Source organism: Deltaproteobacteria bacterium (genome assembly GCA_005879535.1).
Classification (GTDB): domain Bacteria; phylum Myxococcota; class Myxococcia; order Myxococcales; family 40CM-4-68-19; genus 40CM-4-68-19.
Genome location: VBKI01000031.1, coordinates 1 through 51,027 on the forward strand (window position 1 = coordinate 1; position 51,027 = coordinate 51,027).

Genomic DNA, 51,027 nt, shown 5'->3' on the forward strand with positions numbered 1-51,027 from the left:
GGTCGCCGCGAGCATCTCGCCGAGGAAGAGCGCCGCCAGCCAGCCGGCGCGCTTGCGGATCATGCGCGCGAGCGCGATGGTCAGATAGGGCTCGCCGAGGCTCTCGCTGCCGCCCAGCTTCTGGATGTCCTCGGTGGCTTCCTCGCTCACCACCTCGACGATGTCGTCGACGGTGACGATACCCTTCATCCGCCGCTCGGCATCGAGGACGGGGATGGCCATCAGGCTGGTCTCGCGGAAGAGCCGCGCCACCACTTCCTGGTCCGCGTCCTCGTCGACGGATCGGACGTCGGTGTGCATCAGCTCGCTGACGCGGCGATCGCCGCGCGCCGCCATCAGCTCGCGGAAGGAGACCACCCCCAGCAGCCGCTGACTGGAGTCGAGGACGTACGCGTAGTACGTCATCTCCACCGACTGGCGCGTCTGGCGCCGCAGGTACGTGACGGCTTCGTCCACCGTCATCTCCGGCCGCAGCCGCGCGAAGCGCGGGCTCATCAGACCGCCGGCGTGGTCCTCGCGATAGGCGAGCAGCGCCTGGACCTCGCGCCGGGTCTGCTCGTCGAGCATCGCCAAAAGCCGATCCCGGTATTCGGGGGGAGCCTCCTGCACGAGGTCGGCGGCGTCGTCGGGCGCCAGACCGCGAGCCCAGGAGCGCTGCTCCGCCTGCGGAAGGGCGAGGATGAGCTCGACCTGCTCGCGCGGAGAGATGCTGAAGAAGAGGTCTTCGGCTGTGTCCCGGGGAAGAAGCTTGAGGCCCTCCGCGCGCTCCTCCGCCGAAAGCGCCGGCCACGCATCGCGTAGCTCGTCCGGAGAGAGAACGTCCGGCTCCGGCACTGCCGGAGTCACACCTTGGCCTCGCGGAACTCCTCCGCGGCCTTGAAGTCCGTCTCGTCCAGGTCGCGCATCGGCTTGCCGCTCTCGGCCCGGACGCGCTTGAACACCTCGATGACTTGCAGCTTGTGCGGCCGCGAGTTCGAGAGCGGACAAGCCTCGTAGGCCTTCACGTCCTCGTCGCAGTATCCCATCCGCTTCTCGCCGCACTTCGGCTGCAGGTAACGGGCAAGCTCCGGCACCTTGCGCATCAGCTCGCTGCGCATGCGCGCGACCATCTGCCGGATCTCCCACTGCGCCCGCGTGCAAAGCCGAAGGTCGGCGATGTGCAGGAGCTCGGCGAAGTTGACCATGATCTGGAAGTTGGTGGGCGCGGCGTTGGGGAGGACGAAGCGCGCGTCCTCGGCCGGGATGCCGGCCGCCACCGCCTCCCGGTAGACCCGGGTGATCTCCTCCATCAGCTTCTCGAACTCCTTCGCCCTGCCCGCCTCGCGCCAGCTCTCGGGCATCACGTACTCGAGCCGCTCCTCGTTCTTTCCGGTGAAGCGCACGTAGCGCTGCGACTGCTGCTCGAAGGAGATGCCGATGCGGTGCCGCACGAACTGATGGCTGAGCGAGCGCGAGACCCCGGAAATGCCGAACCAGAAGACCACCTGCTCGAGCGGCGAGACGTGTCCGGTCTTCAGGCGTTCCTCGACGAACTGGGCGATCTTCGCTTTGGACAGCCCGCCCGCAGCGATGTCGTCCCAGACTTCGCGTGGCGTCTTCGGCGTGTAGCAGGTGCGATAGGCGCCGTAGAGCTTGGTGAGCGGGTCGTTGGCGAGGTCGATGAGGACGACGTCCATGGCCGCTTTGTACCGCACGCAACGGGCCCGCGGCCCCTTGTTTTTTCAGCGGCGGTGTGGTCCCGCGATCCCGTGGCGCTGTACGTGGTGTCAGACCTTCATCTGGACGAGCGCGCCGAGGCCCGGCTCTTCTCGGACGAGCGGCAGGGGCGGCAGCTTTCCTCGCTCTGCGAGCGCGTGGCGCGGGACGATGGCTCCGAGCTCATCGTCCTCGGCGATGCGTTCGATTTCACCGCGATGCAGCCGCCGCCGAAGGGACTGGGGAAGTTCTTCCGGGAGCTCGACGTGCCACGCGAGGAGCCGCGCCGGCGCGCGCTGCCCGAGCTGCTGGCCGCGGTGCGCGAGAGCAATCCGGTGGCCCTGGAATCGCTCGCAAGGCTCACCGAATCGGCGCCGGTCACGTTCGTGCCCGGCAACCACGACTACCAGCTCGGCGAGCCAGGGGCGGGTGACGCGCTGGCATCGGCGGGCATCCGCGCGCGCCTCGAACGGTCGGCAGTTCGCCGGCTCGCGGGCCGCACCATCGTCCTCCAGCATGGCCACGAGCTCGACGAAGGCAACGACAAGCCCGGCGGCAGCGGCGAGGTGCTGACCGCCGCCCTGCACCACGCGGTCATTCCGTTCCTGCGCCACCGCGGGCCGCCGCCGCACGTCCGCTTCGATCCCGATCGCCTCGTCGCGCTCCGCCCGGAAGAGGCGGTCGTCTCCGTCCTGCAGCGATGGCTCGACGAGAAGACCTTCCGCCGTTTCTTCCGCGCCTTTCTCCGCCTGCTCGCGGAGAACGGCTTCTTGCCGCGTCCGCTCTCCTGGCTCGCGGGCATGGTGAGCGCCGAGCGCGTCCGTTCCGCCGTCGCGGAACAGGACCGGCTCTGGGAACACACCGGACGCTATGCGATCGAGGTGCTGAAAGGAAAACGCCATCTCCCGCACGGCGCTCCGCAGCCGGATGTAGCCGTGCTCGGGCACACGCACGTGCTCGACTGGGCGGTCGAGCGAGGGCGGCTCTACGTCAACCTCGGAACCTGGACCGAGCGCGCCTTCGACGCCAACAGCCCACGCGACGCGTCGCTGCCGCTCCTCCACGTCGAGGCCAGCAACGGACGTCTGCGCGTGTCCCTCAGCGATCTCTCCGCCGCGGATCTCGAGCTGCAGCGCTACGAGGGCTGATCAGCCGCGCGCGAAAGCTCACGCCGCCTGGTCGCCGCGCAAGCGCCGGACGTGCGACTGCAGCTGGCGGATCACGCGCTGCAGCTCGCCCCGGAACGGGGCCACGTCGAGGCCGGGACGCCGCTGCAGATCCTCGAGAAGGATCAGCGCCATCTCGACGCCGACGATCTCGGCGCCCTGCCGGATCTCGGCGCTGCTGCCGAGTTGCTTGCGCAGCTCGTCGCGCTCGGCCAGGAGATCGCGGGTGGCGAGGTCGACGCGCGCCTCGAGGACCTCGTTGAACATGTCGATCTCGGTGCGCTGTTCAGTGACCTCGGACTCTTTCTTGTCCAGCTCCGCCTCGAACTCGCGCAGCCGCCGGAGGAACCGGGTCCGGTCGAAGTCCGCCCGCTGGTGCTCGATCGCGCGGCGCACCTTCTCGGCCACGAGCTCGATGTCCTGGAACGGCTTCTCCAGGTAATCGGCCGCGCCGAGGCGGAGCGCCTCGACCGCCGACGACGTCGAGGCGTACGCCGTCATCACGATGCACGCGCAGTGCGGCTGCAGCTTGCGGACGGCGGCAACCAGGGCCAGCCCGTCCTTTCCGGGCAGGTTCTTGTCCGCCAGCATGCAACCGAAGTTCTCGCGCTGCAGGACGCCGAGGGCCTCTTCCGCGTTGGAAACGGAGATCACGCGGAGGCCTTGCTTCGGCAGCACCCGCTGGAGCACCTGCACGACGATCGGCTCGTCGTCCACGATGAGGACCGTGTTGGGGAAGTTCACGATCTCGATCCCGACCATCGGTGTCCCTCGTCGATCGGTTGTATTCCGCTGCGGATCGCAGCAGCAACTTCGTGAAATTCCGGCGCTTGTATGCGCGTGTCCGCAGGGCCGGGCGAGGGCGCTGAACGCGTGCACATGCGCCCACATTGGGGCGCGGTTTTTCGTAGGATGTCGTCGTGATTCCAATCCTGCTCGTCGCGGTGGGTGGCGCGCTCGGAGCGGTTGCGCGGTACCTCGTCGCGACCGCTTTCGCGCATCGTCTCGGGGTGCAATGGCCATGGGGCACGCTGTTCATCAACCTGAGCGGCTGTCTGTTGATCTCGCTCTTCCTCGGCGCGGGGTCGGAGCGGATCGCGGACTCGAACCTGCGGTACCTGTTGCCCATCGGCTTCGTCGGCGCATACACGACGTTCTCGACGTACGAGTACGAGACGATGAGGTTGTTCCAACTCGGCCGCGGCAGCGGGGCGCTGGCTTACGTCGCGGCGAGCAACGTGCTCGGCTTCGCGGCGGTCTATGCGGGCGCATGGCTCGGGCGCCGATGACCGCGTTCCTGCGCGCGGTGCGCCGGATCGTCCGGAGCATTCCGCGCGGGACCACGCTCTCCTACGGTGAGGTGGCGATCCGCGCCGGCAAGCCCGGCGGAGCGCGCGCGGTGGTCGCCGCCCTCCACCGGCTCGACGACGTCCCATGGTGGCGCGTGGCGCGTCACGACGGCACGCTTGCTCCGCCCGTCGCGCGCGACCAGGCCGCCCTCCTCCGCCAGGAAGGGTGGAAAGGTCGCCAGCGCGGGCGAAAGCGCGGATAAACTCGTTGGGGTGGCGCTCTACGTCGTCAGCGATCTTCATCTCGGTGAAGGCACGCTCGCGCGGATGTTTCGCGACGAGGATCAGGGTAGGCGTTTCACCGAAGTGTGCGACCGGGTCTCCGGCGAGGCGGACGGCGAGCTGGTGCTGCTCGGAGACGTCTTCGATCTCACCGCCGCCATTCCCCCGCACAAGGGGTTGACGCAGTTCGGCGTCTCGCTGGACGTCCCCATCGAGGACAAGCCTCCGCCGCCTCTGCCCGCGGTGATGCGCAGCATCCGGGAGAGCAATCCCGTCGCGTTGCAGGCCCTGGAGGACGTCTCGCAGAAGGCGAAGGTGACGCTGGTCCCGGGAAACCACGACCGGCACCTCGCGGACGCCGGCGGGCGCGAGGCGCTGGATGCCGCGGGCCTCTCCAAGGTGCAGATCGAGCCGATGGCGGCGCGCCGCGTGCTCGACAAGTGGGTGATGCTGCAGCATGGACATCTCTGGGATCCGTCGAACGCGACGCCGACCGGCGGCGGCGAGACCATGACCGGCGTTCTCCACCACGCCGTGATCCCGTTCCTGCGGCATCTGCTGCCGCGCAGCAACGTCCACATCGATCCCGAGAGGCTCGTCGCGCTCCGCCCCGAGGAGCGCGTCATCCCGGTGCTGGAGCGTTGGCTGAAGCCGGGCGTGTTCGAGCGGTTCATCGATGCGCTGCTGGAGATCCTGGTGGAAAACGGCGCTCTTGCGCGGCCGCTCGCATGGGTGACCACACCCTCGCTCTTGCGCTGGCGGCTCAAGGACGACGACGATCTGTGGGAGCGGGCCGGCGCATCCGCCATGGCCGTGCTCGAAGGAGCAAAGTCGCTGCCGGGCAAACCGCCTCCTCCCGACGTCCTGGTCCTCGGGCACACCCACGTGATGGACTGGGCCGTCCAGGACGGGCGCCCGGGCGTGCAGCGGCTCTACGTCAACCTCGGGACGTGGAGTGCCCGCGCCACCGATGCGGCGGGGCCGATGGACGCCGCCATGCCGCTGTTGCGGATCGAGGCCGACTCGCGGCAGCTTCGCGCCGAGCTGTTCGATTGCGCCCGGCGCTGGCGGCCGCTCCAACGCTTCGAGGTGGATCGATGACGGGGCAGGGGCAGGAGCGCAGGGATTGAGGCGAACGCTGCTCGTCCTGCTCACGGCGTCGATCGCGCTGCCTGCGGAAGCGCGCGTGCCCAGGAAAGCCAGGCGCGCGCCGGTGATGCGCGCCGAGGACGATCCGCGCAAGAGGGGCCGCGCGTTCCCCAGGGCATCGATCACCTTCGCCGCGCCGGCGGATCTCTCGCAATCGGCCGAAGGAGCGGTGGCCGTCCGCGTGGTGGTGAAAGGTTACGCGATCGGAGCGCTGCGGCCCGGCGGTCCCGTTCCGCACACCCACCTCATCGTCGACAACGAGCCGGCGATGGAAATCCCCGATGCGAACGCGACGTGGATGCTCGGCGGGCTCTCGCCAGGGCCGCATTTGCTTCGCGTCGTGCTGTGCAGGCCCTGGCACGAGGTGGTGAAAGCGCCGAGGGCATTCGCGATGGTGCGCGTCTGGATGGGGCCGAGGATCCCCGGCAAGGCCGGCAGGGCCGCGGAGTCCGTGACCTGGCCCCAGCCAAGAAAGCCGATCCTCACGTACGTCCTGCCGGTGGGCGCACCCTCCGAGCAACTGGTGCTCGCGCGCCTGGAAGAGAATCCTCCCGACGCTGCCGCCGACGCGGGGCAGGCCAAGCCGCCGGACCCGGTCGCGACTCCGCTTCCGGGGGCGAACCGGCCCGTGCTCGATTTCTACCTGTCGAATGCCAAGCTCGGCCGCCGCGGCGACAAGGTCCGCATCGTGCTCGACCGGCGCGAGCTTCCGTTGATCACCGACTGGAAGCCGCACCTCTTGCGAGGGGCACGCGGCGGCGCGCACCGCATCTCGATCGATCTGCTGAGCCGCAAGGGCGTGAAGGTGAACAACGTGCTCAACCGGAGCGACCGCGTGTTCACCGTCGAGAGCCTGCAGCGAAAGGGCGGATCGCGGCTCGGCGATTCGCGTCTCTCACGCTGAAGGGTCGCCCTTCTCCACCGGCTTGCCGGCCTTCTGCCAGCCCTGGATGCCGGCCGACATGATGTAGACGTTCTTGTATCCGAAGCTGAGCGCCGCACGGGCGCCCTGGTGGCAGGCCATTCAATGCGTGTTCGCGCAATAGAACACGAGCTTGCGCGACTTGTCCTTGGGGAGATCGCTCTCCTTCACCGCCTTGAAGTCGACCCACTTCGCGGTGGGGACGTGTCCCTTGGCGTACACGTCCTTGCCGTTGTTGTCGAAGATGTCCGCGTCCTTCTTGGCGATGAGATCGGCGACCTGATCGATGGTCAGATCGCCGAAGCCCTCTTCCTTGGCCGAGTCGGCGCGCGCCGTTCCCGCGAACAGCAGCACGAGAGCGGCGAACAGGGTCCTGCGCAGGATTCTCATGGGAAGGAGGGTAATCGCGCTCGCCCGCCGGTCAAGCGCTCTTCTCCATCGAAACATGGGGAATGGCGGTACCGTCTTGCACCGCGCCGGAGGCGGTATACCCAGCCTTCTCGTAAAAGGCTTGTGCCTGTACCTGTGCCCAGAGGGTCAGCTTTGTTGCTCCGCGTCGACGCGCCTCGTCCTCGAGAAACGCGAGGAGCGCCTTCCCGACGCCGCGCCCGCGAGCGTCATCGATGACGGCCATCCGTTGAATCCTGGCAATCCCGGGGGCAACGAAGATCAACCTGCCGGCGCCGCACGCAACCCCATCGAGCACCGCCAGCGCATGCACAGCGTCGGAGTCAAGCCCGTCCAACTCGAGGCTCGGCCGCACGCCCTGCTCTTCCACGAACACCGTCCAGCGCAGCCTCAGGCACTGCTCGACGTCCTTCGCGCTCCGCGCGAGTCGAACCTCGATCATGCCTGCTTCGGCGCCAGCCATCGCTCGGTGGCCACCGCCCAGAGAACAGCGCCGAGCACGCAGAAGAGCGCGAGCGAGACCAGATTGCTGGTGGCGAATCCGGGGATGGTGCCGCCCACGTTGATGGAGTTGAGGAAGTTCCGCGTCGGTTCAGAGAGCTGCAGGAACGCGAGGATGGTGCCGATGACGCTGGCGCCCGCGATCAGCCCGGAGGCGAACAGCACGCCGGGACCGCTCTCCGCCTCGGCTCCGCTCAGCTTTCGGCTCGCGGTCCGGTCGGCGATGTACCGGACGATGCCGCCCATCATGATGGGGGTGCTCGTCGACAGCGGCAGGTAGACGCCGACGGCGAAAGCGAGGCTCGACATCCCGCAGAGCTCCAGGACCACGGAGACGAAGACGCCGATCAGCACCAGCCCCCAGGGCAGACGCTGGGTCATGATCCCCTCGATGATGAAGGACATGAGCACCGGCTTCGGCGCGCTGAACTTCGACTTCACCTTTTCGCCGTTGTCGCGCGTGTCGAGCTTTCCGTTGATGCCGGGATCCTCGAGATACTTGATGTGCCCGGTGTCGTCGACGAGGTACTTCCCGGCGGGCACCTCTCCCCGTGGCTCGCGCAGCCAGATCACGTTGTAGGCGTTGGCGTCGCGCCCGGAGTCGGCGCCGCGCAGGCGCTCCTTCTCGCCGCTGTAGTCCGCCTCGCTGAAGCGCACGTTCGGGTAGCTCCGCGCCGCGAACACCGTTCCGGCGTCGTTGAGCTTGAGAATCACGAATCCAAGCACCAACGCGGATGCCAAGGCGCCCACCAGGATGGCGATCTGCTGACGCGACGGGGTCGCGCCGACCAGATATCCGGTCTTCAAGTCCTGCGAGGTGGTGCCGCCGTTGGAGATGGCGATGCAAGCCACCGCGGCGATGCTGAGGGCGGCGACCTTGTAGGGAGGAGTGACCCAACCGAGGGCGAAGAAGATCAGCGACGTGATCAACAGGGTGGCGACGGTCATCCCGGAGATGGGATTCGACGAGCTTCCGACCTCTCCCGTCAAGCGTGAGCTGACGGTCACGAAGAGGAACCCGAGCACCAGGATGAGCACCGCCCCGAGGACGTTGATCTTGAAGGAGGGGACGAGCGCGCAGACGATCACGATCAGCAGCGAGCCGACGCCGACCACCCAGAGGGGGATGTCCCGGTCGGTCCGCAGCGTTCCCGAAGGTGCCTGCGAGCCGCTCAACGAGCGCATGCCGCGCATGGCACCGCCCACGATCGTCGGCAGCGACTTGAACAGCGAGATGATGCCTCCGGCGGCGACCGCGCCAGCTCCAATATACAGAATATACTGATGCCAGACATCGTCGGTGCTCATGTTCTTGATCAGCGTCGTGGCCGGATAGATCGGCGTCGTGGCTGTGCTGCCGAAGAGCTTGATGGCCGGCATCAGCACCAGGCTGGAGAGGATGCCGCCGGCGCCCATGATCATCGCGATGAGAGTCCCGATGATGTAACCGACTCCCATCAACTCCTGCCCCACTTCGCGCGATAGGTTGCCTCCGTCGTAGGTCCTTGAAGGCGCCGAAGGCTTTGTACCCGAGGGCGAAGACGCCGCCGACGCCGAGGCCGGCGAACACCGTCTTCGCGGTGGTTCCGCCGGTCTCGCCGGAGATCAGCACCTCCGCGCACGCGGTCCCTTCGGGGTAGACCAGCGTCTTCGCTTCCTTGACGATCAGCGCGCGGCGCAGCGGGATCATCATCAGGATCCCCAGCAGGCCGCCGAGAATGCTGACCAGGATCACCTGCGAGATCTGCAGGTTGTACCCGAGGATCAAGAGTGCCGGCATGGTGACGCCCACGCCGAAGGCGATGCTCTCGCCCGCGCTGCCGGCCGTCTGGGTGATGTTGTTCTCGAGGATGGTCGCGCGCCGGGTGCGGAAGACGCGGGTGAAGCCGCGAAAGATGGTGATCGAGAGCACCGCCACCGGGATGGAGGCGCTGACCGTCAAGCCGACCTTCAGCACCAGGTACATGCTGGAAGCGCCGAAGAGGATGCCGAGCAGCGTGCCCACGATCAGCGGGACCGGCGTCAGCTCGGGAATGTCCTGTTCAGCGGGGATGAATGGCTTGTGCGCAACCTCTTCCGACGCGATGGGCACCCGGTCCGCGGTGGCCGTCCGCGGCGCTTGCGACTCGGGAGCCTGCTCGAGCGCGGGCATCTGCATGGTCAGGGCATGGGTAGCATGGAGTGCGTGTTCCGGTCACGGCGTGGGTGCGTGCGCCCGCAGCGAGAGCCGTCGTAGGATTGGACGGTGTTCAGCGTGAGGCTGGTGGCGCGGCCGGACCCGCGCATGGTCGAGGTGCCGCTCGAGATCGAGGCGGAGCTGCCGCGCGACTTCGAGGGATCGGCCCAGCTTGCCTCCAGCGGACTGCCCCGAAGGGTGCGCATGCGGGCGCCCAAGGACTCGCTGAAGCTGTCCACGGCGTACCGGACGGATCAGCTCGCTGGCGACATCGTCCGCACCGCGATGCGCGGCACCGTCAACGACATCATGCGGGTGCAGGACGCGGTGATGAAGTTCATCCGCGCAGTCCGCGAGCGGCGGCAGGACGGGGCGACGCTGGTCGTCTCCAGCAACGGCCGCGGGAAGATCGACATCGCCGAGCACGTCCCCGCCCCACGCGTCGCCTCACCGCCCGCCGCCGTCGCGCCGGCGCCGGAACCCCCGCCACGCCCTGCGCCGCCGCCGCCGCCGGATCGCCTGGCCGTGGTCGAGCGCCGCGTGGCCGATCTCGAGGCCGCGCTTTCGCGCGTCGCCCCTTCCCGCGATCTGGCGGACCGGATCGCGGCCCTGGAGCAAAGCTTTCCCACGGCGCCCATCTCCCGCAAGCCTTCCCATCCGCTCGACGAGGATCCGGACCGCTCTCCTGCTCCCCCGCGGCGGGCCACGGCCATCGAGGCCTATGCCGAGGGTTTGCGGATGGAGCTGCGGGCCCGGGCAACCGGGGCTGCCGCGAAAGCGCGCGCGGCGATGGAGCGCGGCGATCGAGCGGCGGCGCTCGCGGCGGACGCCGGGATCCTCGGCGCGCCGCAGGAGGGCATTGCCCAGGAGCTGCGCGACGCCGCGGCGCACGCAGCGGCGCGACAGTCCGGGCTCACCCGGCTGGCGGAGGAGATCGAGTTCTACGCCGGGTCCGATCTGTCGATGGCATCGCAACTGCTCACCAAGCTGGAGGAGACGACGATCGCGGCAGACCCGGCGCCGGCGCTGGAGTCGGTCTCGCAAGCCGTGGCGGGTGCGGCCAAGGCCGCCGAGGGCGATGCCCGGGCCTCCTGGCTGCAGCGCGCCGCGGCGCTCTGCGCGTGGCAGCTCGTCGACCCGAAACCGGGGCAGCCGCTCGAGCCGGAATGGCACGAGGCGCTCGATACCGGTGGGACCGAAATCATCGCCGTCGTCTGTCCGGGACTGAAACGCTCCGACGGCACCGCGATCACGCGGGCGCGGGTGCTCGTGGATCCCAAGCCGAAGGAGACACCGCCGCCGGCTCCCGAACACGCCGCCGCGGCCGCTCGAGCAGCGACGGCACCTGCGCCGGTTGCGACGCTCGAGGCCATGCAGCCTCCGGCGGTCAACGGGCTGGTCGCTGCGGCGCTGCCCTCCGAACCACCGCCGCCGGCGCTGCCCGTGGAGCCCGTCGCGTCGGCATTGCCGGCTGGTACCGCTTCGGTGACGCCGCTGGCGCTTCTGCCCGCAGCGAACGGGTCGGTGCTCTCACTACTCGACCTTTCCCTCTCCGGAGAGACGGAAATCCGTCCGGAGGAGGCGGCCGCCGCCGCGGCTGCCGCCGCGCGGGCCACGAAGGTGGTCGCGGACGACGCGACGGTCCGCGACGAAGCGCTCGCCGCCGTCGGGTCGGAGCAGGTGCACTACGAGATCGACGACTCGGACGTGGAGGAGATCCATACTCTGGTAGACCCCGTTCCGGCCGCGTCGAAGGAAAGCAACTAGCCGCTGCCGCACCGGAGGTGCGGCTTTGCGGCTACGCCTTGGCTTGGCCGTCTCGCCGCGCGCGAACGTAGTGACCCGGTACGCGCTCGCGGACCGCGCGTCGCGACGATCATCAGCGTCGCGCCCGCGCCACCCACGCTTCCACGTCTTCCAGCTTCCGGGGAAAATCCGCGGTCAGCAGCCGCCACTTGCCGTCGCCGAGGAAGAGCACCTCGTCCTCGATGCGCACGCCGAAGCCGCGCTCGGGAAGATAGACGCCCGGCTCGACCGTGAAGACCGCGCCGGCGGGGATCGGCAGGTCGTACTCGCCGGCGTCGTGGACGTTGAGGCCGACGAAGTGGCCGAAGCCGTGAATGAACTTGTCCAGATATCCGCTCCGCCGTAGCGATTCCTCCGCCGCTTTTTGCAGGTCGCTCATCGACGCGCCCGGCCGGATGGCAGCGAGAATGTCCTCCTGCGCCTGGTACACCGCTCGGTACACTTTGGCCTGCTCTTCGGTGAACTTGCCGCTCACCGGGTAGGTGCGCGTGACGTCGGACGCATACCGTCCGTACTCGGCGCCCGCGTCGATTACGACCAGGTCGCCGGAACGCAGCATGCGCGAGTTCTGGCCCCAATGAAGCACCGCTCCGTTCTCGCCGCTCCCCACGATGGTGCCGTAGGCGAGCCCCGTCGCGCCGGCGCCGAAAAACGCGAACTCCATCTGCGTCTGCACGTCGCGCTCGCTCACTCCCGGTACGGTCGCGCGCGCCGCCGCATCGTGACCTGCCCGCGTGATGGTCACGGCCCGCTCGAGCAGCGCAATCTCCTCTGGAGCATGCGCCGAGCGCATCCGCGCGAGCAGATCCCGCTTGTAGACCAGCTTCAGGCCCAGGGCGCCCGCCCCCTGCTTCAGCGCCTGCACGTCGGTGCGCTCGTCCTTGAGGTCTTCCGCCGGCGCGACGACGGCGAGACAGTCGTGCGCCGGCGCCGACCCGAGCAGCCATTTGCCCCCGTTTCCGCGCCGCACTTCGTCGACGGCGTACTGCGCTTTCAGCGAGGGGCTGAGCGGCGCGCGCGGTCCCGTCCAGCGCTCCGCCTCGGGATCCCGCGGACGGAGAAAGAGGACGTGCCGCCTGTACTTCGCCTTGGGCATCAGGATGAGCCAGGCGCCGGGCTCGTTGATGCCGGTCAGCCAGAAGAAATCGTCGTCCTGCCTGTACTCCTGCACTACGCCGGTGGGCTCGCCCTGCGCGGCGATGGCGGTGGCGCACCCGCCGATCTCCTTCATCAGGCGTTCGCGGCGGTCGCGGTAGAGGGAGGCGGGAAGCTCGGGCGGAGGTTGCGGATTCGGGTGCGCGAACCCGGCGGCGGCCAGCAGCGGGAGCAACATGGGGACGGCGAGGGTAACCGAACGGGTTCCGATTGACATCCCCCCGATGCTGGTCTATTCCGCGCGCGCTTCTTCCCCGGGAGGGGCCGTCCAGATGGCACGCGATCTCGGCACCAAGTACGTCTGCTACAAGTGCGGCACCAAGTTCTACGATCTGAAAAAGCCGGTGCCGGCGTGCCCGAAGTGCGGCGCCGACCAGCGCGAAGCGCCGGTCGCGAAGCCCACCTCCGCGCGGGCCGCGAAGGCGGTTCCCGCCAAGGAGCCCGAAGAGGCGGAGGCCCCTGCCACCGACGACGAGGAGGCGGAGACCGAGGACGACGAAAAGGAAGACGAGGACTAGGCGGGAACCCGCCTACGCAGTAGCCGAAGCTACGCTGCCTTCTCGACGCGGGAGTTCTTCAGCCACTCGGGGACGCGGTCCTTCCGGTAGATGAAGATCGCGTCGTACGGGCAGGCCTTCTCGCATTCGCGGCAGCCGGTGCAGTTCTTCTCGATCACGCTGACCACGCCGAGGAAGCTGTTCGGGTCCTTGACGTGCACCATCTCCAGCGCCTCGAACGGGCAGCGCTCGACGCACTTCTCGCAACCGGTGCACGCCTGCTCGTAGACGAAGGCCAGCGGGCGCTCGTTCTTCTTCAGCATGTGCTGCACGTTGCCGTATTGATCGAGAATGGCATCCACCGGGCATACCGGACCGCAGGCGCCGCAGTCGATGCACAGCTCCGGCCAGATGATGTGGAGGCCCTTGCGCTCACCGGTGATCGCGTCGGTGGGACAGCGCTTCACACAGGCAGTGCAGCCAATGCACGTCTCGATGATGCGAAAAGCCATGGATGGTCCTCTATACAGGCAATCGGTAGAGCATCCAATAGACGACGACGCCGGTCACCGAGACATATGCCCAGACGGGGAACGTCCACACGGCCAGGCGCCTGTGCTTCTGGAAGCTCTTGCGCACCGCCGACAGCCACATCGTCCGCAGGATCAACGGCAGAGCGACGACGGCGAGCACCGTGTGCGTGCCGAGCAGCACCAGGTAGAAGCTGCGGAACGGCCCCTGGTACCGATGGACGCCCGTGAGCGCGAACCGGGTCAGATATCCCACCAGGAAAAGCGACGAGGCGGTGAAGGCCGCCGCCATGCATTTCCAATGCAAGCTGTAGCGCCGCGTGCGGATGGCCCAGTACCCGGCGAAGAGAGCGCAGGCGCTGGCGCCGTTGAGCGTCGCGTTGACCGTCGGCAACGATTCCGCCAGTGTCAACCTCGCCCCCCGACGGTGAGGCCGCGAGCGTCGCGGAGCAGGCGGTCGCGATCATCCGCGTCGTAATACCCGCGGATGCGGCCCATGCGATCGACGAGCACCAGCCGCTCCCCGTGCATGATCTCGAACGCCTCCAGGTGCGCGTCGGCCGGGTCTCGCGGCACCTTCGCCATCGCGGTGTGGAAGCCGCGCACCACGGTGCGCTCCACCTCCTGCTGCCGCCCGGTGAGCGAGCGCCATAGTCCCGCGCGTGCGCCGAAAATCTCGCCGTACTGCTTCAGCTTCTCCGGCGTGTCGCGCTCGGGATCCACGCTGATGGAGAGCAGCCTGATGTTCCCGCCCTGCTCCGGCGGGATCAGCCGGTCCTGCAGCTTCTTCATCTTCGCCTGCAGCCGTGGGCAGGCGTCCGAGCAGGAGGTGAAGACGAAGTCGGCGATCCAGACGTTCCCGAGCAGATCTTCCTTCGCGAACGGCTTCCCGTCCTCCGCGACCAGCGAGAAGGCGGGCAGCTCGCCCAGCATGGGCAGGTCGGGCGCGACTGATTGCCGCAACAGCAGGGCCCCCATCGGCACGGCGAGCACGATAGCGGCGAAAGCGATCCAGCCGGGGTGGAGGACGAGCTTTCCGGGCTTCTCGGCAACGGCCTGCATGCCGGGCAGTTATAGTCGCCCCGGAGGCCCTCCGGCAGCAGGAAAGATCCTTACCTCCACCTGGTGAGCAGTCGCTCCCGGTCGAAGAGGCGGATGGCGAGCGCGATCAGCGCCAGATCGGCCAGCGCGACGCCGCCGGCGAGCGCGAAGTAGAAGCGCGGTCCGAGCGAGATCCGCCCCGCGAGCTCGAAGACGAGCAGCGCCACCAGCGGGAGCACGGTCGTGGCGGACAGGTTCTGCGCCGCGCGCGGATCGAGGATGCGCGAGGAAACCACCACGGCGGCGGCGTTGCCGAACAGGGCCAACAGGGGCGAGAGGACCAGGATCGCGAACGTCCAGGCCGCGTCCGGCAGCAAGAGCCGCCCGGCGACGGCATCGATGCCGGTGCAGAAGAGGACGGCGGCGATCCAGGTCATCGCCAGCGCCGGCACCATCGCCGCGATGCTCTTGCCGAGGACGATGCTGAGGGTGCTCACGCGCGTGGCCAGCAGCGGCTCGAGCGTGCGCCGCTCCCGCTCGCCGCCGATGGACTGCGCCGCGACGAGGATCGGCAGGAAGATGGGGAGAACGAGGAACATCGGAAGCCATTTGACGGCGAGGATTCCGCCGATGGCGACGACCGGTCCTCCCGGAGCGTGCACGTCGTACAGGTCCTTGATGGAGGCCAGCGCCTGCTCCGGCGCGGCATGCACGAGCCAGGCGAGGAGCAGGACGGGAACGGCGACGACGACCAGCGGGAGGGAGGCCATCGACAAGAGCAGCACCGGCGAACGGCGCAGCTCGAGGAGCTCCTTGCGGAGGACGACGCGCATCATGCGGCGCGCGCCTCGGCGAGCAGCTGCAACCAGGCGTCCTCGAGCCTGTCCTGCTGCGGCGTTACGCCTGCCACGCGCGCACCCGCGCGGACCAACGCAGCGACGATCTCCGGCACATCGGCGAGCGGCTCGATGAAGAGGCTGGTTCCCGAGACACGCAGCGAGCGGCAGAGGGCGCGAACGGCGTCCGGCTGGAACGGTTCGGCGAGCTCGATGCGCACCAGGTTGCCGCGGCGGATCTCGTGGATGCCGACCAGGCGTCCGGCGATGAAGGCGGCGCGCGAGCAGAGGCGCTCGACCTCGTCGAGGTGGTGCGTGCAGAGCACGATCGTCGCGTTCCCGGCGGCAAGGTCCGCGATCAAGCCCCGGACCTCGCGCGTCGCTTCCGGATCGAGCCCGACCGTGGGCTCGTCGAGGAGGATCACCTCCGGGTCGTGCACCAGCGCGCGGGCGATGGCGAGCTTCTGCTTCATTCCCCGCGAGAGCTCGGCGAACGGACGATCGGCGTGCTCGCGCAGCGCGAAGCGATCCAGCAGCGCGTCGCATCTGCGGCCGGGCTGCGGCGCCCGCTGCAGCTCCGCGAAATAGAGCAGGTTCTCTCGCGCGGTCAGCCGATCGTAGAAACCGGGTGATTCGGTGAGCAGCCCGACGCGCGCCCTCAGCTCCGCGCCTCCGGGGCGACCTGGCGAGATCTCGCACCCGGCGACACGCGCGCTGCCCGCGTCCGGGGCATAGAGGCCCGCGAGCATGCGCAGCGTCGTCGTCTTGCCGGCCCCGTTCGGCCCCAGGAAGCCGAAGACCTCCCCCCGCTCCGCCGCGAAGGACACGTCCCGGCACGCCGGGCGGCCGCCGAAGGATTTGGAGAGCCCATGCGCCTCGATCGCCGCCAAGCGGCGCCGATCTTACCCTTCCGCCTTGCCCGGCGTCTTGCCCGGATCGGGGGGCTGCCGCTGCGCCTCGTCGTCGCCACCCGATTCCGCGGAGCCGGGCGTCTTGCCGGCCGGGTCCGTCACGATGGCGGGGTTGCGCGCGTTGCCGGTGGACGGAATCGAGCCGTCGGCATTCGGCCGCGGCTCCACGCCGGAGCGGGTCTCGCCGGTGCCGATGCCGCGCTCGTTCTTGATCACTCGGATGTCGTCGGGGTCCGTCATGGCAGAACGGTATGTATTCGGCTACAAGGGCGCGATGCGCGCGCAGGCAGACGTCATTGTGGTCGGCGCGGGCCACAACGGCCTCGTCGCCGCGCTGATGCTCGCCCGGCGCGGGCTCGACGTCCTGGTGCTCGAGGAAAAGGACGTGGTGGGGGGCGCCGCGCGCACGGAGCGGCCGTTCGCGCGCGTGCCCGGACTTGGCACGTCGACGGGCGCCTACCTGCTCGGACTGATGCCGCCCGAGCTGCTGCGCACGCTCGGCATCGAGCTCCCGCTGCTGCGGCGCGATCCGCACTACTTCCTGCCGACGACCGGGAAGCGGTACCTCCTGTTCGGATCCAATGCCAACGCGATGCGCGAGCAGTTCCTCAGCTTCTTCAGCGAGCAGGACTGGCGCGCAAACGAGGCGCTGCAGCGGGAAATCTCTGCCATCCGCGACGACGTCGCGCCCACCTGGCTGGAGGAGCCGCTGTCCCTCGAGGACACTGCCGCGAAGTACGTGCGGCCCGCGCTCCGGCAGATCTTTGTCGATCTCTGCCGGAAACCGGTCGGGCAGTATCTCGACCGGTTCGGTTTCCGCAGCGACCTGCTCAAGGCGATGTACGCCGTGACCGACGGGTTCTCGGGCCTGAGCGGCGACTGGGACACACCCGGGACCGGCATGAACTTCCTCGTCCACAACATGTGCCGGCTTCCCGGCAGCGACGGCACCTGGATGATCGTCCGGGGCGGTATGGGAACCGTGACGCAGACGCTCGCCGGTGCCGCAAGGCAGGCAGGAGCGACGATCGAGACCGGGCGCGGCGCCAGGGCAATCGCGACGGGACCGCTGCGCGTCTCCCTGCACGACGGAACGGAGGTGAGGGCGCGCGCGGTGGTGGTGAATGCCGACCCGTTCCGCCTGCGCGAGCTGATCGGCGGCGAGAAGGTGCCGGAGGCGTGGAACGCGCGCGTCGAGGGCTACCGCCGCGACGGGACCACGTTGAAGGTCAACCTCGCGCTGAAGGAGCTGCCGCGTTTCACCTGCCTTCCCCACGACCGCGGTCAATTTGGAACCACCATGCACCTGCTTCCCGACGAGCCGAAAGTGATGGAGGCGATGCACCGCGCCTTCGCGGACGTGAAAGCGGGCCGGCTGCCGGAGTTCCCGACCATCGAGTGGTACGTCCACACCACCGTCGACCCTTCCCTGCGCGACGCGCATGGGCACCACAACTCCGCGCTCTTCGTGCAGTGGGTGCCGTACGCGCTTTCGGGCACGAGCTGGGATGCGGAAGAATCGCGTTACGTGCGCCACCTCCTCCACATCTGCGATCGCTTCGCACCGGGCACCTCGGCGCTCGTCGCCGATGCTTTTCCCCTGACGCCGCCGAAGATCGAACAGCACTTCGGGATCTCGCGCGGCCACATCCACCACGTCGACAACTCCTTCGGATTCGCCGATCGCCTCCCCTATGCGACACCCGTCGAAGGCGTGTACTCGTGCAGCGCGGGTTGCCACCCCGCCGGCTCGGTGATCGGGGCGGCAGGGCACAATGCCGCCGCGCGGGTCTTGCGCGATCTCGCCGCCTGACGGCTACCGATTGATACGCACAAGACACATGTTCCTGCATGCCCCCCGCCGCCGCGACGCGCGACACGCTCGCGCGATGGACTGAAGCGTCCCGGAGCACGGCGCTTGCAAACATCGGCCGGGACGGAAGCTGCGATGCGAACGCGCGCTTCGTCGCTCTGAACTCCGGCAGGGGAGCGTGGCGCTGGCTCAGCGGACCCCATGCGCGGGTGCGGTATTCGAGCCTCTCCGAGCTGGTTCGCGGCGAGGCGGCGACCCTGGCACCAGTTCCCTACTTGTCGAGGTTCCAGCGCGAGGCGCAGATCGTCGAGGTGCGGCTCGAGCGCCTGGAGGGTGGCGAGGCGATCGCCGTGATCCACGACGTCACCGCGGAGGCGCAGCGACAGCGCGAGCTGCAGCGCGAGCGCGAGGCGCTCCTGCACGAAGAGCGGATGCATGCCATGGGCGTATTGGCCTCGGGCATGGCACACGACCTGAATCACGCGTTGAACGTGATCGCGCTTCGGGTGGCCACCCTGCGCGCCGATCCCCAGCTCTCCGGCACACGCCGCACGCTCGACGTGCTGGCGCGCGTGGTGCGCGACGCTGCCCGCATCGTCGCCCGACTACAGGACCTCGCTCGCCGGCGGCGCGACCGCCCCAGCGATCCGCTCGACCTCGCCGCCGTCCTCACCGGAGCGTTGGAGATGGCCCGGACGGAGGCCGATACCGCCCGGGTGCGGATCGAGGCCGACGTGCCTCCCCTGCCGCTGGTGCGCGGATCCGCCGCTGAGCTGGCGCACGTCTTCGGAAGCCTGCTGCTGCACGCGCGCGAGCAGATGCCCGACGGAGGCGCGGTCCGCGTCAGGGCGCGTGAGGATCGCGGCCGCGTCGTAGTCACCATCCGCGACTCCGGCGAGGGAATGTACGAGGAAGACCTCGCGCGCCTGTTCGATCCCTTCTCGGGCGTCGCCGGAGAGAGCGCGCTCGGGCTCTCGGTGGCCTGGGGCGTGATGTCTCGCCTGGGCGGATCGCTGCAGGCCCAGAGCCGGCGCGGCGAGGGCACCATCCTGACGCTCACGTTTCCGCTCGCCACGCTGCCGCGGCGGGAACCGCCCGTGGTTGTGCCGAAGGAGCGGCGCCGCGGCCGCATCCTCATCGTGGACGACGAGCTGGACAACCTCGACGTGCTCCGCGAGGTGCTGGAGCTCGAGGGCCAGGAGGTCGAGTCCGCGCGCAGCGGTCCGGAGGCGCTCGCGCTCCTCGACCGCGGCGAGCCGTTCGATCTGGTCCTCTGCGACGTAGGGATGCCGGAGATGAGCGGGTGGCACGTCGCCCGCGAGATCCAGCGGATCGCTCCCGGTACGGCGGTGTGGATGCTGACGGGGTGGGCGAACGAGATCGGCGAGTCGGATCCCCGGCGCCGCTACGTCCGCGGCGTATTGGCCAAGCCGCTCGATCTGGAGCAGCTTCGTTCCCTGCTCACGGCAGCGCCGCAACCGACGGCGCCGGCGCCCAACGCCTCGGCGATGCACTGACCTCAGAGGCCGCCGGGACAACTCGCGGAATTGCCGAGCAGGCAGGGAGCGACGCCGTTGCACGCAGGAGTGAGCGCGAAAGGGTCGTCGACGAAGGTGAGGCAGCCGCCCGCGTCCCAGCACTGGCGCACGTCGCCCAAGACGAGGACACCGCAGCGGGCGCGGAAGACGTCACGTCCTGCGCCCTGGGCGTTGAAGAAGGTCGTCACTTCGACGGTGCAGCCGCTCTTCGGATCGGGAAACGCGTAGTCGAGCTGCCCGTGCCCGTCAGCGTAGCCGGCGTAGGAGTAGTCGAACGAGATCAAGCCGAACGCATTCACGCCGGAGGTCAGGTCGAGCGAAACGGTCCGCGGATCGCTGCTGCGATCGTAGAAGATCCGCGCCGGGAACGTCGGATCGGTGGGCTTGTTGATCCCCAGCGTGGTCGAGTTCTCGAAGTGCAGCGTGATGCGACCGATGCCGCTGCTGGCCGCCGCGCGGAAGAACTCGCCGTCGAGAATGGGAAGCCAGCCGCCCGGCGGCCGCGAGGCGGAGATGGTGAAGGTCCAGCGCCACGGCGTCAGCGTCGCGTCCAGCTCGCGGAACATGATCGCCTGGACCAGCACGCCGGCATTATCCTTGTCGGCGAACGGGCCCCAGATGCGCGAGTCGTCGTCGCGGGTGGTAGGGGTGACCCGCCGGATGGCGTCGACCAGCGCCAGGATGGCGTCCACGCCGGCGTTGAGGGAGTCGCCGGTGCTCTTCGCGTTCGCGTAGATGTCGGCGGTGCCGATCGCGCAGAGGTTCTGCGAGGTGGACCCTTGCGGGACGCTGACGTGAAGCTGCTGCTTCTGTGGAATCGCCAGGAAGAAAGCGACGTCCTCGTTGGAGAGATTTCCGCATCCGCACAGCAAAGGCAGCGAAATGGACAGTGAAAAGCATAGCAGGGTTCGTCGAAGAACTTCGTTCTTCGCCGCCCTGCTACCAACCCAGCGCATAGTCCACCCCCAGCGCGAGCTCGGCGTAACCGAGGTTCTGCGCCTTGTCGACGTTGTAGAAGAGGTAGTTGAGCCGTCCGCGGGCGACCGCCGACCAGCGTTCCGCGAACCGCCAGCTGACCGCCGTCGTCAGACCCGGCGTGAGCGTGAAGAAATTCTGGCTGGGCAGCTCCGGATGGTTGTCGAAGGTGCGCCCCAGATACAAAAACGCAACGCGCGCGCCGACGGAGACGGTCCACGAGTCCCCGACGGCGAAGTCGCGCCAGAGCGAAGCGCCGCCGGTCAGCTCGAAGAACCGCTCCGGGATCGGCGTGGTCCCTGGAAGCTTGAGCGTCGCCGCGCCACCGCCCACCGCGAGATCGACTGCCCAGGCCAGGTCGTGGCCGAGATCGTCGCGGACGCCCAGCTCCGCCCCGGCGAGCACCGCCGGGGGAAAGAGTCCGTTCCGGGCCGCGGAATCGAAAAAGAACTGCCCTCCGCCGGCGCCGAGCACGCTCCAGCGCGGTCCGGAAGCTCCCTTCTGCGGGTCGTCGCTGAGGGGCCGCCGCGAGAGCCGGCCGTCCGCGACCTCCACCGGACCGTCCGCGAGGCTGAAGCTGCCGACCAGCAGCGAGTCGCCGTCCCGCTTCTTCACCAGATAGTCTCCGGGAGCGAGGGCGAGGCGGCGCTGGTCTCCGCGGGCCTTCGCCACCTCGGCGATGGCGCGCCTCGATCCGTCGAGCACCACGTAGACGCCCTCCGCGGAGACGGGAAAGACCATCGCGCCGCGCGCCGGAGCCAGCTCGGTGAGCACCACGTCGCCCGCACCGCCCAGGTCGTAGAGGTAGACGGGATGCTGGGCGCCGGCGCGCGTCTCCGCGGTCTCGCCCACGGTGCGTGCGTAGGCGTAGGCATACGCCTCCGCCAGCGTCACCTTGCCGTCCCCGCTTGCGTCCGCGTCGCCGAGAAGCCCCGAGGCGAGATAGTGGGTGAAGAACGAGGCGCCGATCTCGTCCGACTCCTGAGACTCCTCGTCGGCGCTGGAGCTGGCGATCAGTACGAGGCCGCGCGGGCGCGTCGATGCGGCCTGCGCCTGCTGGACGTCGAACGCCGGGGCCGCGCGCACGCCCTTGGCGCGGGTGATCGCTCCCGACTGGCAGGAATCGAGCAGTCCGATGCGCACGTCGGCGGGCGCGTTCCGCAAGGCATCGCGCAGCTCCACGAGTGGCATCCGGGTGTCGCCGAGGCGCAGATCGCCGTCCTTGGCGTGGCCGGAGTAGTAGACGAGCAGCACCGTCTCGTCGCCGCGCGCTCTCGCCTGGTCCGCCCGCGCAGCGAGATCGCCCAACGCCGAGCGCACCTCCTCGGCGGTCGCAGCGGTGAGCAGGCGCGCGTCTTCCGGGCGCACGCCGCCCAGGCGGGTGAGGATGGCATGCATGCGCCGCGCGTCGCGCTCGGCGTACCGGAGCGGCCGCGTCCCCGCCCCGCCCTTGGTGTCGCCGACCACCAGGGCGAAGCGGCGTGCTTCCGCGAGCGCGGGCAGCGCGGCCAGGAGCGCCGCGGCGCAGATCGTTTTCGCCGATCTCATCGCCGCAGCGTCACCGTGAGGACGTCGGAGCCGCGGGGCGCATCCGCGGCGGAACGGATCGCCGTCGCGTCCACCGCCGAATCCGACAGCACGACCAGCAGGGTGGCAACGCCCCTTCCGGTCCAAACGAAGGCCTCGGGCAGCGTGCCGTTCACGGCCGGCCCCTGGTAGATGACGCTCGCCTCGCCGGGTTCCACCAGCACGACAGCCGCGCGCTTTCGTCCTGAAGGCTGTAGCGACAGCAGCAGCCTCGCGCCGTCGGCCAGCGGCTCGCCGGCCGCGAGCTCGTGCACGCCCTTGCCATCCTGAACGAACAGTTGCGCGGAAGCAGCTCCCTTGCTGCGTACGGTCTCGGTCTCGACCGGCCTGCGCACGAGCAAGGTTCCGGCGATCAGCGCGACGGCGGCTGCCGCCGCCAGGGGCGCCCAGCGCGTCGCGAAGCTGCGCTGCGATCGGTGTGCAAGCTTCTCCGCCACCGCCGCCGCGAACTCCGGGAAGGGAACGTTGCGGCGGAGCGCGTCGCGCTCCGTCGCGATTGCCTTCCGCACCGCCGCGCAGCGCTCGCAGCCTTCGACGTGCGCCTCCGTCCGCTCCTTCTCCACGCCGGAGAGCTCGCCCGCGAGCAACCTGCGCACGCGCATGGCCGAGCAGCCGGCGCCGGGGCCGCCGAGGTCGAGGTTCACAGGTCCGCTCCTTCCAGCTCGACGCCGAGCGCCTCGCGGGCGCAGGCGAGGAACTCCCGCAGGCGCTTCCTCACAGTGGGCAGACTCCTGCCAACCTCCAAAGCGATCTCCGCCTGCGTCAGCTCGTCCACGAAGTAGAGCACCGCCACCTCCTGCGCTTCTTCCGGCGCGGCGGCGAGCAGGACGCGCACGAGCTCGCGGCGATCCGGCCCTTCCGTCTCCTGCCTGCGGTCCGCCTGCGCCGCCCGGAGCTGCTCGCGCCAGAGCGCCTTGCGGGCGCGAAGCAGGTTCAGGCAGTGGTGCGTGGCGATCCGCAGGACCCAGGTGCTCGCCGATGCGGCGGCGCGAAATTCCGGCAGCGCCTGCAGGACCTTGACGAATACGTCCTGGAGCGCGTCCTTCGCTTCCGCCTCGTCCTTCAAGAGATACCGGCACCGGCCGTAGACCGCGGCCGCGTGGGTCTCGTACAGCTCGGCGAGGAGCCCCGCGGACATGGGCGCGCCGGGCGCGGCAACATCGCCGGCCCGGCCGCCCATCACCACGCGGAGTCCTCGCACGGTCACGGGGCCGTCATCTCCGAAGGATCCGCCGGGCTATAGGCGCACTGTGCCTCGGCCCCGGAGTCCGGTCCGGCCCAGAACGCGATCGCCGCCTTCTCCGTCGAGGTGAAGTACACGACGTTGAAGGGCGCTGCGCCCCAGCACTCCGAGACCGAGATGCTGGTGTATCCGGTGGGAAGAGCGGTGACGTCCGCGCGGCCGCGGCCGTCGTTCTTCCAGCGGGAGTGCACCGCGAAGCGGTCGCCGCTGGTCGTATTGTGCATGGCGAAATCGAGGTCGCCGCCGCCCGAGGTGTCGTTCTTGTACGAGTACACGACGTTGTTCTTCTGGCCCGGGTGGTCGTTGTCGTTCGCGCCGAGAAAGGTGACGCCGAGCTGCGCCGGTCCGACGTTGGAGTACGAGGTGACCTGCATCAAACCGGTGGCGTTACCGGCGATGCCGAGCGTGGCCATCTTGTCGAAATCGATCTGGAAGTTGCCGGAGCCGTGGTGCCGCTGCGGGCCGGGCTTGGCGACGCCGGTCGCGAACGTCACGTAGGTGGTGCCGGGCTTGACCGCGCCGGAGAGGGACCAGTCGAAGCTGACGCCGTCGCCGTCGCGCGAAACGACCAGCTTGTAATCCAGCCGGTCGAGAGGACCCGAGCCCTGCCAGGTGCAGCTCGTGGCGTCGCAGCTGGTCGGCTCGTAGTCCTCCACCACGTGCCGGAGCAGGTCGAGGAACGCCGCGGTGGGCACGTTGAAGACGACGGCCACGCCAACCGTCAAGCCCCAGAACGGCGACTGCTGGCCGGCAGTGGAATTCTGGGTGATGGCGTCGCCGCTGGAGGTACTGCTCGCCTGCTGCGAGCTCGGCGACCCCATCGAGATGGCTTCCTTGCTGGGCATCGCATCGCGGGCATCGTCCTTGAAGCCGCCGCCGCAGGCGACCGCGGCAACCAGGGGGAGGGCAAGTAGCTTGCGCATGTCCTTCGTCTCCTTGACGGGCGACGGCCCGCTCTGTCCACCCCTCTGGACACAGCCGGGGGCTGCGCATGGAAACGCGAGCGAAAATCGCCCTGTTCCCGACAACTTGGACCCGCCACGGCCACGGCCAGGCAATGCGTGTGCGATGGTGTGGTGGTGGCTCGTCCCTGCGTCTTCTGCGCCATCGTGAGCGGCGAGATCCCCGCCTCGTTCGTGCTGCGCGAGCCCGCCGCCTGCGCGTTCCTCGACGCGCGGCCGGTGTTCAAGGGGCACGTGCTCGTCGTCCCTCCTGTGCATGTCGACGATTTTCACACGCTGTCGTCCGGCGACATGGGACCGTTCTGGTCTTCTGTCCAGCGGGTCTCGCGCGCCGTCGAGGCCGGCCTCCAGGCGCATGGCACGTTCGTGGCCGTGAACAACAAGATCTCGCAGAGCGTCCCGCACCTGCACGCGCACGTGGTCCCCCGCCGCAAAGGCGACGGCCTGCGCGGCTTCTTCTGGCCGCGGACGACATACGATTCCGACGCGGAGCGGGAAGACTTCGCCACCCGCATCCGGGCGGCATTAACTTAAGGACATGCAGCGGATCCAGGGCCGCAAGGCGGACATCCTGGCGTGGACCAACCCGGGCGAGATCGAGGGCGTCGCGCTGGAGCAGCTCAAGAACATCTCCTCGCTGCCGTGGGTGTTCCATCACGTCGCGGCAATGGCGGACGTCCACTACGGCAAAGGCGCGACGGTCGGCAGTGTGATCGCGATGAAGGGCGCGGTGAGTCCGGCGGCCGTGGGCGTGGACATCGGATGCGGGATCGGTGCGGTGAAGAGCAGCCTGACCGCGCGCGACCTGCCGGACGATCTCCGACCCTGGCGAAACGCCCTGGAGCGCGCGATACCCGTCGGGTTCCACGAGCACCGCGACCCCATCGAGCGCCCCCAGGACAAGGCGTTCTGGGACGAATTCCACGAGCTCACCCCGGCGGTGAAGGATCTGATGGGGAAAGCGCGCAAGCAGCTCGGCACGCTCGGCGGCGGGAACCACTTCATCGAGCTCTGCCTGGATACGGACGACCGGGTGTGGATGATGCTCCATTCCGGCAGCCGCAACATCGGCAAGTCGCTGGCGGAGATCCACATCCAGCGCGCCCGGAAGCTCGCGCACAACCAGGATCTGCCTGACCGCGACCTGGCCGTGTTCCTCGCCGGCACGAAGGAGATGCAGGAGTACCGGCGCGACCTCTTCTGGGCGCAGCGCTACGCGATGAAGAATCGCGAGGCGATGCTGGACCTCTACGCGTCCGTGCTGCGGCAGTTCCGCCCGGACGTCGCCTTCGCCGAGCCGATCCTCTGCCACCACAATTACGTGGCCGAGGAAACGCACTTCGGCGAAGAGGTGCTGGTCACGCGCAAGGGGGCGATCCGCGCCGGCAAGGGCGATCTCGGGATCATTCCCGGGAGCATGGGGACTCGCAGCTACGTCGTCCGGGGGCTGGGCAACCCGCAGAGCTTCGAGAGCGCCTCGCACGGTGCCGGGCGCAGGATGAGCCGGGGCGAGGCGAAGCGGCGGTTCTCCGTCAGGGACCTGCAGGAGCAGACCAAAGGCGTCGAGTGCCGGAAGGACGGCGGCGTCCTCGACGAGATTCCCGCCGCGTACAAGCCCATCGAACAGGTGATGGAGAACCAGAAGGACCTGGTCGAGGTCGTCGCCGAGCTGCGCCAGGTCCTCTGCGTCAAAGGGTAACGGAATTCCCGTCGGAATTCCGACACGCTTGTCAGAATTTCCCCTCACCCCGACCGGGCGGTAGCGAGGGCGCGCACGCAACTCACGGAAATTTCGAAACCTGAAATTTTTTCGAAACTGGCACCGGGCTTGCTCGTCTTAGCGGGCATGAGCGTCCTTCGCACCATGAGCCTGATCGTCGGCGGCGCGCTCGTCGCGCTCGGCGGCACCGCCGTCGCCCTCTTTCTTTAGGGCGCCCGCGGCGAGCACGCGCCGCGTCCGAACGTCCTGGACGAAGGCGACCACCCGCGGCTCTTTCCAGGAATCATTCGACGGGACCGGTACTTCGGCGCTCCATTGCGCCGCTCCCGAAGCTACGGTGCCCACCCGCTGCAAGGCGCGGACGACGGCCGTGTGCGCCAGCGTGCGGCCCGCGTTCTCCCCGTGCTCCACCTTGCTGACGAGGCCGTCCTCCACCACCGCGACCATGACGTCGGCGTCAGAGTGGTCGGAGAGTCCCGTGACCTCGATACGGACTCGACCGGCGGGAAAATTAACTTTTTTAATTTTTTTCTCCGCCGGGGTGAGGCGAAGGATCCCGTGCGGCTCGCGGGCGGCGGCCGTGACGGCGGTCACAATCGCTCGCTCGTCGGACCCGAGCACGTCGATGCGGCCGTCCACCACCGCCTGCGGCGTGTAGACCCGGCCGCCGTAGTCGCTCTGCCGTTCGCTGAAGCGCGGGTCGGAGAAGGGGTCCTTCCATCCCAGGCTGTTCCAGTAGTCGACATGCTCGGAGAGGACGATCACCTCCACGCCGGCGACCGGCTGCTGGCGGTGAAGCCGCGCAAGCACCGCGTCCGCGGGCGGACAGCTCGAGCACCCTTCCGAGGTGAACAGCTCGACGAGCACCGCGGCCGCCAGCATCGCGCTCATGGGCCAAGTCTACGCGGGACTTCAGGCAGCGGTTACGCCATACTGAACGGAGTGTCAGAGGGCTCCGGCAGATTGTCGGCATGAGCGAATCCAACCTGCTCGAGCTTCCGTTCGCCGCGCCTCCGCCTCCTGAGCGCGGTCGCGTGGTCGTTTCCGACGCCTTCGACCTGTTGCGCAGCCTGGCGCCGGAGTCGGTGGACCTGGTGGTCACCGACCCGCCGTACGAGTCGTTGCAGATCCATCGTGCCCGGGGCACCACCACCCGGTTGACCACCAACTGGTTCACGACGGTGCCCAATGAGCGGCTGCCGGAGCTGCTCCGCGAGGTGTATCGGGTGCTCCGGTCCGATCGGCACTTCTACCTCTTCTGCGACGAGGTGACGGCCGACATCATCAAGCAGCAGCAGGGCATCGGCGCCGCGCGGCTCGTCAACGGCGCGCGGAAGTGCGCGTCGGGCTTCGTGTACTGGAAAGAGATCGTCTGGGCGAAGACCACGCTGGACGGCGCTCGCATCCGCGGCGGGACCGGGTATCACTACCGGGCCGCGAGCGAGCGGATCCTCTTCTTCGAGAAGGGCAAGCGCGCGCTCAGCGATCTCGGCATCCCGGACGTGCTGATGGCTGCGCGCGCGGGCGTCCCCGGGCCGGCGGTAAAGCCGGGCGCCGTTGTCCGGACGCTGATTGCGCAGAGCACGTCTCCGGAAGAGCTGGTGGTGGACCCCTTCTGCGGGTCCGGCGTCACCGGAGTGGAAGCGCGCGGGCTCCATCGGCGCTTCCTGCTCGGCGACATCGACCTTGCGTATCTCGATCCGTCGCTCGCGGAGCTGGCGCCGCGGGACGCCATCGTCGCTCGAGCCGCGGCGGTGGTCGCCGAGCCGGTCGATCCTCCGGAGCTGGAAGCGTTGGCTGACGGCAGCGCGTCGGCCGACGAGCTCGATGCAGCGCGCGCCTGCGGCTGGCTCGACGCCGACGGCGCGACGGCGGTCCTGGACAAGCTCCTGGAGATGCGGCCCATCGAGCGCGAGGCGGCCCTGCGGCGCGCGCTGCGGACAGAAGCTCCGCGGCCGCGGGAGCCGGATCGCCTGCGCGCCTGGCGGGCCTGGGCGCTGAGCGGAAGGCGGAGACCGTGACCGAAATCAGCGTGCTGCAGCTCGTTTCTCCGCCCCGGCAGGTGCCGGAGCTGATCGCCGCGCTGCGCGCGTGGGAGCCCGGCGGCATCGGCTCCTGGGTGCTCGCGGCGAAGGCGCAACTTCCGCTCACCGCGGAGGAGTGCCGGCTCCTGGCGCAGAAGATCGACACGCTCGAGTTGTCGGCGCTGGAGTTCGAGCGCGTGATCGCACTGGTCGGGCTGTCGCTCGGGCTCGACTGCCGGCGGCGTCTCACGGTGGGCAAGACCATCTACGGAAAGGACCGCGAGGTCGACGTCCTCTTCCGCGACGCCCGCAACGGAAACCGGCTGGCGGTGGAAGCGAAGTACCAGCGGGTGACCGGCACGGCCGACGAGAAGCTGCCCTATGCGGTGCTGAACCTCGCGACCCTGCCGCTGCCCGGTGTCATCGTGTACGGCGGCGGCGGGTTCCACCAAGGGGCGCTCCACTGGTTGTGCGCCAACACGCGCGCAACGGACATCTCCCGGCTCGGAGATTGGCTCACGGTGTTCTTCGCGCTCTGACCATCTTGCGGCGCGGCCGGCGCGTCGCGGTCATCGCGGAGCTCGCGCCGGGGCGAGTTGCGGCGCGGGAAGTCGCGCGGCGGCGGGCGCGGGCGGCGTCGTCGAGCGTTGCGAGCGTGGCCTCCCCGAGAGCGCGGAGGGCGGCGCGATCGAGTGCGAACCCGATGGGCGCGCCAAGCACCGGCCACAGCTTCGCCGCGCGCGGAAGCCAACCGAGCCCGAGCCGGCGCAGGATGGCCTTGAGCAGCGCCGGATTGAGCCGGCGGATGATGCGGCCGGGGAGCGAGCCCCGCAGGACGCGACCGATGGCGCTGGCCCCCGCGCGCATGCCGACGCTCTTCGCCGCGTCCGCGAAGCCCGCGCCTGCCCAGAGCGCGTAGAGCTTCAGCCGCCCCTGCTCGCCGCCCGTGTCGATGCCGTACAGGTCGAGCAGCGCGAAGATCAGCTCCGCCTCGAGCAGCAGCGAGATGGCGATGCCCGCAGGCAACCCGAGCGGAAGCGCCACCAGCGCGACCGTCCCGGTTGCGGCTCCTGCCAATCCGGCGCGCAGCGCCATCGAGCCGATGAGCCGCCTTCCCAGGGCGACGTCGTCCTCCCCGGGGTGCTCGAGCCGCAAGGCCGCGACGCGGAACCGCGCGCGTTTCCGTGCCTTCTCCACGAGAGCATCGAGCCGATCCATGGCTACTCCGCGCTGGCGGAGAGGATTGTATCGCCGGGCTGGAGCGCGTCGAGGACTTCGTCTCCGGAGCGGAGCTGCCCGGCACCGGTGTAACGCCCGTCCAGATGGGGCTGGGGCGAATGGCAGAGGAAGAACTGGCTGCTACCGGTCTCCGGGCCGCTGGTGGCAATGCCGAGAGTGCCGTGGAGGAAAGGAAGCGGACTGTGCTCGTCGGGGAGCGCCCAGCCGGGCCCACCGTCGCCGTCGCCTCGCGGGTCTCCGCCCTGGACGACGAAGTCCGGAACGACCCGGTGGAATGTCAGTCCGTTGTAGAAACCGCGATTGGCGAGCGCCGCCAGCGCAGAGGTCGTGAGCGGCGCGATGTCGGGGCGGAGATCGATCACCATCTCTCCGCGGCTCGTCAGGAGGCGCAGCACGCGGGCCTGTGGCATCGCCCTGGCTTCGGGCGGTAACGAAACCGCGATGCGCGGACTGCCCAGCGCTGCCGCGAGTGCGGCGTTGGTGGTGGGAAGAAGCTGCGGCAGCGCGCCGGTCAGCGGCACCAGCGCCGTGAGCGCATCGGACGCGGCGTCGCCGGCAGGTTTCAGGTGCGCTGCGGCGAGCCGCTGCACGGCCGCGAGCGCTGCGTCTTCGTAGCCGGATCCGCCGGCAGCTTCGCCAAAGCGCCCGCGGCCTCCTGCACGACGTAGGGGTCGGGATCGCCGAGCAGCCGGCGCAAGTCTGCCCCGAACGCGGCACCGGCCGCACCTGCCGCAGCACCGCGGACGCGGCCATCCTCGTCACGGAACGCTTCCCGCGCTTGCGGCAGATCCAGCTCGGCGGCGAGCGCTCCTGTCCGCGCGCGCGAACGCCATCCGTCGGCGGCGCAGTGCGGGGTGTCGACGAGCTGCTTGCGGATGCGATCGCGCGCCTGCGCCACGGCGCATCGAGAGGTTGGGTCGCTGAACGCCGCAGGGTCTGGACGTAGCTCGCCGAGCGCGGCTGCGGTCTCTGCCAGCGTGACGATGACATGGGGCGAACTCTACCCCGCCCAGACCTGGCGCAGGATCGCGGAACCTCCAGCGGCCGTGGCAAGGGAACGCGCCACCTCCACGCGGACACGCCAGTCATCGTGGAAGACATCGGCCAGCTTGATCAATTCCTCTGCCGCAAGCCCTTGCCGTCCTTGTTCCTGGCCAGAACGCCGAGCGAAAACGCTGCATCGTCCGCTGCCGGTCCCGAGAGCCACGGGACCCGACAGAGGGCGCGCCGCGGCCCGTGACGCTGGGCAACGCTCCGCGAGGCAACTGATCAATGCATCGCGACCACCGTCGATCCTCCCGAGCGCCCACGCCGCCATCTCGCCCGCTTCTGGATCGTCGAGCATCCGGCGCAACGCGCCGGCCGCTTCTGCATCGCCGATCCGTCCAACCGCAAGCGCCGCGCGGATCCGGACCGCCGCATCGTGGGAAGTCAGGAGCGCTCTGGCCTCGACATCGGGAACGCGCGCGAGCTCGATCCGCTGCAAGGAATCCGCGATCTCCGCGGAGATCGCCGGCAAGGTGGCGAAACGCGACCTCGGCGGCGGGGATGGCCGCGCGCAGGCAAGCACGAGCGGCACGACGGTTAGGGTGACAACGGCGTAGACATTCGGTGACACATACCTCGCCCATTCCGCCGCCTTACAGCGGCGGTGCACGCTCGCCGGCGCGAATCGCCAGCGGAAGCACGTTCTCTCGCGGCGGAATGGGGCAGTTGTAGAGCGGCGAAAAGGCGCAGGTCGGGTTGTAGGCGCGGTTGAAGTCCACGACATAGCGATCGCCGCCGAGCGATTCGGCGTCCACGTACCGGCCGATGGCGTAGCTCTCGTGGCCGGTGGTGGCATCGCGGAAGAACACCGAGACGGCCGACTCACCGGTGCCCGGCTCCAGGAGCCGCAGGGCGGTGAGCTGCAGGACTCGTCCCGAGAGCATGAACTCCAGCTTTCCCAGCCGCAGTCCGCGACGCCTGTTTCCTCGAGTCGACAGGACGATCTCCTCGCGCGCCTGCGGATCGCGCGCCAGTCGCGCCTCGACATGGAAGGCGGGATCGGGATCGAACCACACCGGAAAGGGTCCGGTCTTCAGGCGCGGGCTCTGCGGATCGAGCACCACCACCCCCGGGAAGTTCTGGTGCGACAGCCGCAACGTGTACCGGCCCACCTGCACCTTCGCTGACGGGTCGAGCCGCTCTGTCCTTCCCTCGCGCCGGAGCTCGAATCCGTCCGCCAGCGCGCGCAGGACCACCGCTTTCGGCGGCACGCCCTCTAGCGGGACGTCGGCATCCGCAGCGCTGCCGAACGTCATCGGCCGATCGCCTTCGAAGTCGTGACGCGCGACCGCCGCGAGTGGGCTGGTGCGCGGATCGCGGAACGAGTCCGACGTCCGCTCGCGCTCCTTCAAGAGAGCGTCCACCTTCACCGATCCCGCCGCCGCACGCGCTCGCGCGTCCGGTGCTCCTGTTCCGGATTGCGCGTCTCGGCGCGCCGGATGCGACCCGGCTCGACGCCGTCGGCGGTCTTCCGCGAGCGCACCCACTCCATGAACGGGTGACCGCCTTCGCCATCGAATATGTGGGGACCTTCCGCCTCGCGGCGGAAGCGGAGCCCGGTCCCCGCTTCGAGTGCGTGCGACCAGCGCCCGTCGCGCGCCTCGACCTGGACCGTCCCTTCGTACACGCGGACCAGATCGGGCTGCTCCTGTCCCGCTTCGACGCGGAACTCGGTCCCGCGCACTCCCGCGACCGCGTTCTCCGTCTCGACCCGGAACGTCTCCCCAGAGGCCAGCTTGTGCACTCGCGCCCAGAGATTGCCGAAGAACAGGCGCGCGCTGAACTCACTCCGCGCGGGAATGGGCGAAAGGGTGAGGCGCGTGTTCTCTCCGATTCGCAAGAGCGATCCTCCCGGAAACGCAATCTCAGCACGGCCGCCGGCCTGCGTCTCCACCGTATCGCCGGGTTGCAGCACGGCGCCGGTCACAATCGGCGCGCCGGCGACGATGACGGACCCTTCCACCCGCGTGGCGGTCATCGACTCGCCCGCGGGAGCGCACATCAGTACAGCGAGCGCCAGCCACGTCATTCGGAGACCCTCCGCTCCGGGTGACACGGATCGTGGCGAATCGGTGAAAGCCGCGCCAGCGCCGCGATGTGCTCGGGGATAGTGCCACAGCAACCTCCCAGGATCGACGCTCCCCGGGAGATCCAGCGGGACGCTCGCAGTGCGTACTCCTCCGGCGAGAGGACCGGCGTAGGAGGCCACCCTGCCTCCGGATCGACGTCGCCCATGTGGGCGTAGGCGCCGAATGGCAACCCGCTGGCGGCGGCGGCGCCAAGGCCCGCGTCAACGCCGTCGCAGGGCACGCAATTGATCAGCGCGGCCTGCGCTCCCGCGCGGCGGGCGTCGCGAAAGAAGGCGCCGAGATCGTCCCCGTTGCGCATCGACCCATTGGCCATCGCCAGCGCGGCCACCCAGACGGGCAGTCCGGTCTCCACCGCGGCGCGCACGGCCACCAACCCCTCGTCCGCCGCGACCACCGTTTCGACCAGCAGCAGATCGCAGCCCGCGGCCGCGAGCGCCTGCGCAAGCTCGCGATGCTCCAACAGCGCGACGTCGGGGGATGGACGCAGGTCCGGCCGGTAGCAGTCCTCGACGGGAGCCATGGATCCCGCCACCGTCGCCCTGCTCTCGCGGGCGAGCCGTACCGCCAGCTTCGTCAGCTCCCGCCAGCGGGCTCCCGCCTTGCGCGGGTTGGTGCGGAAGGTGTTTGCGGTGATTACCTGCGCACCTGCACGGACGTAATCCGCGTGCACCGTACGCTGCGCGGCAATCCCCGCCTCGGAAACCAGCGCCGCGGCGGAGAAGAGGGCGCTGCGCGTGTCGACGCCTCGCCGGCCGAGCTCCGTTCCCGTGGCGCCGTCGAGGAGGATCATCGCTGGTCAACTCCCCGACCATCTGATACGCGGAGGCCCATGCCCATGCTGAACGTCGGCGACCCGGCGCCGGATTTCACCCTCACTTCGCATGAGGGCAAGACGGTGAAGCTCAGCGATCTGCGCGGCAAGAACGTCATCCTCTGGTTCTACCCGAAGGCCGACACCCCTGGTTGAACCCTGCAGGGCTGCGGGCTCCGGGATCGAGCCCGTGATCTTGCCGCGAAGAACGCGGTCATCCTGGGCGTGAGCTTCGATACCGTTCAGGAGAACAAGCACTTCGCGGAAAAATTCAACTTCCCCTATCCGCTCTTGTCGGATCCGACGCGCGCCATGGGCGTGCAGTACGGCGCGGCGGACACCACGCAGAGCGGAAACGCGAAGCGCGTCGCGTACATCATCGGCCCCGACGGCAAGGTGAAAAACGTCTTCGCCAAGGCGAACACTTCGACCTTCGCCGCCGACGTGCTCGCTCTTCTGTAAGTCATTTAGATAACGCGTCGATAGCACGCTGCGTGCGTCCGCCACGGCGGCCGTGGGATCTCCGGAGGCGAATGGCTACCCGATTGCCCGAGTTGATTCGCAAGTATCAGGACTCGCTGCTCGCCGAGTGGATCGCGGAGCAGAGGGCTGCGCTGAGCCGGAAGCTGATCAAGGAGTCCGAGCTCGAGGAGCAGTGCTCCGCGTTCCTGCGCGCTGTCGGTCAGGGGGCATCCAGCGGCGACCTGACAACCCTCGACGGAGCTGCCTGGAAGGACATGAAGGAGTTGCTCACCACGGTGTCGCGGACCCGGGGACAGGCGGGCTACAGCCCCTCCGAGACCGCGATGTTCGTGCTCTCGTTCAAGAAGCCGCTCTTCGCGCGCCTGGGCAAGGACCTTCCCGCCGCGGAGGTCGCCGCCGAGCAGTGGACCGCCACCGTCCTGCTCGATCAGCTGGGACTGTTCACCACGGAGATGTACCAGCGCGCCCGCGAGGAAGTCATCGTGCGGCAGCAGCAGGACATGCTGGAGCTGTCGACGCCGGTGGTGAAACTGTGGGACGGCGTCCTCGCCCTGCCGATGATCGGCACCCTGGACTCGGCACGCACGCAGGTGGTGATGGAGACGCTGCTGCAGCGGATCGTGGAGACGGGCAGCGCCGTCGCGATCCTCGACATCACCGGTGTTCCAACGGTGGACACGCTGGTGGCCCAGCATCTGCTCAAGACCATCGCAGCGGCGCGGCTGATGGGCGCCGACTGCATCATCAGCGGCGTGAGGCCGCAGATCGCGCAGACGATCGTGCACCTCGGCGTGGACCTGGGAAACGTGATTACCAAGGCGACGCTGGCCGACGCCTTCGCGCTCGCGCTGCAGCGCACCGGTCAGACCGTGGTTCGGGTCGCGGCGCCGCGCAGGAAGAAACCGAAGGAGACGGGCAAGGATCGCAAAGACCACGAATGACCATGGAACGCATCCCGATCCTCCGCATGGGCAACTATCTGCTGGTGACGATCCAGGTGGACATGCACGACCGCCTGGCCATGCAGCTCCAGGAAGATTTGACCACCCGCATCGCCAAGGACCAGGCGCGCGGGGTGCTCATCGACATCAGCGCGCTGGACATCGTCGACTCCTTCATCGGCCGGATGCTGGCGGACATCGCCGGCATGAGCCGAGTACTGGACGCGCAGACGGTGTTGGTCGGGATGCAGCCGGCCGTCGCCATCACGCTGGTCGAGCTCGGCCTGTCGCTGCCGGGAGTCCGTACCGCCCTCGACGTGGAACGCGGCATGAAGCTTCTCGAGCAGTCCATCGACGATCAGACCTTCGCCACGCGCGCGCACGAGGACGATGGACCAGGTGGAGAGAGCTGACGCGCTGCCGGTCCGCGGCGAGATCGACGTCGTGCTCGTCCGCCAGACGGTGCGCACCTGGTCCGTGCAACAGGGGTTCACGCTCGTGGACCAGACCAAGATGGTGACCGCCGCCTCCGAGATCGCCCGCAATACCGTTCTCTATGGCAGGGGTGGCACGGTACGGATCGAGGCGCTGGTCGACGGCGTGCGGAAGGGTCTCCGTCTCGTCTTCGAGGACCAGGGGCCGGGCATCCCGGACGTCGATCTCGCGATGCGCGACGGCTACACGACCGGGACCGGGCTCGGAATGGGGCTGGGCGGCGCGAGGCGCCTCGTGAACGAGTTCCGCATCGAGTCCCGGCCAGGTCAAGGCACGAAAGTGACGCTGACGAGGTGGAAGTGACCGTCCAGCAGCGCATCGTCATCGAGGACGACTCGCACGTGGGCGAGGCACGTCGGACTGCCGCCTCGTTCTCGCGCCTCGCCTCACTCTCCGAAGCAGACGCCGGCCGCGTCGCCATCATCGTCAACGAGTTGGGGACCAACCTGCGCAAGCACGCCAAAAGCGGTGAATTGCTTCTCCGCGACCTGCGGTACGGCCAACGGGCCGGCGTCGAGATGCTCTCGATCGATCGCGGGCCGGGCATGAACGTCGACATGGCGCTGCGCGACGGCCACTCGACCTCCGGAACGCGCGGCGAGGGGCTCGGGGCCGTGCAAAGACAGGCCCACGAGTTCGATGCGTTCTCCGGGAGCGGCGGCAGCGTGATCGTGGCGCGGGTTTGGGGAGGCGGTCCCCGCCGCGATGGCGTCGCAGTGGGCGCCGTGTCCCTGCCCCTTCCGGGCGAAGGGCAATGCGGCGACGCGTGGGCCCTGCAACCGTCGACGTCGTCGATCCGGCTGCTCGTCGTCGACGGGCTCGGTCACGGTCCCATCGCTGCGCGAGCCGCCTCCGTCGCGGTCGAGGCGTTTGCGGCGACCGATCGGCTGCCCGGACCTGAGGCGGTGGTGCATGCGCTCCACGCAGCGCTGCGGCCGACGCGGGGCGCCGCGCTCGCCGTCACCGAGCTCGATCTGATTTCGCGCAGCGTCCGCTTCTCGGGAGTCGGCAACATCGGCGCTACGCTCGAGAGCGCGGGCCAGAAAGCGCGCGGGCTGCTCTCGCACAACGGCATTGCGGGCCATGAAGCGCGGCGGATCCAGGAATTCACCGTCCCCTGGCCCGCGAAGGGCGTACTGGTCGTGCATTCCGACGGCATCCAGACCCAATGGAAGCTCGAGGCGTATTCGGGGTTGCAGGCCCGGCATGCATCCGTCATAGCAGGCGTGCTCTACCGGGATTTTCGCCGCAAGGGCGACGACGCCACCGTGGTCGTCATCAAGGAGCCATGAAGACGACCCCGCTGCCGCTGACGACCATCGAGCTCGTGGCCGAACGCGACGTGGTCGTCGCGCGGCAGCGTGCGCGCCAGCTGGCCGGCCTGCTCGGCTTCGCCGCCCAGGACCAGTCGCGCATCGCCACGGCCACCTCGGAGATCTGCCGCAATGCCGTGCGGTACGCGGGCAAGGGCCGCTGCGAGTTTCTGCTCGATGAAGGTTCGCGTCCGGCGCTGGTCGTCCGGACTTCGGACCAGGGCCCCGGAATTCGCAACCTCGATGAGGTCCTCGCCGGCCGCTACCAGTCCGCCACGGGGATGGGCCTCGGGATCGTCGGGACCCGCCGGCTGATGGACCGGTTCGTCATCGAGACGACGCCAGGACGCGGGACCGAAGTCGTGTTCACGAAGGAACTGCCGGAATCGGCGCTTGCCGCCGCGAATCCGTCGCAGATCGCCGAGCAGCTCGCCCGCACGCCGCTTCCCGCCACGGAAGAGGAAGTGCGGCAGGCCGATCGCGAGCTGCTGCGCGCCATCGGCGAATTGCGCGCCCGCAACGAGGAGCTCGAGCAGATTCGCGGTGAGCTGGAGGAAACCAATCGCGGCGTGGTCGCGCTCTACGCTGAGCTCGATCAGCGCGCCGAATCGCTGCGCAAGGCCACCGAGCTGAAGAGCCGGTTCCTCAGCAACATGAGCCACGAGTTCCGCACGCCCCTCAATTCCGTCCAGTTGCTGGCGCGGATGCTGCTCGACGGCACCGAAGGAGCGCTCAGCGAAGGTCAGCGCAAAGCGCTCGAGCTGATGCGGAGATCCGCAATGGATCTCACCGAGATGGTGAACGACCTTCTCGACCTGGCCAAGATCGAGGCGGGGAAGATCACCGTCCGACCCACCGACTTCGACGTCGCGCAGCTCCTCGGGTCCCTGCGTGGGGTCCTCCGGCCGCTCCTCCAGGATGGCCCGTCGGTGCAGCTCACCTTCGATCCACCGCCGGATCTCCCGCCGCTGTTCACCGACGAGGCGAAGGTGACGCAGATCGTACGCAACCTGGCCTCCAACGCGCTCAAGTTCACCGAGCAGGGCGAAGTGCGCGTCGGCGCCCGGGAGGAGTCCGCCGGGCAGGTGACCTTTTACGTCAGCGACACCGGCATCGGGATCGCGCCGGAGGATCAGGAGCGCATCTTCGAGGAGTTCACGCAGATCGAGGGCGGGCACCAGAAAAAAGTCAAAGGTACCGGCCTGGGCCTGCCGCTGTCGCGCAAGCTGGCGGAGATGCTCGGGGGCGAGATCCGTGTCGAGAGCGAGCCGGGCCGCGGGTCTACGTTCTCGTTGCAGTTGCCGGCGCGGTACGTGCCCCCACAGGCCATTCCCTCCCGGGGCGATACGGTCGTCGCCGCCGTGGACGACCCCGCGCTGCTGTCGCAGTGGGAGGGGTTCCTCGAGGGAACGCGCTACCACCTGCTCGCGGCGCGCACACCGGACGAGGCCCGGGCTGCCATCGTTCGCGGGCGCCCCGCCGCGCTGATCGCGATGCCGTTTCTGGGAGGCGTCACGACCCGGCCGCTGCTCGCCGATCTGCGCAAGGATCCGGCCACCCGCGCCATCCCGGTGATCGGCTTCGCCGGCGGTCACGACACGCGTCTTCTCTCCCTGGCGGCGGACCTGATCGTCGACCGGCTCGACGAGCGCCACAAGCTGCTGGAGGCGCTCGCTCGCGCCGTGTCGCCGCCGCGGCGCGTGCTGCTGATCGCGCAGGACGCGCGGGACGAGCTGCGGGCGCAGCTCGCGGAGCCGCGCCTCGAGCTGCTCGAAGCGCGGGACGGCGCGGAAGGCGTGCGGCGCGCGCGCGAGGAACGGCCGTGGACGGTGGTCCTCGACGCGACAGCGCCGGGATTTGCCGAGGAAGCGCTGGAATTGCTCCGCGAGGATCCGGCCACGCGTGGTCTGCCGGTGCTGGTGCGGGCGGCGAGGACACTGGACGCCGACGAGGAGCGCAGGTTGAGCGCCGGCGGAGCTCGGGTGCTCGCCGTCCAGCAGATGCTGCGCGACGAGGCGGCGCGCGCGCTACGCGCCGCCGTATGGGAAGCGGACATCGCCCACGGCTGAGCCGGCGACGGTGGGTGCAGGGCAGACAGCCGGGCAAGCCTGGGGTCCCGCGGATGAGTAGCTTGCGCGCGGATGGCGCGTGCCCAGCTCATCGACTCCATTCGCGCGGCCGCGAGCCTCGTGGGCGGAACGCGGCGCGACTACGATCCTCTCCTGGAGCTGTCCGCCCAGGCGGGCTTCGTCCTCCTCGGTGAAGCGACGCACGGGTCGCACGAGGTCTATCGCGAGCGCGGCCGGATCACGCAGCGCCTGATCGCGGAGCAGGCGTTCAACGGCGTCGTCGTGGAGGCCGACTGGCCCGACGCAGACCGGGTGAACCGCTGGGCGCAAGACCGGTCGGACGATGGCGACGCCGAAGAGGCGCTGGGCGGGTTCCGGCGATTTCCCACTTGGATGTGGCGCAACACCGCCGTGGTCGAGTTCCTCTCCTGGCTACGCGCGCGCAACGAATCGAGCGGGCGTGCGCCGGTGCTGTTCCACGGGATGGATCTCTACAGCCTGTACGCGTCGATGGATGCCGTCGTGAAATACCTGGCACGCCACGACCCGGAAGCCGCGGCGAGGGCGCGGGCCCGCTACGCGTGTTTCGAAATGCCAGGACGCGAAGACGGCGGGCAAGCGTATGGTCACGCGGCGCACCTCGGCACCATCGAGCCCTGCGAGCAGCAGGCGGTGCAGCAACTTCTCGAGCTGCAGCGGCGCGCGAGCCGCGAGCTGGATCCCGAGCTGTTTTCCGCGGAGCAGAACGCCCGGCTGGCGCGCAACGCCGAGGTCTACTACCGGGCGATGTTCGGCTCCCGCATCTCCACATGGAATCTCCGCGACCGCCACATGGTGGAGACGCTCGAGGCGGTAGCGGCGTTCCTGCAGCGGCGAGACGGATATTCGCGAATTGCCGTCTGGGCCCACAACTCGCATCTCGGCGATGCGCGCGCGACGGCGATGGGCGAGGAAGGCGAGCTGAACGTCGGTCAGCTGGTGCGGGAGAAGCATGGCGATGCCGCGCTCCTGGTCGGGTTCACCACCTACGAGGGAACCGTCACCGCCGCCGACGACTGGGGCGGATCGCCGCAGCGGATGACCGTCCGCCCGGCGCTGCCCGGCAGCGTGGAAGAGCTGTTCCACGAGGTGGTCCTCCCCCGCTTCTTCCTGCCTCTGCGCGGCGCCGGAGAGGCGCTGGGCGAGCTGCGGGAAGCGATGCTCGAGCGGGCCATCGGCGTCGTCTATCGACCCGCCACCGAGCGGTACTCGCACTACTTCGAGGCGCGCCTGGCGTCACAGTTCGACGCCGTGGTGCACATCGATCGGACGCGCGCGGTGGAGCCCCTCGAACGCTCACAGTTGTGGACAGCGGAGCCGCCGGAGACGTACCCCTCCGCGCTGTAAGAGCCTACACTTCTGGCCGTGTACGACGTCGTGGTCGTCGGGAAGGCGAACGTCGACTACCTGGTCCGCGGCCCGCGGCTGCCGGCTCCCGGCGAGTCCGTCAACGGCGACGCGTTCCAGGAGGCTGCAGGAGGCAAAGGAGCGAACCAGGCCGTCGGGGCGGCGCGTCTCGGCGCGAAGGTCGCGCTGGTGGCGCGCGTCGGCCGCGACGCGCGCGGCGATGCGGTGCTGGCGAAGCTCCACGACGAGAGTGTCGAGACGCGTTTCGTCACCCGCGATCCCGAGCAGCCCACCGGCGTCGCTCTCTGCCAGGTGGCGGCGTCGGGAGAGAAGCAGATCCTTTCCGCTGCCGGCGCAAATGCGCGGCTGACTTGCGTCGTCCTCTGTCAGCTTGGGGTCCCTCTCGACGCGGTGGAGGAAGCGGTCCGCCTGGGGCGCAACGCGAGATGCGTGGTCGTCCTCGATCCCGGACCTCCCGCCCGCCTGCCTGACTCGCTCGTTGCACAGCTCGATCTGATCCGGCCGAACACGTCGGAGGCGGAGATTCTCACCGGCATTCCCGTCCGCGACCGCGGCAGCGCGCGCGAGGCGGCGCTCGACCTGCTGCGACGCGGAGCGAAGATCGCGGCGGTGCAGGCGGGCGAGCACGGCGACGTCCTCATCTCGCGCGAGCGCGAGGTGTGGCTGCCGCGGTTCGACGTCAACCGCGTGGATGCGACGGGCGCGGGCGATGCGTTCGCCAGCGCGCTCGCCGTTTGCCTCGCCGAAGGTCGCTCCCTCGAGGACGCCGGGCCGTTCGCGAGCGCCGCGGCGGCGCTGGCGACGACGGTGCTGGGAGCGCAGGCCTCGCTTCCCCGCCGCGAGGCGGTCCTGCGGCTCTTGCGCGACCGGTACAGCCTCAAGCAATAGCCGCAAAGCCGCACTTCCGGTGCCGCAGCAGCTATCCGTCGCTGCGCATCCAGCCTTTGCCTTCGTACTCCATGTACGCCGCGGTCCGGACTGCGACCTCGCGTCCGAAGTACAGCTCGACCACGTGCAAGGCGAGATCGATACCGGAGGTGAGCCCGCCGGCGGTGAAGACCACCGCATCGCTCTGGACGTATCGCACGCCGCGCTCCAGCGAGATCTTCGGGAAGCGCTTCTCGAAGTCGTCCCAGGCATCGTGGTGCGTGGCGGCCTTCTTGCCGTCGAGGATGCCTGCCATGGCGAGCTTGTACGCGCCGGTGCAGACGGACATCAGCACCTGGCTGTGCGTGGAGGCGCGCCGCAGCCAATCCAGCATCTGCTTCGATTTTCCACCCTGCGCGCCGACGACCACGATGACCGGCGCGGGCGCGTCCGCGAACGTGTAATCGGGCGTCACCTGCATTCCGCCGCTGGTGCGGATCGGCGAGCGCGAATCCGAAACCGTATACAGCCGGAACGGCATCCGCTCTTCCATGCTGGCCCCGCGGCTGTCGACGTGGACGTCCTGGAACACCTCCCAGGGTCCGGCGAAGTCGATCATCGTCGCTCCTTCGGTGAGCACGAAGGCGACGGCGATGGAGCCCTTGGGCGGCACGCTCAAGGCGGCGGCTACGACGAGCGCAGCAATCATCATGCCCTCCTACGCGCTCCGTAGCGCGATCATCGGGTCCACTTCGGCTATCCGGCGGGCCGGCACGAGGCAAGCGACTGCGCCAACCCCGGCGAGCACGGCGGCGCCCGCGACGTAGGTGACGGGATCGTGCGCGGCGATGCCGAAAACGAGGCCGGACATCACGCGGGAGATGGCGAGCCCGCCGAGGATTCCCAGGGCAAGACCGAGCCCGACCAGCGCCATTCCCTGGCGCACCACCATCGCCAGCAGCGAGGAAGGCGCAGCGCCCAGGGCCAGGCGGATTCCGATCTCCTGCGTCCGCTGGCTCACCGAATAGGCGATCACTCCGGCGATTCCCGCCGCAGTGATGAAGATGGCGAGGATGGCAAAGGCGCCGAGTAGCAGCGCGGTCAGGCGCGGCGAGGCCAGGTTGTCCGCGCGGACCTGCGCCAGCGTCCTCACCTCCGTGACCGGCTGCTGCGGATCCATCTCCTTGATCGTCCCCCGCACCATCCGCTCCACGTCCGCCGCTGGCGCCCGACTGCGCACGATCAGCCTCAGGTCGAGGAAAGGCTGGATCGCGAACGGCGCATAGAGCTCGTTCCCGGGCTCCCGCTCGAGGCCGTGCTGCTTCACGTCGGCGACGACGCCGACGATCTGCACCCAGTTGGTCGCGCCGACGACCTTGATCCGCTTGCCCAACGCGTCCTCGCCGGGAAAGAAATGGCGAGCGAACGACTGGTTCACGATGGCGACCGGTGGCGCCGGATCGCGATCCATCGCGGTAAATGCACGGCCGGCGAGCAATGGGACCCCCATGGTCTGGAACAGGTCCGGAGTGGCCGTCTCCAGGTCCGCCCGCGGCCGCGGACCATCCGACGGCGGCGCTCCCTCGATCTGGAACTCCACCCCGAATGGATTCGTGTCGTTGAGCGGGACGGACCCCGTCAGCGCTGCGGAGATCACGCCGGGCTCCACGCGAATCCGGTCCAGGAGGCCGTCGCCAAAGGTGCGGATCTGTTCGGGCCTCCCAGAGCGGCTCCAGTTCAGATCGACGCGCGCGGTGAGGACGTTCTCCACGTCGAATCCCGCGTCCACGGACTGGAGGTTGAGCAGGCTGCGCAGCATCAGCCCGGCGCCGATCAGCAGCGCGAACGACACCGCGACCTGCGAGACGATGAGCGCGCTCCGGGCACGCAGTCGGGCGCGGTGCGCGGTCGCGCCCGCTCCTTCCTTCAGGTCCGCGGCGAGATTCGCGCGCGCCGGCAGCGCCGGCAGGCATCCGAGCAGCGTCCCGGTGAACAACGACAGTCCCAGCGCGAACAGCAGGACCCGCCCGTCCAGCCGGATCTCGGAGGCGCGGGTGGTGAACCGGGCCGCGAAGGCAGCAAGCGCATCGAGCCCCCAGCTCGCGACCAGCACGCCGAGAACGCCTCCGGCGATCGCCAGGATCAGGTTTTCGGTGAGGAGAAGTTGCAGCAGGCGCAACCGCGTTGCCCCAAGGGCGGTCCGGACCGCCATCTCCTTCTCGCGACGGACCAGCCGCGCCATGGTCAGATTGGCGACGTTGGCGCAGACGATCACCAGCAGGAAGAGAGTGGTGGCGAGCAGCACGATGAGCGTGGGACGCGCGCCGCGGGTCAGCTCATCGCGCAGGGACGCCGCGGTGGTGAGAAAACCCTCGCTCTTCGGATACGCGTCCGGATACGCAGTGTGCAGCCGCTCCGCGATCTGCGCGAGGTCCTTCTGCGCCGTGGCGAGCGTGGCCCCGGAGCGCAGCCTGCCGAACACGGTGAGCCCGCGCGCCGTCCGCGTCTGCGACCACCGCGGCCCATTGCGGAACGGGCAGGCGACGCTGGGCATGAACACGTCGTTGACCCCCGGGTATTGCGGCATGGGCGCCAGCACCCCGACGACCTGGTGGACCTTGTCGTTCATGGTGAAGGTCTTGCCCACGACCTCCGGATCGCCGCGGTACGCGCGCTGCCAGTACTCGTACGTCAGGACGAGGACGGGGGCAGCGCCCTGCACGTCGTCGTCCGCCACGAACGTCCTGCCGAGCAGCGGGCGGACGCCGAAAGCGTCGAAGAAGTTCGCCGAGACCACGGCGGTGGAGACGCGCTGCGCCTCGGCGCCGCCCAGCAGCGTGAACTGCATCTGGTGGTACTCGACCACCGCGTCGAGAGCGCGGGTCTGCTCCCGGTAATCCTTCACCTCGAGCGGCGAGAAGCCGGCGTTCTCCACCCGGCCTCTCTGCAATGGCTGGAGCAGGTGGACCATCCGGTGTCCGTGGGCGTACGGCAACGGCCGCAGTAGGACCGCGTCGATGACGCTGAAGATCGCCGTGTTGGCCCCGATCCCGAGCGTCAGCGTGAGAAGGATGGCCGCGGTGAATCCGCGGCTGGCGATGAGAGCGCGGATGCCGTACCGCGCATCGTGCAGCAGCGTGGCGAGAGCGCGCTCGCCGCGGCCTTGGCGCGCGGGCCGCTCCAGCCACTCCCCGAAATCGCGCGGCGCGGCGCCGAGCCGCTCCTTCATCCCGTTCCAGAAGAGGTCGGCGGCCGCCCGTGGCGAGAAACCCACGCCGTACACGTCCCGGCAGAGCCGGAGCAGGTCCTCGGCGTGGCGCTCGCGGAATCGTTTCGGGTAGGCGCGGAGGAAGAGTCGCAGCATGGGGCCCCCTCAGATGGCGAGCAGCTCGCCGATCACTCCGGCGAGGAGCTTCGCTTCCGCCTGCGCGGTGCGCCGGCCCAGCGAGGTGATCCGGTAGTACGTCCGCCGCTCGTCGCCGGCCGAGGCTCGCTCGTGCACGTCGATCAAGCCGCGCTCGAGCAGACGGTCGAGCACGCGGTAGAGGTTGCCGGGCCGGATCCGGATTCGCCCCTGGGAGCGCGTCGCCACTTCCTGGACGAGGCCGTAGCCGTGCAGTGGCGCGGCGTGCAGCGCCGCGAGGACGAACAGCTCGGCGGGCTTCAGCGGAGGTGTGCTCGAATCGAGTATGCTCATATTGAGCATACTAGCGAGCGCGTGCTCCTGGTGTCAAACAGCGGCGGTCAGTCCTTGAAGAACTTCACCGCCAGCACGACGGCCGCCGCGCCGGCGGGGACGATGGCGAGAATCTTCACCAGCTTCGCGATCCGGTGCTCGAGCACATTCACGCGATCAGCGAACAAAAGCATCATCCAGTGCCTCGCCCGGGTCTCGTGCGTGGAGTACGCGATGCGCCGCAGCAGGCCGGAGAGACCGTGCAGCGGCTGCGCCGTGCCGAAGACCGGCGTCATCGAGCGCAACTCCTGGCGATGCGTGAGGCCGCGGCGCGGCCGCATGTGCTCGATGTGCTCGGGCGCGGTCGGTGTGAGAGGCCGCGTCTCGTGCTCCATCGGCACGCCCGGCCGTTCATCGGCCGGAAGATCGGCTCCAGCCACGGACTTGTCGAGATGCTCGTGAAGCTGCCGCTGCCTGTCGGTCATGGAATCCTCCCTCGCTAGGCGGCGGGCGTGAGCACGCACTTCACGCAGCCGTCCCTCTTGTCCGAGAATGTCTTGTAAGCCTTGGGCGCCGCGGAGAGCGGGAAGCGGTGCGTGATGATCCCCTTCGCGTCGATGCGGCCCTCGCGGATGTGCTTCAGCAAGTGCGGCATGTAGCGGCGGACGTTGCACTGGTTCATCCGCAGCGTGATGCCCTTGTTCATCGCCGTGCCGATGTCCACGAGGTTCCAGGGCGGGCCGTAGACGCCGATGATCGACACGTTGCCGCCCTTGCGGACGGTCTGGATGGCCCAGTTGATGGCCACGGGGACGCCGGCCTGCATGAAGCTCATTCCGAGCACGCGGTGCAGCTTGCTGCCTTCCGCTTCCATTCCGACCGCGTCGATGGCGACGTCAGGACCGCGACCCTCGAACTGGTCCTTCAGGTAGCTGACGATGTCCGGGACCTTCTTGAAGTTCACCGTCTCCACGCCGGCGTAGCGGCGCGCGAAGTCGAGGCGGTAGTCGACGTGGTCGACGGCGACCACGCGGCCGGCGCCGAGGAGCCACGCCGACTTCATCGCGAACAGCCCCACCGGCCCGCAGCCGAAGACCACCACGGTCTCGCCGCCCTTGATCTCGCCCATCTCCGCGGCCTGGTAGCCGGTGGGAAGGATGTCGCTGAGGAAGAGCACTTCCTCCTCTTCCATGTCGTCGGGAATCTTCATCGGCCCGACGTCCGCGAACGGAACGCGCACGTATTCGGCCTGGCCGCCGTCGTAGCCGCCGGTCGTGTGCGAGTAGCCGAAGACGCCGCTGGCGACGTCGCTGTTCGGGTTCGTGTTCTCGCAATTGGCGGACAATCCGCGCGAGCAATAGAAGCAGATGCCGCAGGAGATGTTGAAGGGGACGACCACGCGGTCGCCGCGGCGCAGGTTCTTCACCGAGGAGCCGATCTCCTCGACCGTACCGGTGAATTCGTGCCCGAACGTGCAGCCTACGCGGGTGTCGGGCACGAGCCCGTGGAGCAGATGCAGGTCGGAGCCGCAGATCGCGCTGCGGGTCACCTTGAGGATGGCGTCGTTGGAGTGCTCGATCCGCGGGTCGGGCTTGCGGACGACCTTGACCTTGTTCGGTCCGAAATAGCTGAGCGCGCGCATGCGCAGAAAGTGCGGATCGGGGTCTGCTCCGGCAAACTGCTGGCATGCGCGCCCTTCCCACCCTGGTGCTCGTGGCGTCGTGCGCCTGCTCGTGCGCACACTCGGCGCGTGGGCCGTCCGCGCAGCCATGCGATGTCCTGCCCGTGAACGCGGCCGCGGCGCTGATGACGTTCGCGACGGATCCTGGCGGCGGCATTGCGCTGGGCGGCGAATCGGGCGGCCGCCTGCGCGCCGGAACCGCGGCGACCGATGCGCCCGGCGGATTCGTCCTTCGCGCAAACGGGGGCGGCGCAGTCCTCTGGATTCGTCCGATGGGCCCTGCTCGTCCCCTTGCGCTGACGATCGCGCCGGACGGCGGTACCGTCGTCGTCGGGCAGTCGCAGCGACACTGCATCGCCGCACGCCTCGATGGTCAGGGGCGCGAAGTGTGGGCATCGACGCTGGCGGGCGACGGCGAGTCGGCCTGCAGGGCGGTCGCCTTCGACGAGCGGACCGGCGACATCTGGGCGGCGGGCGAATTCACCGGCACGGTAGGTCCAACGCGCGCCGCGGGCCTGACCGACGCCTTCGTCGTTCGCATCAGCGGCGTGACCGGAGAGATCCGGCTCGTGCATACATTCGGCGGCAAAGGCGCCGAACACGCGACGGCGCTGGCCTTGACCGATGCGGGAGATGTGATCGTCGCGGGGACGTTCGGGCGCGACGTGGACGCCTCTCTCTCCGAGGTGAGCTTCGGCAGCGGATCGGTGCGCGCGGCGGACGGGACCGACGGCTTCGTTGTCGCGCTCCAACCCGATGGGACCACGCGCTGGGTCTCCGTCGTCGGGGAGCACGGCGACGACGAAGTCGTCGGCATCGAAGCGCGCGAGTCCGCCGTCTATGCGGCGGCCAACCTTCATCGGCCGCGTGACGGCGCGCGCTGCGGAGGACAGGCGGCGATCCTGCGCAACCGCGACTGGGTGCGGGTCGAGGAGGACGAATGCGTTGCCGCCCGGGCGCTCACTTTCGACGACGCGGGGCGGCTCTGGGTCCTGGAGAACGCCGGACGCACGCTGCGCGCCCGCGCCTTTGCGTCGACGGATGGAGCGGCCCTCGGGACGCGGACGTGGGCGGCGGAACGCGCCTCGGTGCGCGGCATCGGGATCGCGCGCGTACCCGGGGGATTTGCCGCGGCGGCGACGACGGACGGCGAGCTGACGGTGTGTGGGAAACCAGTCGGAAGCGCCGGCGAGCGGACGCCATTCGTGGTGTGGGTGCGTGATTTGGCGCCATGACGCGCGATTCAAGTTGACGGCCGTAACCGCGAAGCGCACCGACTGTTCCCTTCAAGGGCGTCTCGAATCGCGATTTGATTGGGGAGAATCCGCACGGCGCGCGCCGCGATTACGGAAATCGCCCGCTCGCGGAGAGCAGGTCGATCCGCGCCTGCCTCGCCGTGTCCTCCGCCACGAGCGCCGCCACGTCTGCGTCGCGCGCCGTCCGAGCTGCGTCGACCACTTCCAGGTCGTTGGTCGCCCCCTCCCGGTACGCCAGCATGGTCATGTCCAGCGCGTCGTGAGCCAGACGCGCCGCTTGCCGGGCCGACCGGACGCTCTGGTCCGCTCGCTGGACGGCTTCGAATGAACCGCGCACGTCGGAGCGTGCCTGCCGCAGAAGTCCCTCGAGCTGGGCCTTCGACTCCTCGTAGAGCGCGCTGCGCTCGCGCCGCAGGCCATAGCGGGTGCCGCCGTCGTACAGTGGGATGGTGAGGATGAGCTGCGCCTGCCAACCCGTCGTCGGCTGCGTGACCGTCGCCGGCGAGTTGTAGAAGGGCTGGACCACGGCGCTCAGCAGCGGGAGGTAGTCGGCCCAGGAGTCCCGCAGGACCTTCCGCGCCGCCTCTGACCGCTGCTGCGAAGCGCGCACGTCTGGCCGGTTCTCCTCGGCATCCCGCAGCGCGTCGGCGGGCGCCGGCGGGGCCGGCAGCGCGACCTGCTCTTCGACCTCGACAGGCCCGTCCGAAGCGACGAGGACTCCGAGCGCCTCGCGGGCACGCACGAGGTTGGCCTCCGCCAGCGCGAGCTGCGACTCGTCACCTGCCAACTCCTGGCCGGCGCGGACCTCGTCGAGCCGGTTCCCGCTGCCCACCTCGAAACGGGCATGCGCGTCATCCCGGTGCGCGCGGGCGCTGTCGCGCGCCTGGGTGGTGATCTGTACCAGCCGGTGCTGCGCCATCACCGCCAGGTAGGCGCGGGCGGCGGCGACAGCGACCGTTCGGCGGGCGTCCTCCAGCGACGTGCGGGCGATGTCCACCTGCTCGCCGGCATGCGCCCAGGCGAGCCAGCGCTGGGGAGCGAAGAGCGGCAGGGAAAGCGTCGCGTTTGCCGCGATCGACTCGCGCGCCACGAGGGTGGTACCCGAGGACGTGCGCGAGCTGTCCAGCCGCGTGCCGGTGCCGTTCGCGCTCAAGAAGGGCAGCGACGGGGCGCGCGCCTCCCTGAGGAGACCTTCTGCGCGCCGGATTTCCTGTTCGGCGATCAGCGCCGTCGGGTTGCGCGCAATGGCCCGCCGGACGGCGTCCTCGAGCGTGAGCCTCTCTTGCCCGAGCGCCGACGCGGCGACTGTCAACAGCGCGAGAACACTCCGCAGCATCGCGAACCGGGTTTGCCGCACGGCGGCCGGTTCTACGCGAGTGCGATTGCAGGCGCAACCGTTGCAGTCGCAATCATTGCGATGTACACAGCTCGCGATGGCCGTCCGTCCGGCATCGTCCCTCCGCGAAGAGATCGCCAGCGGCATCGTCCGCATCCGCCGGCGACTGGTCGCCGAGGCGGATCGCCGGCTGGCGGAGCAGGGAAAAACCGTGCTCGGCTTCCAGGTCCTCAGTGCGCTGCAGCGTCGGGGTCCCTCCGCGCAGAACGAGCTGGCCGAAGACATCGGGCAGCATCCCACGGGGTTGTCGCGCCTGCTGGAGGAGCTGGAGCATGCCCGCCTGGTGCGCCGCACCCGAGACCGCGCCGACCGGCGCAAGATCGTGGTGGAGGTGACCGCCCGCGGTCGCGCGCTGCTCGCCCAGGGAAGGCCGCTCGTCAACGCGGCGGTTGAACAAGTGCTGGCGCCGCTCGGGCGCGCCGAGCGGCAGACGCTGCGGAACCTGCTCTGGCGCATGCTGGATCGTTCCGATTCTTGAAGCACTGTTGCGAACGTGTTTCACCGAAACGTGGCGCGTTGACGCTCAGCGCGGGGGCCCGTTACGGTCCTAGGTCGGAGGCACCTTTGGTGCGGAAGATCGCGCTCATCGCCGTTTTGCTCGCCGCTTGCGGCCGCAAGCAGGCCGTCGGCTATCGCACCGACACGGTGACGCGTGGGCCGGTGAGCGAGGTCGTCAACGCGACCGGCGACGTCTCCGCGATCGTGAGCGTGAACGTCGGATCGCAGGTCTCCGGGATCATCGACAAGCTGTACGTCGATTTCAACAGCCCGGTGAAGAAGGGTCAGCTCCTCGCCACGCTCGATCCCCGTCTCTTCCAGGCGCAGATGGAGAAGGCGGAGGCGACGCTCGCCTCGGCCAAGGCCAACGTGGAGAAGGCCCACGTGGCCTACGCCGATTCCAAGCGGATCGCCACGCGCCAGCAGGAGCTTCGCCAGACGGGTCTGATCTCGCAGGCCGACCTGGACACGGCCATGGCGACTCGCGACCAGAACGCAGCGGCGCTTTCCGCGGCCAAAGCCTCGGTGCTGCAGGCAAGGGCGGACCGCGACATGGCCGCGGCCAATCTCGCGTTCACGAAGATCGCCAGCCCGATCGACGGCATCGTCGTCTCCCGGTCGGTGGACGTGGGCCAGACGGTCGCCGCGGCGTTCCAGGCTCCGACGCTGTTCCTCATCGCAAACGACCTGACGAAGATGCAGATCCTCGCCAACATCGACGAGGCGGACGTCGGCAAGGTGCACGCGGGGCTGGAAGCGAAGTTCACCGTCGACGCGTACCCGGGCGAGACGTTCAGCGGAATCATCCGCGATGTCCGGCAGGCGCCGACGACGATCCAGAACGTGGTCACCTACCCGGCGGTGATCGACGCGCCGAACCCCGACCGCAAGTTGCGCCAGGGAATGACCGCTTCCGTGACGATCACCACGGCCCGCAAGGATGACGCCCTCCGCGTCCCGAACGCGGCGCTGCGCTGGACGCCGGAGGATGCCGCCCTCCAGGAAACCATGCCGCAGCGTCAAGGTGTACCTCCCCACGCGCGCACCGCATCTGCGGCGTCCCGCGGCGCGCGCGACGGCGCAAAGCAGGCCGGGCGTGCCGCCCGCGTCTACAAGGTGGAGAACGGCAGGCCGGTGCCGGTGTTGGTCCGCGTCGGGTTCTCGGACGGGCAGCGGACCGAGCTGATTGAAGGACTCGCGGATGGCGACCGGATGATCGTCGGCGGTGGCGAATCCCGAGGCAGCGCACAGTCGGCGAGGCGCCGTGGACCGTTCTAGAGCCCAGGTCGTTCCGGTCGTCGAGACACGCGATCTGGAGAAAATCTACCGGATGGGAGACGTTCAGGTGCGCGCACTGCGCGGCGTGTCGCTCTCGATCGCTACCGGCGAGTTCCTCGCGGTCATGGGTGCTTCCGGCTCCGGCAAGAGCACCTTCATGAACCTCGTCGGCTGTCTCGACCGGCCGACGCGCGGCACGTATCTGCTCAACGGACGCGACGTCGGAAAGCTCTCGCGCGATCAGCTCGCGAGAG

Annotated in this window: 58 protein-coding genes; 26 read left to right on the plus strand and 32 right to left on the minus strand. The window is 69.2% G+C overall.

The window, feature by feature from the left end; all coding sequences use genetic code 11:
* Both E6J58_01605 and thyX read right to left on the minus strand, forming a co-directional pair.
* On the minus strand, positions 1-834 hold an 834-nt coding region (locus tag E6J58_01605), incomplete at its 3' end, for a magnesium transporter (protein ID TMB42468.1).
* A gap of 8 nt (positions 835-842) precedes the next feature.
* Complete coding sequence (thyX, locus tag E6J58_01610; GenBank protein ID TMB42469.1) at positions 843-1,676, minus strand: FAD-dependent thymidylate synthase; 834 nt, start codon at positions 1,674-1,676, stop codon at positions 843-845.
* On the opposite strand from thyX, the gene E6J58_01615 reads away from it, so the two are divergent.
* A complete protein-coding gene (locus E6J58_01615) occupies positions 1,503-2,843 on the plus strand; it encodes a hypothetical protein (GenBank protein TMB42470.1) in 1,341 nt (446 codons plus the stop codon). The two genes, thyX and E6J58_01615, sit on opposite strands and share 174 nt — an antisense overlap.
* An 18-nt stretch (positions 2,844-2,861) precedes the next feature.
* On the opposite strand, the gene E6J58_01620 is transcribed toward E6J58_01615, so the two are convergent.
* Positions 2,862-3,884 carry a response regulator gene (locus E6J58_01620; GenBank protein TMB42471.1) on the minus strand — a complete coding sequence of 341 codons (1,023 nt, stop codon included), beginning with the start codon at positions 3,882-3,884 and terminating at the stop codon, positions 2,862-2,864.
* On the opposite strand from E6J58_01620, the gene crcB reads away from it, so the two are divergent.
* Genes crcB through E6J58_01640 form a run of 4 tightly spaced genes read left to right on the plus strand, consistent with a single transcriptional unit; the run spans position 3,782 to position 6,485 of the window.
* A complete protein-coding gene (gene crcB / locus E6J58_01625) occupies positions 3,782-4,150 on the plus strand; it encodes a fluoride efflux transporter CrcB (protein ID TMB42472.1) in 369 nt (122 codons plus the stop codon). The genes E6J58_01620 and crcB overlap by 103 nt on opposite strands.
* Complete coding sequence (locus tag E6J58_01630) at positions 4,132-4,413, plus strand: MGMT family protein (GenBank protein TMB42473.1); 282 nt, start codon at positions 4,132-4,134, stop codon at positions 4,411-4,413. Before crcB ends, E6J58_01630 begins: the two co-directional genes overlap by 19 nt.
* A 10-nt stretch (positions 4,414-4,423) precedes the next feature.
* Positions 4,424-5,533 (plus strand): hypothetical protein, encoded by a 1,110-nt coding sequence (locus E6J58_01635; GenBank protein ID TMB42474.1) that lies wholly within the window; start codon positions 4,424-4,426, stop codon positions 5,531-5,533.
* A gap of 25 nt (positions 5,534-5,558) precedes the next feature.
* Positions 5,559-6,485 (plus strand): hypothetical protein, encoded by a 927-nt coding sequence (locus tag E6J58_01640; GenBank protein TMB42475.1) that lies wholly within the window; start codon positions 5,559-5,561, stop codon positions 6,483-6,485.
* 120 nt (positions 6,486-6,605) lie between these two features.
* On the opposite strand, the gene E6J58_01645 is transcribed toward E6J58_01640, so the two are convergent.
* The 3 genes from E6J58_01645 to E6J58_01655 form a co-directional block, all read right to left on the minus strand.
* Positions 6,606-6,950: a rhodanese-like domain-containing protein gene (locus E6J58_01645; GenBank protein TMB42476.1), complete on the minus strand. Its 345-nt coding sequence runs from the start codon at positions 6,948-6,950 to the stop codon at positions 6,606-6,608.
* Positions 6,925-7,353 carry a GNAT family N-acetyltransferase gene (locus E6J58_01650; GenBank protein ID TMB42477.1) on the minus strand — a complete coding sequence of 143 codons (429 nt, stop codon included), beginning with the start codon at positions 7,351-7,353 and terminating at the stop codon, positions 6,925-6,927. The genes E6J58_01645 and E6J58_01650 overlap by 26 nt, the downstream gene beginning before the upstream one ends.
* A gap of 150 nt (positions 7,354-7,503) precedes the next feature.
* Positions 7,504-9,564, minus strand: a complete 2,061-nt coding sequence (locus tag E6J58_01655; GenBank protein TMB42519.1) for a hypothetical protein — start codon at positions 9,562-9,564, stop codon at positions 7,504-7,506.
* 93 nt (positions 9,565-9,657) lie between these two features.
* Between E6J58_01655 and E6J58_01660 the strand changes: the two genes are divergently transcribed.
* Entirely contained in the window at positions 9,658-11,355 is a 1,698-nt protein-coding gene (locus E6J58_01660; protein ID TMB42478.1) for a hypothetical protein, read from the plus strand.
* Positions 11,356-11,467: 112 nt separating this feature from the next.
* Here the strand turns inward: E6J58_01660 and E6J58_01665 are convergent, their stop codons facing one another.
* A complete protein-coding gene (locus tag E6J58_01665; GenBank protein ID TMB42479.1) occupies positions 11,468-12,766 on the minus strand; it encodes an aminopeptidase P family protein in 1,299 nt (432 codons plus the stop codon).
* A gap of 55 nt (positions 12,767-12,821) precedes the next feature.
* Here E6J58_01665 and E6J58_01670 point away from each other — a divergent pair, with 55 nt between their 5' ends.
* Complete coding sequence (locus E6J58_01670) at positions 12,822-13,067, plus strand: TIGR02300 family protein (GenBank protein TMB42480.1); 246 nt, start codon at positions 12,822-12,824, stop codon at positions 13,065-13,067.
* A gap of 29 nt (positions 13,068-13,096) precedes the next feature.
* Here the strand turns inward: E6J58_01670 and E6J58_01675 are convergent, their stop codons facing one another.
* From E6J58_01675 to E6J58_01700, 6 genes are read right to left on the minus strand one after another with little or no spacing between them, the layout of a single operon-like run.
* Positions 13,097-13,558, minus strand: coding sequence for a 4Fe-4S dicluster domain-containing protein (locus tag E6J58_01675; protein ID TMB42481.1), 462 nt, complete (start codon positions 13,556-13,558; stop codon positions 13,097-13,099).
* Between the two features lie 10 nt (positions 13,559-13,568).
* Positions 13,569-13,988 carry a DUF420 domain-containing protein gene (locus tag E6J58_01680; protein ID TMB42482.1) on the minus strand — a complete coding sequence of 140 codons (420 nt, stop codon included), beginning with the start codon at positions 13,986-13,988 and terminating at the stop codon, positions 13,569-13,571.
* Positions 13,985-14,638 carry an SCO family protein gene (locus E6J58_01685; GenBank protein ID TMB42483.1) on the minus strand — a complete coding sequence of 218 codons (654 nt, stop codon included), beginning with the start codon at positions 14,636-14,638 and terminating at the stop codon, positions 13,985-13,987. The genes E6J58_01680 and E6J58_01685 overlap by 4 nt, the downstream gene beginning before the upstream one ends.
* 50 nt (positions 14,639-14,688) lie before the next feature.
* The gene (locus tag E6J58_01690) at positions 14,689-15,453 is read right to left on the minus strand and encodes an ABC transporter permease (GenBank protein ID TMB42484.1); all 765 of its coding nucleotides are present in this window, start codon (positions 15,451-15,453) and stop codon (positions 14,689-14,691) included.
* Positions 15,450-16,343, minus strand: a complete 894-nt coding sequence (locus E6J58_01695) for an ABC transporter ATP-binding protein (GenBank protein TMB42485.1) — start codon at positions 16,341-16,343, stop codon at positions 15,450-15,452. The genes E6J58_01690 and E6J58_01695 overlap by 4 nt, the downstream gene beginning before the upstream one ends.
* A 12-nt stretch (positions 16,344-16,355) precedes the next feature.
* Positions 16,356-16,604, minus strand: a complete 249-nt coding sequence (locus E6J58_01700) for a hypothetical protein (GenBank protein TMB42486.1) — start codon at positions 16,602-16,604, stop codon at positions 16,356-16,358.
* 34 nt (positions 16,605-16,638) lie between these two features.
* On the opposite strand from E6J58_01700, the gene E6J58_01705 reads away from it, so the two are divergent.
* Both E6J58_01705 and E6J58_01710 read left to right on the plus strand, forming a co-directional pair.
* Positions 16,639-18,177 carry an NAD(P)/FAD-dependent oxidoreductase gene (locus E6J58_01705; protein ID TMB42520.1) on the plus strand — a complete coding sequence of 513 codons (1,539 nt, stop codon included), beginning with the start codon at positions 16,639-16,641 and terminating at the stop codon, positions 18,175-18,177.
* 38 nt (positions 18,178-18,215) lie between these two features.
* On the plus strand, positions 18,216-19,694 hold the full coding sequence (locus E6J58_01710; protein TMB42487.1) for a response regulator: 1,479 nt from the start codon (positions 18,216-18,218) through the stop codon (positions 19,692-19,694).
* A gap of 2 nt (positions 19,695-19,696) precedes the next feature.
* Here E6J58_01710 and E6J58_01715 read toward each other — a convergent pair whose 3' ends face one another.
* The 5 genes from E6J58_01715 to E6J58_01735 form a co-directional block, all read right to left on the minus strand.
* A complete protein-coding gene (locus E6J58_01715; protein ID TMB42488.1) occupies positions 19,697-20,587 on the minus strand; it encodes a hypothetical protein in 891 nt (296 codons plus the stop codon).
* A 67-nt stretch (positions 20,588-20,654) separates the two neighbouring features.
* Positions 20,655-22,238, minus strand: a complete 1,584-nt coding sequence (locus E6J58_01720) for a caspase family protein (protein ID TMB42489.1) — start codon at positions 22,236-22,238, stop codon at positions 20,655-20,657.
* Positions 22,235-22,921: a zf-HC2 domain-containing protein gene (locus tag E6J58_01725; protein TMB42490.1), complete on the minus strand. Its 687-nt coding sequence runs from the start codon at positions 22,919-22,921 to the stop codon at positions 22,235-22,237. Before E6J58_01725 ends, E6J58_01720 begins: the two co-directional genes overlap by 4 nt.
* Positions 22,918-23,415, minus strand: a complete 498-nt coding sequence (locus E6J58_01730) for a sigma-70 family RNA polymerase sigma factor (protein TMB42521.1) — start codon at positions 23,413-23,415, stop codon at positions 22,918-22,920. The genes E6J58_01725 and E6J58_01730 overlap by 4 nt, the downstream gene beginning before the upstream one ends.
* A gap of 65 nt (positions 23,416-23,480) precedes the next feature.
* The gene (locus E6J58_01735; protein ID TMB42491.1) at positions 23,481-24,443 is read right to left on the minus strand and encodes a hypothetical protein; all 963 of its coding nucleotides are present in this window, start codon (positions 24,441-24,443) and stop codon (positions 23,481-23,483) included.
* Positions 24,444-24,596: 153 nt separating this feature from the next.
* Between E6J58_01735 and E6J58_01740 the strand changes: the two genes are divergently transcribed.
* On the plus strand, positions 24,597-25,016 hold the full coding sequence (locus tag E6J58_01740; GenBank protein TMB42492.1) for an HIT family protein: 420 nt from the start codon (positions 24,597-24,599) through the stop codon (positions 25,014-25,016).
* A 4-nt stretch (positions 25,017-25,020) separates the two neighbouring features.
* Entirely contained in the window at positions 25,021-26,181 is a 1,161-nt protein-coding gene (locus E6J58_01745; GenBank protein TMB42493.1) for an RtcB family protein, read from the plus strand.
* Positions 26,182-26,319: 138 nt separating this feature from the next.
* Here the strand turns inward: E6J58_01745 and E6J58_01750 are convergent, their stop codons facing one another.
* Positions 26,320-27,093 (minus strand): DUF1223 domain-containing protein, encoded by a 774-nt coding sequence (locus E6J58_01750; GenBank protein ID TMB42494.1) that lies wholly within the window; start codon positions 27,091-27,093, stop codon positions 26,320-26,322.
* A gap of 80 nt (positions 27,094-27,173) precedes the next feature.
* Between E6J58_01750 and E6J58_01755 the strand changes: the two genes are divergently transcribed.
* Together E6J58_01755 and E6J58_01760 are read left to right on the plus strand one after the other, a co-directional pair.
* Complete coding sequence (locus E6J58_01755) at positions 27,174-28,223, plus strand: site-specific DNA-methyltransferase (GenBank protein TMB42495.1); 1,050 nt, start codon at positions 27,174-27,176, stop codon at positions 28,221-28,223.
* Positions 28,220-28,765 (plus strand): hypothetical protein, encoded by a 546-nt coding sequence (locus tag E6J58_01760; protein TMB42496.1) that lies wholly within the window; start codon positions 28,220-28,222, stop codon positions 28,763-28,765. Before E6J58_01755 ends, E6J58_01760 begins: the two co-directional genes overlap by 4 nt.
* Here E6J58_01760 and E6J58_01765 read toward each other — a convergent pair.
* The 7 genes from E6J58_01765 to E6J58_01795 all read right to left on the minus strand — a co-directional run bounded on the left by E6J58_01765 (position 28,743) and on the right by E6J58_01795 (position 33,392).
* Positions 28,743-29,444 carry a hypothetical protein gene (locus E6J58_01765; GenBank protein TMB42497.1) on the minus strand — a complete coding sequence of 234 codons (702 nt, stop codon included), beginning with the start codon at positions 29,442-29,444 and terminating at the stop codon, positions 28,743-28,745. The genes E6J58_01760 and E6J58_01765 overlap by 23 nt on opposite strands.
* A gap of 2 nt (positions 29,445-29,446) precedes the next feature.
* Positions 29,447-29,875 carry a peptidylprolyl isomerase gene (locus E6J58_01770; GenBank protein TMB42522.1) on the minus strand — a complete coding sequence of 143 codons (429 nt, stop codon included), beginning with the start codon at positions 29,873-29,875 and terminating at the stop codon, positions 29,447-29,449.
* A 152-nt stretch (positions 29,876-30,027) separates the two neighbouring features.
* Positions 30,028-30,363 (minus strand): hypothetical protein, encoded by a 336-nt coding sequence (locus E6J58_01775; GenBank protein ID TMB42498.1) that lies wholly within the window; start codon positions 30,361-30,363, stop codon positions 30,028-30,030.
* 102 nt (positions 30,364-30,465) lie between these two features.
* Positions 30,466-31,236 carry a HEAT repeat domain-containing protein gene (locus E6J58_01780; protein TMB42499.1) on the minus strand — a complete coding sequence of 257 codons (771 nt, stop codon included), beginning with the start codon at positions 31,234-31,236 and terminating at the stop codon, positions 30,466-30,468.
* Positions 31,106-31,882, minus strand: coding sequence for a DUF1684 domain-containing protein (locus E6J58_01785; GenBank protein ID TMB42500.1), 777 nt, complete (start codon positions 31,880-31,882; stop codon positions 31,106-31,108). The genes E6J58_01780 and E6J58_01785 overlap by 131 nt, the downstream gene beginning before the upstream one ends.
* Positions 31,879-32,541, minus strand: a complete 663-nt coding sequence (locus E6J58_01790) for a FecR domain-containing protein (protein TMB42501.1) — start codon at positions 32,539-32,541, stop codon at positions 31,879-31,881. The genes E6J58_01785 and E6J58_01790 overlap by 4 nt, the downstream gene beginning before the upstream one ends.
* Positions 32,538-33,392 (minus strand): homocysteine S-methyltransferase family protein, encoded by an 855-nt coding sequence (locus E6J58_01795; protein TMB42502.1) that lies wholly within the window; start codon positions 33,390-33,392, stop codon positions 32,538-32,540. The genes E6J58_01790 and E6J58_01795 overlap by 4 nt, the downstream gene beginning before the upstream one ends.
* A 39-nt stretch (positions 33,393-33,431) precedes the next feature.
* On the opposite strand from E6J58_01795, the gene E6J58_01800 reads away from it, so the two are divergent.
* The 9 genes from E6J58_01800 to E6J58_01840 all read left to right on the plus strand — a co-directional run bounded on the left by E6J58_01800 (position 33,432) and on the right by E6J58_01840 (position 41,009).
* A complete protein-coding gene (locus E6J58_01800) occupies positions 33,432-33,569 on the plus strand; it encodes a redoxin domain-containing protein (GenBank protein TMB42503.1) in 138 nt (45 codons plus the stop codon).
* A gap of 3 nt (positions 33,570-33,572) precedes the next feature.
* Positions 33,573-33,875: a redoxin domain-containing protein gene (locus tag E6J58_01805; protein TMB42504.1), complete on the plus strand. Its 303-nt coding sequence runs from the start codon at positions 33,573-33,575 to the stop codon at positions 33,873-33,875.
* 71 nt (positions 33,876-33,946) lie between these two features.
* Positions 33,947-34,837: an STAS domain-containing protein gene (locus E6J58_01810; GenBank protein TMB42505.1), complete on the plus strand. Its 891-nt coding sequence runs from the start codon at positions 33,947-33,949 to the stop codon at positions 34,835-34,837.
* Between the two features lie 2 nt (positions 34,838-34,839).
* Positions 34,840-35,250, plus strand: coding sequence for an STAS domain-containing protein (locus tag E6J58_01815; protein TMB42523.1), 411 nt, complete (start codon positions 34,840-34,842; stop codon positions 35,248-35,250).
* Positions 35,228-35,635, plus strand: a complete 408-nt coding sequence (locus E6J58_01820) for an anti-sigma regulatory factor (protein TMB42506.1) — start codon at positions 35,228-35,230, stop codon at positions 35,633-35,635. The genes E6J58_01815 and E6J58_01820 overlap by 23 nt, the downstream gene beginning before the upstream one ends.
* Positions 35,626-36,624 (plus strand): serine/threonine protein kinase, encoded by a 999-nt coding sequence (locus E6J58_01825; protein TMB42507.1) that lies wholly within the window; start codon positions 35,626-35,628, stop codon positions 36,622-36,624. Before E6J58_01820 ends, E6J58_01825 begins: the two co-directional genes overlap by 10 nt.
* The gene (locus tag E6J58_01830; protein ID TMB42508.1) at positions 36,501-38,714 is read left to right on the plus strand and encodes a histidine kinase; all 2,214 of its coding nucleotides are present in this window, start codon (positions 36,501-36,503) and stop codon (positions 38,712-38,714) included. The genes E6J58_01825 and E6J58_01830 overlap by 124 nt, the downstream gene beginning before the upstream one ends.
* Positions 38,715-38,786: 72 nt before the next feature.
* The gene (locus E6J58_01835) at positions 38,787-40,100 is read left to right on the plus strand and encodes an erythromycin esterase family protein (protein ID TMB42509.1); all 1,314 of its coding nucleotides are present in this window, start codon (positions 38,787-38,789) and stop codon (positions 40,098-40,100) included.
* Between the two features lie 18 nt (positions 40,101-40,118).
* Positions 40,119-41,009, plus strand: coding sequence for a ribokinase (locus tag E6J58_01840; GenBank protein TMB42510.1), 891 nt, complete (start codon positions 40,119-40,121; stop codon positions 41,007-41,009).
* Positions 41,010-41,040: 31 nt separating this feature from the next.
* On the opposite strand, the gene E6J58_01845 is transcribed toward E6J58_01840, so the two are convergent.
* Genes E6J58_01845 through E6J58_01865 form a run of 5 tightly spaced genes read right to left on the minus strand, consistent with a single transcriptional unit; the run spans position 41,041 to position 46,306 of the window.
* Positions 41,041-41,700, minus strand: a complete 660-nt coding sequence (locus tag E6J58_01845) for a DJ-1/PfpI family protein (protein ID TMB42511.1) — start codon at positions 41,698-41,700, stop codon at positions 41,041-41,043.
* 6 nt (positions 41,701-41,706) lie between these two features.
* Complete coding sequence (locus tag E6J58_01850; GenBank protein TMB42512.1) at positions 41,707-44,352, minus strand: ABC transporter permease; 2,646 nt, start codon at positions 44,350-44,352, stop codon at positions 41,707-41,709.
* 9 nt (positions 44,353-44,361) lie between these two features.
* On the minus strand, positions 44,362-44,694 hold the full coding sequence (locus E6J58_01855; GenBank protein ID TMB42513.1) for a PadR family transcriptional regulator: 333 nt from the start codon (positions 44,692-44,694) through the stop codon (positions 44,362-44,364).
* Between the two features lie 38 nt (positions 44,695-44,732).
* The gene (locus tag E6J58_01860; protein TMB42514.1) at positions 44,733-45,149 is read right to left on the minus strand and encodes a hypothetical protein; all 417 of its coding nucleotides are present in this window, start codon (positions 45,147-45,149) and stop codon (positions 44,733-44,735) included.
* 14 nt (positions 45,150-45,163) lie between these two features.
* Entirely contained in the window at positions 45,164-46,306 is a 1,143-nt protein-coding gene (locus E6J58_01865; GenBank protein ID TMB42515.1) for a glutathione-dependent formaldehyde dehydrogenase, read from the minus strand.
* Positions 46,307-46,350: 44 nt separating this feature from the next.
* Between E6J58_01865 and E6J58_01870 the strand changes: the two genes are divergently transcribed.
* Positions 46,351-47,580 (plus strand): hypothetical protein, encoded by a 1,230-nt coding sequence (locus E6J58_01870; GenBank protein TMB42516.1) that lies wholly within the window; start codon positions 46,351-46,353, stop codon positions 47,578-47,580.
* A gap of 109 nt (positions 47,581-47,689) precedes the next feature.
* Here E6J58_01870 and E6J58_01875 read toward each other — a convergent pair whose 3' ends face one another.
* Positions 47,690-49,222, minus strand: coding sequence for a TolC family protein (locus E6J58_01875; GenBank protein TMB42517.1), 1,533 nt, complete (start codon positions 49,220-49,222; stop codon positions 47,690-47,692).
* On the opposite strand from E6J58_01875, the gene E6J58_01880 reads away from it, so the two are divergent.
* The 3 genes from E6J58_01880 to E6J58_01890 all read left to right on the plus strand — a co-directional run.
* Entirely contained in the window at positions 48,846-49,475 is a 630-nt protein-coding gene (locus E6J58_01880) for a winged helix-turn-helix transcriptional regulator (protein TMB42524.1), read from the plus strand. The two genes, E6J58_01875 and E6J58_01880, sit on opposite strands and share 377 nt — an antisense overlap.
* Entirely contained in the window at positions 49,445-50,773 is a 1,329-nt protein-coding gene (locus E6J58_01885; protein TMB42518.1) for an efflux RND transporter periplasmic adaptor subunit, read from the plus strand. The genes E6J58_01880 and E6J58_01885 overlap by 31 nt, the downstream gene beginning before the upstream one ends.
* 52 nt (positions 50,774-50,825) lie before the next feature.
* A partial coding sequence (locus E6J58_01890; protein TMB42525.1) for an ATP-binding cassette domain-containing protein occupies positions 50,826-51,027 on the plus strand: 202 nt, incomplete at its 3' end.

Excerpts from the sequence above, each read along its gene's own strand:
- thyX (TMB42469.1), bottom strand. The coding sequence starts at position 1,676 with ATGGACGTCGTCCTCATCGACCTCGCCAACGACCCGCTCACCAAGCTC.
- E6J58_01620 (TMB42471.1), bottom strand. The coding sequence starts at position 3,884 with ATGGCCATTGCACCCCGAGACGATGCGCGAAAGCGGTCGCGACGAGGT.
- E6J58_01630 (TMB42473.1), top strand. The coding sequence starts at position 4,132 with ATGGCTCGGGCGCCGATGACCGCGTTCCTGCGCGCGGTGCGCCGGATC.
- E6J58_01645 (TMB42476.1), bottom strand. The coding sequence starts at position 6,950 with ATGTTTCGATGGAGAAGAGCGCTTGACCGGCGGGCGAGCGCGATTACC.
- E6J58_01650 (TMB42477.1), bottom strand. The coding sequence starts at position 7,353 with ATGATCGAGGTTCGACTCGCGCGGAGCGCGAAGGACGTCGAGCAGTGC.
- E6J58_01655 (TMB42519.1), bottom strand. The coding sequence starts at position 9,564 with ATGCCCGCGCTCGAGCAGGCTCCCGAGTCGCAAGCGCCGCGGACGGCC.
- E6J58_01665 (TMB42479.1), bottom strand. The coding sequence starts at position 12,766 with ATGTCAATCGGAACCCGTTCGGTTACCCTCGCCGTCCCCATGTTGCTC.
- E6J58_01670 (TMB42480.1), top strand. The coding sequence starts at position 12,822 with ATGGCACGCGATCTCGGCACCAAGTACGTCTGCTACAAGTGCGGCACC.
- E6J58_01675 (TMB42481.1), bottom strand. The coding sequence starts at position 13,558 with ATGGCTTTTCGCATCATCGAGACGTGCATTGGCTGCACTGCCTGTGTG.
- E6J58_01685 (TMB42483.1), bottom strand. The coding sequence starts at position 14,638 with ATGCAGGCCGTTGCCGAGAAGCCCGGAAAGCTCGTCCTCCACCCCGGC.
- E6J58_01690 (TMB42484.1), bottom strand. The coding sequence starts at position 15,453 with ATGATGCGCGTCGTCCTCCGCAAGGAGCTCCTCGAGCTGCGCCGTTCG.
- E6J58_01700 (TMB42486.1), bottom strand. The coding sequence starts at position 16,604 with ATGACGGACCCCGACGACATCCGAGTGATCAAGAACGAGCGCGGCATC.
- E6J58_01705 (TMB42520.1), top strand. The coding sequence starts at position 16,639 with ATGCGCGCGCAGGCAGACGTCATTGTGGTCGGCGCGGGCCACAACGGC.
- E6J58_01710 (TMB42487.1), top strand. The coding sequence starts at position 18,216 with ATGCCCCCCGCCGCCGCGACGCGCGACACGCTCGCGCGATGGACTGAA.
- E6J58_01720 (TMB42489.1), bottom strand. The coding sequence starts at position 22,238 with ATGAGATCGGCGAAAACGATCTGCGCCGCGGCGCTCCTGGCCGCGCTG.
- E6J58_01730 (TMB42521.1), bottom strand. The coding sequence starts at position 23,415 with ATGTCCGCGGGGCTCCTCGCCGAGCTGTACGAGACCCACGCGGCCGCG.
- E6J58_01735 (TMB42491.1), bottom strand. The coding sequence starts at position 24,443 with ATGCGCAAGCTACTTGCCCTCCCCCTGGTTGCCGCGGTCGCCTGCGGC.
- E6J58_01745 (TMB42493.1), top strand. The coding sequence starts at position 25,021 with ATGCAGCGGATCCAGGGCCGCAAGGCGGACATCCTGGCGTGGACCAAC.
- E6J58_01750 (TMB42494.1), bottom strand. The coding sequence starts at position 27,093 with ATGAGCGCGATGCTGGCGGCCGCGGTGCTCGTCGAGCTGTTCACCTCG.
- E6J58_01755 (TMB42495.1), top strand. The coding sequence starts at position 27,174 with ATGAGCGAATCCAACCTGCTCGAGCTTCCGTTCGCCGCGCCTCCGCCT.
- E6J58_01765 (TMB42497.1), bottom strand. The coding sequence starts at position 29,444 with ATGGATCGGCTCGATGCTCTCGTGGAGAAGGCACGGAAACGCGCGCGG.
- E6J58_01770 (TMB42522.1), bottom strand. The coding sequence starts at position 29,875 with ATGCCACAGGCCCGCGTGCTGCGCCTCCTGACGAGCCGCGGAGAGATG.
- E6J58_01780 (TMB42499.1), bottom strand. The coding sequence starts at position 31,236 with ATGTCGTGGACTTCAACCGCGCCTACAACCCGACCTGCGCCTTTTCGC.
- E6J58_01790 (TMB42501.1), bottom strand. The coding sequence starts at position 32,541 with ATGACGTGGCTGGCGCTCGCTGTACTGATGTGCGCTCCCGCGGGCGAG.
- E6J58_01795 (TMB42502.1), bottom strand. The coding sequence starts at position 33,392 with ATGATCCTCCTCGACGGCGCCACGGGAACGGAGCTCGGCCGGCGAGGC.
- E6J58_01800 (TMB42503.1), top strand. The coding sequence starts at position 33,432 with ATGCCCATGCTGAACGTCGGCGACCCGGCGCCGGATTTCACCCTCACT.
- E6J58_01810 (TMB42505.1), top strand. The coding sequence starts at position 33,947 with ATGGCTACCCGATTGCCCGAGTTGATTCGCAAGTATCAGGACTCGCTG.
- E6J58_01815 (TMB42523.1), top strand. The coding sequence starts at position 34,840 with ATGGAACGCATCCCGATCCTCCGCATGGGCAACTATCTGCTGGTGACG.
- E6J58_01820 (TMB42506.1), top strand. The coding sequence starts at position 35,228 with ATGGACCAGGTGGAGAGAGCTGACGCGCTGCCGGTCCGCGGCGAGATC.
- E6J58_01830 (TMB42508.1), top strand. The coding sequence starts at position 36,501 with ATGGAAGCTCGAGGCGTATTCGGGGTTGCAGGCCCGGCATGCATCCGT.
- E6J58_01835 (TMB42509.1), top strand. The coding sequence starts at position 38,787 with ATGGCGCGTGCCCAGCTCATCGACTCCATTCGCGCGGCCGCGAGCCTC.
- E6J58_01845 (TMB42511.1), bottom strand. The coding sequence starts at position 41,700 with ATGATGATTGCTGCGCTCGTCGTAGCCGCCGCCTTGAGCGTGCCGCCC.
- E6J58_01850 (TMB42512.1), bottom strand. The coding sequence starts at position 44,352 with ATGCTGCGACTCTTCCTCCGCGCCTACCCGAAACGATTCCGCGAGCGC.
- E6J58_01855 (TMB42513.1), bottom strand. The coding sequence starts at position 44,694 with ATGCTCAATATGAGCATACTCGATTCGAGCACACCTCCGCTGAAGCCC.
- E6J58_01860 (TMB42514.1), bottom strand. The coding sequence starts at position 45,149 with ATGACCGACAGGCAGCGGCAGCTTCACGAGCATCTCGACAAGTCCGTG.
- E6J58_01865 (TMB42515.1), bottom strand. The coding sequence starts at position 46,306 with ATGCGCGCGCTCAGCTATTTCGGACCGAACAAGGTCAAGGTCGTCCGC.
- E6J58_01870 (TMB42516.1), top strand. The coding sequence starts at position 46,351 with ATGCGCGCCCTTCCCACCCTGGTGCTCGTGGCGTCGTGCGCCTGCTCG.
- E6J58_01880 (TMB42524.1), top strand. The coding sequence starts at position 48,846 with ATGGCCCGCCGGACGGCGTCCTCGAGCGTGAGCCTCTCTTGCCCGAGC.
- E6J58_01875 (TMB42517.1), bottom strand. The coding sequence starts at position 49,222 with ATGTCTTCGGCCAGCTCGTTCTGCGCGGAGGGACCCCGACGCTGCAGC.